The sequence below is a fragment of the Sphingomonas sp. 37zxx genome, assembly GCF_000786205.1.
In the GTDB taxonomy this organism is placed as follows: Bacteria; Pseudomonadota; Alphaproteobacteria; order Sphingomonadales; family Sphingomonadaceae; genus Sphingomonas.
The window spans coordinates 1-53018 of record NZ_JROH01000024.1; the positions used below are offsets into that span (position 1 = coordinate 1).

Genomic DNA, 53018 nt, shown 5'->3' on the forward strand with positions numbered 1-53018 from the left:
GCACCCTCCCGCGCAGCGGGTTCGTGCATCCACCTACTTCCCGCAATTCCCCCAACCAGATTGGCACGGTCACGACGCCGCCAACCAAACCCCGCTGTCCTACAAGCCCCCGCTTTGGTACGCATACCGCATGAACACGGTGCCCTCATCCTCCACCCGCATCGCGTTTTGTGACGCAGGAGAGGTGAACGGGGGGGGCGTAGTGTAGCTTTTGTAGCTTTCCGAGGGTCAGAATCACTCAGGACTTTCACAGCGCCGTAGCGAACGCGCCGCCGCCGCCCCCCTACCAGCCGCGATATCGCGCCCCTATCTCGTGCCCCGGCCTTGGCCCTAGCCCTCGCTCCAGAACGAAGATAGAACGCACCGCATGGCATTGACTCACATTTCCGTGCGCGGCGCGCGCGAGCACAACCTCAAGGGCGTCGATATCGACATCCCGCGCGACACCCTCACGGTGATCACCGGGCTATCGGGGTCGGGCAAGTCGAGCCTCGCCTTCGACACCATCTATGCCGAGGGCCAGCGCCGCTACGTCGAATCGCTCAGCGCCTATGCGCGCCAGTTCCTCGAGCTGATGCAGAAGCCCGATGTCGATCATATCGAGGGCCTGTCCCCCGCCATCTCGATCGAGCAGAAGACCACCAGCCGCAACCCGCGCTCGACCGTCGCGACGGTCACCGAAATCTACGACTATATGCGCCTGCTCTGGGCGCGCGTCGGCATCCCCTATTCGCCCGCCACTGGTCTTCCGATCAGCGCGCAGACCGTCAGCCAGATGGTCGATCGCGTGATGGCGCTGCCCGAGGGCACCCGCCTGCTGCTGCTCGCCCCCGTCGTGCGCGGCCGCAAGGGTGAATATCGAAAGGAGCTCGCCGAATGGCAGCGCGCGGGCTTTCAGCGAGTCCGCATCGACGGCGAGACGTATCTGATCGAAGACGCGCCCGCGCTCGACAAGAAATTCAAGCACGACATCGAGGTCGTGGTCGACCGCCTGGTCGTAGGTGGCGACATCGCGACGCGCCTGGCCGACAGCTTCGAGGCCGCGCTGAAACTCGCCGAAGGGCTGGCCTATGTCGACCTGGTCGACACGACGGTGGCGGCACTTTCTTCCCCCCTCCCGCTCGCGGGAGGGGTCGGGGGAGGGCCTGTCACCGAAGAACCGGCATCTGCGGAGACGCCCACCCCTAACCCCTCCCGCAAGCGGGAGGGGGACAGCGGCGGCATGAAAAACACCGGCATCCCCGCCAACCGCATCGTCTTTTCCGAAAAATTCGCCTGCCCCGTCTCGGGCTTCACCATCGCCGAGATCGAACCGCGCCTGTTCAGCTTCAACGCACCGCAAGGCGCGTGCCCCGCCTGCGACGGCCTTGGCGAGCGGCTTGAGTTCGACGCCGACCTCGTCGTCCCCAATCACGACCTCAGCATCAAAAAGGGCGCGGTCGTGCCCTGGGCCAAATCGAACCCGCCCAGCCCCTATTACATGCAGGTCTTGGGCAGCCTCGCCCGCGAATTCGACTTCAAGCTCGACACCCCCTGGAAGGATCTGCCGCCCGAGCATCAGGACATGATCCTCAACGGCACCAAGGGCAAGCCGGTCACCCTCACCTTCATCGACGGCCGCAAATCCTATGACGTGAAGAAGCCGTTCGAGGGCGTCATCGGCAACATGAACCGCCGCCTGCTCCAGACCGAGAGCGCGTGGATGCGCGAGGAGCTGTCGAAATACCAGGCCTCGCGCCCCTGCGAGACCTGCCACGGCGCGCGCCTCAAGCCCGAGGCGCTGGCGGTCAAGATCGACGGACAGGACATCGCCCACGCCACCCACCTCTCGGTCGTCGACGCGCTCGGCTTTTTCGAGCGCCTGCCCGACGCCATGACCGGCCAGCAGCGCGCGATCGCCGAACGCATCCTCAAAGAAATCCTCGAACGTCTCGGCTTCCTCAACAATGTCGGGCTCGACTATCTCAACCTCAACCGCACCAGCGGCACGCTATCGGGCGGCGAATCGCAGCGAATCCGCCTCGCGTCACAGATCGGCAGCGGCCTCTCAGGCGTCCTCTACGTCCTCGACGAACCCAGCATCGGCCTGCACCAGCGCGACAACGACATGCTGCTCAAGACGCTTCGCCGCCTGCGCGATCTCGGCAACACCGTGCTCGTCGTCGAGCATGACGAGGACGCGATCCGCACCGCCGATTATGTGATCGACATGGGGCCGGGCGCGGGCGTGCGCGGCGGCGAGGTCGTCGCCAAGGGCACGCTGGCCGAAGTGCTCAAGACCAAGGGCAGCATCACCGCCGATTACCTTAACGGCACCCGTTCGGTCCCGCTGCCGGCCAAGCGGCGCAAGGGCAATGGCAAGAAGCTCACCGTCCACAATGCCACCGCCAACAATTTGACCGGCGTTACCGCCAGCATTCCGCTCGGCACCTTCACCTGCGTCACCGGCGTTTCGGGATCGGGCAAGTCGAGCTTCACGATCGACACGCTCTACGCCGCCGCCGCGCGCCAATTGAACGGCGCGCGCGTGCTGGCGGGCAAGCACGACAAGGTCACCGGGCTCGAACATCTCGACAAGGTGATCGACATCGATCAGTCGCCGATCGGCCGCACCCCGCGCAGCAACCCCGCCACCTATACCGGCGCCTTCACCAACATCCGCGACTGGTTCGCCGGCCTCCCCGAAAGCCTGGCGCGCGGCTACAAACCCGGCCGCTTCAGCTTCAACGTCAAGGGCGGCCGCTGCGAGGCATGCACCGGCGACGGGCTGCTCAAGATCGAGATGCACTTCCTGCCCGACGTCTATGTCACCTGCGACGTCTGCCACGGCGCGCGCTATAATCGGGAAACGCTCGAGGTGAAGTTCAAGGGGATGAGCATCGCCGACGTGCTCGACATGACCGTCGAGGATGCGGTCGAGTTCTTCAAGGCGGTCCCGCCGATCCGCGATCGCATGGCGATGCTCGCCGAAGTCGGCCTTGGCTATGTCAAGGTCGGCCAGCAGGCGACGACCTTGTCGGGAGGCGAGGCGCAGCGCGTGAAGCTAGCCAAGGAACTCGCCCGCCGCGCCACCGGCCAGACGCTCTACATCCTCGACGAGCCGACCACCGGGCTGCATTTCGAGGATGTCCGCAAACTGCTCGAAGTCCTCCACGCGCTGGTCGACCAGGGCAACACCGTGGTGGTGATCGAGCACAACCTGGATGTCATCAAGACCGCCGACTGGGTGCTCGATCTGGGGCCGGAGGGCGGCGTGAAGGGCGGCGAAATCGTCGCGCAGGGCACGCCCGAGGTGGTGGCGAAGGAACCGCGGAGTTTCACGGGGAAGTATCTTGCGCCGTTGCTCGAGCGGAAGGTGGAGAAATAAGCCCTTTCCCTCTCCCCTATGGGGAGAGGGTGGCCGCCCCCGGCGAAGCCGGGGAAGGTCGGGAGAGGGGCAGTAAGGGCAAGCGACATGGCAAAAAGCGCATACCGTCCCGAATTCATCGCCGCGCTCCGCCTGTTCGCGAGCATCAGCGAAGCCCTGCACCGCAGCGGCTTCCCCCGGCCGATCCTCGTCGGCGGGGCTGCCGCCGAATTCTATTCGACCAGCAACCTCACGACCGGTGACTTCGATATCTGTACCCCCGTCCAGCCCGAGCTTGAGACGATCATGCAGCGCAACGGCTTCGTCCGCCCGTCGGGGCCGGGCAAGCTGCTCAGGGGCTGGATCCATCCCGCGCTCCAACTCGGCTTCGAAGTCGTCGCAGACCTGCCGATGGACGGCAACGTCGATGCCGCGCACATCCGCCTTGTCCAGCCGATTGGGGGGGACGCGCTGTTCCGCGTGATTTCGGTCGAGGATCTGATCGCCGATCGCATGGGCCAATATGCCTCCGGCACCGCGCGGGACCGGCTGGATCAGGCGCGGCTATTGCTCGCCCTTCACCCCGATGCCGATCTCGACTATCTTGATCGTCGGATACGCGAGGAAAGCAGCGGTGACTTCGGACTCGAAGACGTCAGATAAGCCCGAACAGCCGGTCATCGACATGGCCGAACTGGGCGCGCGCATCGCCCAGCGCCGCGCCGAACTCGGCATCCTCGACCTCCCCCGCAACAGCGGCAAGCACCGCACCGCCAGCAAGCGAGCGCTGCTCGCGGCGATCGAGGCGGCTGGCGGGAAGTGGTGAGGGGCAAGCGGCGGCAGTAAGAATAGTACAGTAATTTACAGCAAGCTAGTTCCAGAGCGCAAGTGTTTCCCAATTCACCGGGAAGCCGGCGCCTGCCTTAAGATCTAAATTAGGCCCATTGGGAAAGGTTTGCACGATGCCTTTCAAACGATTGGACCAGTCGCTCCCAGGATGCATACTTTTCATGATGAACTGGATTGCTGCAATGATAGCGTATAGGCGAGTTTGGGCGTGTTGATCTGCAGCTAAATGGTCTAAATCTGGACGGTCCCCGGCCTTAGGCGGTTTGGGATTATTGACCAGAGGGCGGTTCCATAGGCGACTGTGATGAGCACACGTATTTCTTACTGAATGGATCGATTTTACCCAGCTCGTCAGCAATTCTTCTCTGGGAATATTAAAAGAAGAAGCCAAGGAAATACGATCCTGAACTTTCATGCCAGGCAGGAAAAACGATAAGTTTCCAAAATCCCAAAACTCTATGGCCATCCAAATAGGAAACTCGAACCCAGCATGATTTTTAAGAAAAGGATTTATAAAGTCCTCTTTCGACCTTTTCTCGTTTCTGCGATAGGATTGTATCCATTCCTCGTGTTCAGTTGCACCCTTTTTGGATTTTCTTGAAAAGTTTCCGTGTAGCTCGCTCGGATTTAGATACGCCAAAGGGTCTCGCTGACCAAGAATTTGAGCAATCTTTACTTTAAGCCCGACTTCGATGCGCTCGATGGCATCTAGAATTAGAATTCTCAAACGCTTGTCAAACACGTACAGGTCAGCGGCATGGCAAAAATCCGCGCCCGCGCGAAACGCCTGATCCACTATCACCGCACCATTCGGGTCGAGGGACGATTGCCGCATGGGATACCAGTACCCACTGAGGCGGTAATAGCCGATCCGTTCGAGGCAACGCGTCGCCTTTGCAGCATCTGATATCTGCAAGCCTCGCGATTGGAGCAGGCCCAAAAGGCTGGCGATATCTTTATAAGGTTTTGGAAAGGAGGCCATCGAGGCTCAGCATAGTTGAAAATTCGACATATGCTATATACGAAGACAGACCCGTACACCGGATGGTGCAGAGGGGCCTGCCGTATCCAGAGGGTCATTATTCGCTCGCCATGAAGATGGCAAGGCAGACGCCGAGGAGGCGCTAGCAACACTCCCCTACGGGGAGTGTTGCTAGCGCCTCCTCGGAGCAGTTGTCAAGCTTAATTTTTGCCGATTTTATGCAGGCCTCAGGTTAAATACCACCTTTTGCAACGTTGCAGAAAAATGCTATGCAACGCGAATGACAGATGAGCTTGGTTCATTCGAGAAAAAGCTGCTGGGCGAAATTTCTGCGTTGAACCAGCGTATCCTGGCTCTCGAACAAGAACGCAAAACGTTAGAGCGGCTCTTGGTGAGATCTAGGCGAGAAAATGCCGCGGCGACGGAAGTTGCGAGATTAAGTAGTGGCTCGAGAATTTTGGTTGAGCAATCCGTTCTTAATTATTTGAAAGAGCTAAATGGCCGTAGTGCTGCGACTTATGAACTTAAACGAGTGGCTGAAGGCATCGAGCTTAAGATAAAAGAAAGCACGTTTAGATCGCATCTTCACAGATTAAAATTGCGTAACCTTATAAAGTCGGCGGGGCACGGCCGATGGTCGATCGTGTCTTAATCCAACCCCGCCGCCTTCCGCAGCGCCTCGTTCATCCACGCCTGCAACCCCGGCCCGCCCTCGCGAACCTTCTCGAACCCGTCGGGATCGAGCCGCAGCGTCACCTGGCGCTTCGCCGCGCCGCGCAGCGGGGGGCGGCGCTTCACGACACCCCCCGCCAGCCCCTCTGTCCTACAAACCCCGTTTCGGCATATCTAACCAACCCTCACAATCGAAAGAGGGAGCCGAACCATGTCCCATTCTCGCTACGTCGTGCAGCTTGCCACCGGCACCAGCCACGCCCCCAACCAGCCCGATGAACACCACCCGCTGCAACAGGCATGGCAGGCGCATCTCGATGCCGGTCGGATCGGTGGCAATCCGCCGCCTGCGCCCGAAGTGATCGAGCGTCGCAAGGCCGCCGCTGCGCTGTTTGCCGCGCGCGCCGCGCGGGCACGGGCGGAGGGCGGCCAATGAGCGCCCCCTGCCGCTTCACCCCGCACGAAACCGACGCGCCCGAATAAACCCTGGGCGGCAGGCTCAGTCGGGGTCTACCCCCAGCACCGCCCCGACATGGACGCGCCCCCTAGCCTCGGCCAGCCGCTCCTGCCGGTGCCGCTCGGCATAGCCCGCGCGCTGTTCGTCGGTCCGCTCGGCATGGCAAGCGGGGCAGCTCACTCCCTCGACGAACAGTGGTGAGGTCCGCTGCTCGGGCGTAACCGGCATCCGGCAGGCGCGGCACAATTGATTGTCGCCAGGGGTCAGCCCGTGCCCCACCGACACCCGCTCGTCGAACACGAAACATTCGCCCTGCCACCGGCTCGCCTCGGGCGGCACCTGCTCCAGATAGGCCAGGATGCCCCCTTGCAAATGATATACCTGGTCGATCCCCTCGCTCTTGAGGAACGCGGTCGCCTTCTCGCAGCGTATCCCCCCGGTGCAGAACATCGCCACCTTGGTCGCGCCGCTGGTCACCCGTTCGCGATTGGCGCGGAACCAGTCGGGAAAGTCCCGGAACGTCCGCGTCGCCGGGTCGATCGCCCGGTCGAACGTCCCCAGCGCCACCTCATAATCGTTGCGGGTGTCGATCAGCACCGTATCGGGCTGCTCGATCAGCGCGTTCCAGTCGGCGGGGGGCACATAATGGCCGACGCCGGCCAGCGGATCGATGTCGGGCTGCCCCATCGTCACGATCTCGCGCTTTAGCCGCACCTTCATCCGGTGGAACGGCATCTCTGCCGCGCGCGATTCCTTGACGTCGATGTCGGCGCATCCCGGCAGCGACCGGATATGCGCCAGCACCGCCGCGATCGCCGCATCGCTCCCCGCGATCGTCCCGTTGATCCCCTCGCGCGCCAACAGCAGCGTGCCCTTGACGCCCTGCGCGGTGCAGAGCGCGGCCAGCGGCGCGCGCAGGCTGGCGACACCGGCAAAGGTGGCGAACCGATACAGCGCGACAATGCGGATCGGGGGGTGGGCTGGCGGCACGATCATCCTCAACTGGCTGCAAGCCGCGCGCTCTAGCAGACGCGGCGGCGCGAAAGAACATCGCTGAACCATTTACCCCCGCACCCGTTCGGGTAGGAAGGACAGGGCAGCAGCGAGGAATCGATGAGCAAGCAGCATTCGGACAAGCCGCAGATCGAACCCTTCAAGGGGCCAGCGGGCGGCTGGGGATCGGTCCGCTCGCTCGCCGACATCCTCCCGCGCGAACGGCTAGGCCCTTCGGCGATCGCCGAACTGGCGCGGCAGAACAAGCCCGAGGGCTTTGCCTGTGTCAGCTGCGCCTGGGCCAAGTCGGCCAACCCGCTGCCCGCCGAATTTTGCGAAGAAGGGGCCAAGGCAACTGCATGGGAGCTGACCGCCCACCGCACCACCCCCGCCTTTTTCGCCGAACATACGCTCAGTGAATTGCGCGGCTGGACCGATTACGCGCTCGAACAACATGGGCGGCTGACCCAGCCTTTGCGCTACGACGCCGCGACCGACAAATATGTCGCCGTCGCGTGGGACGAGGCGTTCGACGCGATCGCCGCCGAACTGCGCGCGCTCGATCCCAAATCGGTGGTGTTCTATGCCTCGGGCCGCGCCAGCCTCGAGGCGACGTACATGTACGCGCTGATGGCGCGGATGTACGGCAACCAGAACCTGCCCGACAGTTCGAACATGTGCCATGAATCGACGTCGGTCGGGCTCAAGGCATCGATCGGTGAGGCCACCGGCACCACCCGGCTGCATGATTTCGAGCATTGCGACGCGATCTTCTTCTTCGGCCAGAATGTCGGATCGAACGCGCCGCGGATGCTGCACGATCTCAAATCGGCGCGCGAGCGCGGGGTGCCGATCGTGACCTTCAATCCTTTGCGCGAACGCGGGCTCGAACGCTTCACCGATCCGCAAAACCCGGTGCAGATGGCGACGTTGGGCGAGACGCGAATCTCGACCCAATATCATCAGGTGAAGGCCGGCGGCGACATCGCGGTGATGATGGGCATGGCCAAGTTCCTGGTCGAATGGGACGATGCCGCCAAGGCCAGCGGCGAGCCGCGCGTGCTCGATCAGGCGTTCATCGATCAGCACACCCACGGCGTCGATGATTTCCTGGCCGCCGTCCGCGCCGCGCAATGGGACGCGATCGTCGCCGAAGCCGGTATCTCGAAGCCCGATCTGGAGCGAGCAGCGCGTGTCTATGCCGATGCCAAGGCGGTGCTCGGCATCTACGGCATGGGGCTGACCCAGCATGTGAAGGGCGTCGAGAATGTCCGCATGCTGGTCAACCTGCTGCTGCTGCGCGGCAATATCGGCAAGCCCGGCGCCGGCCCGACGCCAGTGCGCGGCCATTCGAATGTCCAGGGCCAGCGCACCGTCGGCATGACCGAAAAGACCGAACTCGCCCCGGTCGACAAGCTGCGCGAACTCTATCATTTCAACCCACCCACCGAAAAGGGATTGGACACCGTCGAGGCATGTCGCGGCATCATCGACGGATCGGTGAAGGCGCTGATCGGCCTCGGCGGCAATTTCCTGCGCGCGGTGCCCGAAACCGGGCCGATGGAGGCGGCATGGCCCAATATGCGCCTGTCGGTGCAGATCGCGACCAAGCTCAACCGCAACCATCTATTCGCCGGCGACGTCACCTATCTGCTCCCCTGCCTCGGCCGGATCGAGCGCGACCTTCAGGCGACCGGCGCCCAGGTGGTGTCGGTCGAGGATTCGACCAGTTGCATCCATGGCTCGCGCGGCAAGGTCGATCCCGCGAGCGAGCATCTGATGTCCGAACCCGCGATCGTCGGTGCGATCGCCAAGCGTATCCTGCCGCCCAACCCTGCGGTCGATTGGGATGCGTGGGTCGGCGATTACGCGCTGATCCGCGACGCGATCGAGGCGACCTATCCCGACAAATTCCCCGATTATAACGCGCGGCTGTTCACCCCCGGCGGCTTTTGGCGCGGCAACAAGGCCGCCGAGCGGATTTGGCAGACGCCCACGGGCAAGGCCGAATTCCTCGCCCCCACCAGCCTTTCCGCCACCGGTTTTGCCGACGCACCGGGCCGCTACCGGCTGATGACATTGCGCTCGAACGACCAGTTCAACACCACCATCTATGGCTATCACGACCGGTTTCGCGGGGTGAAGGGCACGCGCGACGTGCTGTTCATGAACATCCACGACATGGCGGCGGCAGGGGTGAAGCGCGATCAGATCGTCGCGCTCGAAAGCGATGCCGAGGATGGCCAGACGCGCCGGCTGGAGGGGCTGATCGTCACCCCCTATGACATTCCGGCCGGCTGCCTGGGAGCCTATTATCCCGAAGCCAATGTCCTGATGCCGCTCGAACATCACGCCGAGGAAAGCCATGTCCCCGCCGCCAAATCGGTGCCGGTACGGATCGTCGCTTGAAACGAACCGAAGGCGGCGAGCTGTTGATGAGCACATCAAAAGTGCCCTTCACCCGCATCGCGTCCGACGGCACCACCACCGCGATCGACCGCGCGATTGCCGAGGAAACGCCGATCGCGATCGAATGCAACGGCATCGGCTATGCGGTGCTGATGGCCACCCCCGCCGATCTGGCCGACCTCGCTTATGGCTTTGCACTTGCCGAGCGGCTGATCGACCGCGCCGATGACGTGCTCGATGTCGACGAACATAGCACCGACGCCGGCATCGTGCTTCGCATCACGCTTGCCGAGCGCGTCGCGATGCGGATCGTCGATCGCGTGCGGCATCGCGTATCCGAATCGGCCTGCGGCCTGTGCGGAATCGAAAATCTCGAACAGGCGCTTCGCCCGCTGCCGCGCGTCGAACCCGCCGCGATCGACGATGCCGCGATCTTCGCCGCACTCGCGCTGCTCGACCAGCATCAGCCGCTGCACCGCGCCACCGGCGCAGTCCATGCCGCCGCCGCCTGCACCGCGAATGGCGATCCCTGGCTGGTGCGCGAGGATGTCGGGCGGCACAATGCCTTCGACAAGCTGATCGGCGCGATGCTGCGCGAGCGCGCCGATTGGGGCGGCGGCTTCGCGCTGCTCACCTCGCGCTGTTCCTATGAGCTGGTGGAAAAGGCGGTGCTGGCGGGCTGCCCGCTATTGGCCACGATCTCTGCTCCCACCACGCTGGCGATCCGCCGCGCTGCTCAGGCTGGGCTTGCGCTGCGTGTGCTGGCACGGCGCGATACGCTGCTCGCGCCGATAGGGTCGGGCCTGTGAGGCTGCTCGGCGCGATATTGGCGGGCGGGCTTTCGCGCCGGTTCGGATCGGACAAGGCGCAGGCACTGCTCGATGGCACACCGCTGATCGATCGCGTGATCGCGGCGCTGACCCCGCAAGTCGATGCGGTGATATTATGCGGTCGCGCGCCGGGCCTCGCCGATCGCCCCCCCGGTGGGCTCGGCCCGCTGGCCGGGCTGAACGCGGCATTGCATCACGCCCAGGCGCTGGGGTTCGACGCGGTGCTCAGCGTCCCCTGCGATGCCCCCTATCTGCCCGGCGACCTGCGACTGATCCTGGGTGAAGGCCCCGCCTTCATCGCCGATCAGCCGGTCATCGGCCTGTGGCCCGCATCGCTCGCTGCCAGGCTCGACCTGCATTTGAGCACCGATGGCGACCGATCCTTGCGGGGCTGGGCGCGCATAGCGGGGGCAGCCGCCCGATCGGCACCGCCAATCGCCAACATCAACACCGCCGCCGATTTGGCCGCACTCGGCACCAGCGCGCGCCCCTAAGCAGCGATACGCCCGCACCTTGCCACCACCCCCCGCACGCCATAGCAAGGGGGCGATGAAGAGTGGCAAACCGACGATCAACGACGTGGCACGGATCGCCGGCGTCTCCAAAAAAACCGTCAGCCGGGTCATCAACCGCTCCCCGCTGCTGCATGTCGCGACCCGCGCCAAGGTCGAGGGTGTGATCGCCGAAATCGGGTTCGTCCCCAATCCGCAGGCGCGCGCGCTGGCGCTTCGCCGCAACTTCCTGATCGGCCTGATCCACGACAATCCCAACGCGCAGACGGTGCTGAACGTCCAGCAGGGCATGTTGCAGGGGCTGCGCGACACCGAATTCGAACTAATCGTCCGCCCGGTCGACCGGCACAGCCCCGAAATGCTCGCCGATGTCCGCCGCTTCCTCGAATGCCAACGCCCGCACGGCGTGTTGCTGATGCCCCCCATCGCCGAAAACGAGGCGCTGCCAGCGCTCTGCCGCGAGGTCGGCTGTCGCTATGTGCGGATGGGATCGGCGGTGCTCGACACGCCCGACCGTACCGTCGCATCGAATGACAGCCATGTCGTGGTCGAAGCGGTCGCGCATCTGATAGCGCAGGGACACGCCCGCATCGCCATCATCGCCGGCCCCGATGGCTTCCTCTCGGCCGCCGAACGCCGCAAGGGCTTCGATAGCGCGCTGGCAGCGGCGGGGATCGCGCTGTTGCCGGGCTTTGTCGCTGCCGGTGCCTATACCTTTGAATCGGGCATCGCCGCCGGCGATCAGTTGCTCGACCTGCCCCAGCCGCCCACCGCGATCTTTGCCTGCAATGATGAAATGGCGGCGGGCGCGCTGCATGCGGCGCGGCGGCGCGGGCTGAGCGTGCCCGAAGATTTGTCGCTGATCGGCTTTGACGATACCGGGCTTGCCGCGCATCTTTGGCCGCCGCTCACCACGGTGCGCTGGCCGGGCATGGTGCTCGCCCGCCAGGCCGCGCGCAAGCTGATCGCCGACACCTTTGTCGACGCCGAAGCCGACCCAGCCGACGAACGCTGGCTGTTCGAATCGCAACTGGTCCTTCGCGATTCGGTTGCCCCGCCGCGCCGCTAGCCGGGCAACCGCCCCCGCATCAGGCCGCAGCCGCCACCGGCGCGCTGCCATCGGCATCCAGCTTATATGCACGCCGCACCAGCCCGATCGTCAGATCCTGCGCGACGGCATGGGCTTCGTCCTCATGCAGCCGCCCCTCGGCCACCAGCCGCGCGAGGAATCCGCAATCGACCCGCCGCGCGACATCGTGCCGCGCCGGGATCGACAGGAACGCGCGGGTATCGTCGTTGAACCCGACGGTGTTATAGAACCCCGCCGTCTCGGTCGTCTGCTCGCGGAACCGCCGCATCCCCTCGGGGCTGTCGTGGAACCACCATGCCGGCCCCAGCTTCAGGCACGGATAATGCCCGGCCAGCGGCGCAAGCTCGCGCGCATAGGTCGTCTCGTCCAGCGTGAAGAGGATGATGCTCAAATCGGTTCGCGTGCCGACGACGTCGAGCATCGGCTTGAGGGCCGATACATAATCGGTAGGCATCGGGATGTCGGCCCCCTTGTCGCGACCGTGGCTGGCGAACAGCCCGTGATTGTGGTTGCGAAAGCTGCCGGGGTGGATCTGCATCACCATCCCGTCGTCGCACGACAGCTTGGCCATTTCGGTCAGCATCTGCGCGCGGAACATCTCGGCATCGGCGGCGGTCCATTCGCTGCCGGTCACGCGCGCGAACAGCGTCTCGCTTTCGGCTGCCGACAGGTTGGCGGTGCGCGCGGTAGGGTGGCCGTGATCGGTCGCGGTCGCGCCCGCGGCCCGGAAATCGGCGCGGCGCTTGGCGTGCGCGGCAAGATAGCCGCGCCACGAATAGACATCCTCGCCGGTCAATTCGGCAAAGCGCGCCATCGACGCGGCAAAGCCCTCATGCTCGACGTCGATCACCGCATCGGGACGATAGGTGGTCACCACCCGCCCCTGCCAGCCCGACGCGCGGATCGCGGCATGATGCGCCAGCGGATCATCGGCCCCTTCGGTCGTCGCCAGAAATTCGATGCCGAACCGTTCGAACAGCGCACGCGGGCGGAACGCATCGCTGGCCAGCTTTTCGCCGATCCGGTCGAAATACCAATTGGCGGTGCTGGCATCCAGCGTCTGGTCGAACCCGAACACTTCGGAAAACACATGATCCAGCCAGATTCGCGACGGCGTGCCGCGAAACAGATGCTGGTTGGCGGCAAACAGCCCCCACGCCGCGCGCGGATCGGTCGCCGGCGCACCTTCGCGATCGGGCACGCCCAGGTCGGCGAGCGCGATGCCCTGCGAATACAGCATCCGGTACAGATAATGATCGGGGGCCAGCAGCAATTCGGTCGCGTTGGTCCAATTGGCATTGGTCGCGAACCAGCGCGGATCGGTATGGCCATGCGGGCTGACGATCGGCAGCGATGCGACCTCGGCATACAGCGCGCGGGCAATGTCGCGGGTGCGCGGGTCGGCAGGAAACAGCCGATCGGGATCGAGCCTCAGCGGGCGGGTCATCGCGAAAACTCCATCATCATGCGTTGTGCGGTTGCTTGGGGGCGGGGCCGTGCGCCATCCACGCCCTGCTCAATTTAATACGCCGGTCGGCAGGTCGCGATAGGCGGCCAGCACCGCAGCGCGAAAATCACCGTCACTGGCCAGCGAAGCCGGAAACACCGCGTCGATCGCCAGCATCTCGCCCACAATCGCCTCGCTATCGTCATGCCGCATTACCGCCTGTGCCAGCCGATCGGCCAGCGGATCGGCGATCGCCTCGCCGCGCTCGGCCCGCCCGCGCAGGAACGCGATCCACGCGCCGATCGGCACGGCCAGCCGATCGATCCGCCGCCCCGCCGCCAGCGCCGCCGCCACCGTATCGAGGATACGATAGGGCAGTTTCTGCGATCCATCGCCGGCGATCTGCGACAGCAAATGGCGGATTTCGGGATTGCGAAACCGATCGAGCACCGCACCGGCATAGGCCTGAACATCAAAGCCCGGAATGGCGTCGAGCGCTGGCACGATGTCCTGCCGAACCATCGCCTCGACAAAATCCGCCAGTGGCGCATCGGCCATCGCCTCGGCCACGCTGGCATGGCCACGCGCCAGCCCGACATAGGCTAGCGTCGAATGCGCGCCATTCAGGATACGCAGCTTGGCGCGCTCATAGCCGGCGACATCGCGGGTGCGGATCACGCCCACGCTCGCCAAATCGGGATTGCCGGGCAGCGGCATATCCTCGACCACCCATTGGGTGAACGCCTCGCGCTGCACCGCCGCCAGATCGGTCACGCCCAGCGCGGCAGCCGCGCGCGCCAGATGCGCGGCGTCGGTCGCCGGAGTGATCGAATCGACCATCGTGTTCGGAAACGCCACCGTCTCCCCGATCCAGCCCGCCAGCGCCGGATCGCGAAGGTCGGCCAGCGCTATCACGGCGGCGCGAAGCTTGCGCCCATTGCCGGTCATATTGTCGCAGCACAGCACCGCAAAAGGCTCGGTTCCGGCGGCGCGCCGCGCGGCAAGCCCGGCGACGATCCACCCGATCAGGCTCTGCGGATCATCGGGATGCTGCGCGTCATGCACGATGTCGCGATGCGCGGTATCCAGCGTCCCGTCACCGCGCAGGCAATAGCCTTTTTCGGTCACCGTGCTGGTCACCAGCCGCACCGCCGGATCGGCAAGCAACGCACGCACCCGCGCACCCTCGCCCGGCCCCACCCAGGCACGATGCGCGCCGATCACCCGCGTCTCGACCGTGCGATCCAGGATCGTCAGGCTGTACAGTCCGTCCTGCGCCGCCAGCGCCTCGACCAGATCGGGGGTCCGCAGCGAAATCGCGGCGATGCCCCAGCGCGGATCACTTGCCAGCAGTGAATCGAAATAGGCCGCCTGATGCGCGCGATGAAACGCGCCCGGCCCAAAATGGACGATGCCGATCTGGACGTCGGTGCCGGCATATCCGGGCTTCACGACCGTCGATGGCAGACCGGCGAGCGTCGCTTGCGACAACCGGCTCATGCGATCCCCAACGGCAATCGACCGGCCCGGGGCGCGCACCTGCCTGCATTCGAACATCGCATCAACTCATCCGTCTCCTGTGTCGCGGCTATCGCGTTGCCACCGGTATCATATGGATTTGCCCGAAGCGGTAAAGCGGCTTTGTGCCACCCATAAAGGATGATGATCTGCTGACGCCTAACCATCGTCATTCCCGCGAAGGCGGGAATGACGAAAGATACAACCGCTGGATCAGCGTGAAGTCATCCCACCCTAATATTCGGCAGCGATCAGGTTCAGCGCGCGCTCGGCGGCCAGCGTCGTCGCGCCCCCGCCCGATGGCCGATCATTGGCGAACGAGGAAAAGGTAAAGACCCGCCCGGTCGCGGTGGTCAGAAAACCCGACAGCGCCGCGGTGCCTTTGAGCGATCCGGTCTTGGCAAATACCCGCCCGGCCAGCGGCGTGTCCTTGAAGCGGTTGGCCAGCGTCCCGTCGACCCCGCCGACCGGCATCGCCGCGCGATACGCCTCGCCCCAGGGCTGCGCCTGCGACCAGCGAAGCAGCCCCACCACCGCACGCGGCGTCAGCCGATCATACACCGACATACCCGACCCATCGAACAAATCCCACCCCGCGCGCGCCACGCCCGCCTGCGCGAACATCGCCTCGATCGCGGCAAAGCCATCGGCGGTTCCGCGATCCCCCCGCCGCGCTGCCACCCGCCGCAGCAGCATTTCGGCGTACAGATTCTGGCTGACCTTCATCGTCTCGCGCACCGCTTCGGCATAAGGCGGCGGATCGAGCCGCGCGACCACACCCGTCACCGCTGGCCGGGGGTCACCCGGCGCGCGATGCCGCGCCTTCGCCGCCTCGGCCACCGTCACCCCGCGCGCGCGCAGCAACCGCGCGAAGCGATACGCCGCCCATTCCGCCGGATCATCCACCCCCAGCCGGATCGTCTGCACCGGCGAACCGGCAGCGATCGTACCGGACACGCGCACCGTCCGGCTACCCGGTAACCGCTCGACGCTGATCGCGGTGACAGCGCCTGCCCCCACGCGATTGTCGATCGCGAACCAGCCATCCTCGCTCGTCACCACCGGTACCGCGCCCGCAGTCACGCTGATGCTGGTGACATTGTCGTTCAGCGTCAGCGCCGATACCGCGGTGCCATAGCGCCCCTGCAAATCGTCCCAGCTCCATCCCTGTCCCCAGCGTTCGTCGGGATAGGCGCGATCGTCGCCGATCACCCCGCGCACCGCCCTGGTCCGCGCCGCCACCGCATCGGCGAGCGTGGCGAGGCAATTGGCGATGCAATCGGCGGTATCGCGCAGCAACGGGTCGCCGCTGCCGACCAGCACGACATCGCTGGCACCGCCCGCCGGCTCGATCGCGACGGCGGTGCCCTCGATCGGGGTGGCCATCAGCCCCGGCTCAGCATGCAGCGCGGCGATCGTCACCAGCTTGGTATTCGACGCGGGCAGGAAACGATCATCAGGCGCGATCGCCACCACCTCGCGCCCCGCCTCATCGACCACCAGCAATCCCCAGCGAGTCCCCGCGACCGAAGGATCATACAGCACCGCGCGCACGCGCTCGTCGAGCGAAGCCGCGCGGTCGAGCGGCACGCGGCCCGGCGCCGCGCATCCCGCCAGCGCCAGCAGCGCCAGCAGCGCCAGCATCATCGCCCTGGTCATTCCCGGCCCCATCGCCCGCTCCTATCCCGTCTCGCGCACCTCGGTACGCCCCCCAGCCAGCCGATCGTCGAGCGCCCCCTCCCACCGCGCGACCGTGGTCGCCACCGTCAGGTTCGCCGAAGCGCTCGGCACCGTGCGTGTCATGTCGAGCAGCCGGTCGAACGGCAGCACAAATCCGACGATCAACGCGGTCTGTTCGGGCGACACCCCCACCGCCGCCAGCACCGCCGCCAGCATGAACAACGACGCCGACGGCACCGGCGCGGTGCCGAACGCCGCCAGCGCGCCGGTGACCAGCACGACGAACCAGTCAGCCGTCGCCATCGGATGCCCGAGGGCCTGCAGGCTGAAAACGCTCAGCAGCCCGACATACATCGCGGTGCCGTCCTTGCCGATGCTCGCGCCCAGCGGCAGCACGGTCGATGCGACCGGCTTGGCCACCCCCAGATTGTCCTGCGCACATCGGATCGCCACCGGCAGCACCGCCGAGCTCGACGCGGTCGAAAACGCGATCGCCAACGCATCGACGATGCCGCGATAGAATCGCCCGACGGGCACCCGCGCCAGCAGCTTGAGCATCGCTGCATGGACGATCACGATCTGCAACACCGATCCGATGACGACGCACAGCGCCAGCCAGCCGACATTGGCGAACACCGCAACGCCATTGGCCGCGACCGCCCCTGCGATCAGCGCGAACACGCCGAACGGGGTGACCTCCATCACCAGCCGCACGATCGTCAGCAACACGCTCGATGCCGAAGACAGGAACTGTGCGAACGGCACGCCCGCCTCGCCCGCCACCACGGTGCCCGCCCCAACCAGGATCGCGGTGAAGATCAGCGCGAGCATGTCGCCCTTGGCCAGCGCATCGACGATATTCAGCGGCACGATGCCGACGAGCGTGTCGTACAGCGTCCTGGGCTCGCCCAAAGCCTGCGCCTGCGCGGCTCCCAGCGCCGCCCCCACCCCCGGCTGCACCACCACCGCCACCGCCATCCCAAGCGCGACCGCGATCAAGGTGGTCGCGGCAAACAGCCCGGCGGTCTTGCCGCCCAGCGGTCCCAGCCGCTTGGGATCGGCCATCGAAGCAATTCCCGAAGCGATCGTCACCAGCACGATCGGCGCGACCAGCATGCGGATCAGCCGGACGAAAACATCCCCCAGAAACGCCACCGAAGGCGCAGCTTGAGGCCAGAACAGCCCCAGCAACACGCCCAGCACCAACCCGCCCAGCACCCGCTGCCACAGCGGTATCGCAAACCAAGCGCGCATCATCGCCCAATCCCCCTCCCGCTAGCGGGAGGGGCTAGGGGAGGGCATGTCAGCGCCCGCAGCGGACCTTGGCTAACAGCACCTCCCGCCTGCGGAAGGAGGCAAAAAGCACCGCGCAACTTCAAATCCCGCCCCAGAATCCGGGGGCCGGCGGATACAGCATCCCGCCTTCGATCCGCACCCCGCCCTCGCGGTCGTGCGCCAGCCACCACGGCCCGTCGCAATCGACGAACGTCGCGCGACCCGCAATCGCCAGCGCCGGCGCAATGCCCAGCGACGAACAGACCATGCACCCCAGCATCAGCCCGAACCCCGCCGCCTCGGCAGCCTGGGCGAATACCAGCGCGCCGGTCAGGCCGCCAGTCTTGTCCAGCTTGATGTTCACATAATCATATCGCCCGCGCAGCCGCGGCAGATCGGCGACGCCATGCGCGCTTTCATCCGCACAGATCGGCACCAGCGGCTCGAATTCGGCCAGCCCGGCATCGGCATCGGCTGGCAGCGGCTGCTCCAACAGGCCCACCCGCGCCTCGATCAACACCGGCTGCATCTCGGCCACCAGCGCCATCGTCCAGCTTTCATTGGGGTCGACGATCATCCGCGCCGCCGGCAGCGCCGCGCGCACCGCCGCGATCCGATCGGCGACCATCAGGCTGTCCACCTTCACCTTCACCAGCGGCACCGGCCCCAGCGCCAGTGCGGCACGGTGCATCGCCTCGGGCGTGTCGATGCCGATCGTCACCGCGGTCTCGATCGGCGCTAGCGGCTGCTGGCCCAGCATCTGCGCGATCGTCTTGCCCGCAAGCTTTGCCTCGAGATCCCACAGCGCGCCGTCGACCGCGTTGCGCGCCGCGCCCGGTGGCATCAGCGCCTGCAATTCCTCCCGCCCCGCGCCGCCGCTCAGCGCGGCGATGACCGCCGTAATATCGGCCAGCGCATCATTGATCGTCTCGCCATAGCGCGGATACGGCACCCCCTCGCCGCGCCCCGTCTGCTCGCCCTCGCTGATCTCCACCGTCACCACATCCGCTGCGGTCTTCACCCCGCGCGCGATGCGAAAGGGCGATTTCAGGGCGAAACGGTCGTGGCGAGCGGCGACAGTCCGAAGCAATTCGCGATCTCCTCGATAATTGGCGTCACGCCGAAACGAACCGGGTCGGTGCAGGGTAGCGCAAGCCGGCTGCCAATCTCGACACAAAAAGCGCGTGCCTCGGCATCGCTCAGCCGCGATGTGTTGATGCATACCCCCACCGCCTGCACATCGGGGTTGGTCAGCCGCGCGGTACGAAGGTTTGCCTCCAGGCATTCGGCCAGATCAGGCACCGGGAAATGCGGCAGCCCGCGCATATGCGGGCGCATCGCCTCGTCGCACAGCACCAGCGCATCGGGCTGCGCGCCGTGCAGCAAGCCGGTGGAAACACCCGCAAACGAAGGGTGGAACAGCGATCCCTGCCCCTCGATCACGTCCCAGCCGCCGTCGGTCCGCGCGGGCGAAAGCACCTCGACCGCGCCCGAGATGAAATCGGCGACCACCGCATCAACTGCGATGCCGCGCCCGGCGATCAGGATGCCGGTCTGCCCGGTCGCGCGGAAATCGGCAGCAAGTCCCGCCGCCCGCATTGCCCGCTGGAGCGCGATGCTGGTGTACATCTTGCCCACCGAACAATCGGTGCCCACCGTCAGCAGCCGCCGCCCGGCGCGCTTGATGCCGCTGCCCACCGGCAAGTCGGCCGGCGCATCGCGCACGTCGAACAGCGTCACCCCCGCCGCCCGCGCCGCCTCGACCAGGGCGGGCACATCGCGCAGCCGGTGGTGCAGCCCGGCGGCGACGTGCATCCCCAATGCAATCGCCACCAGCGCGTCCTCGATCAGCGCCTGCCCCATGCTGCCGCCGGGATTGGCGATCCCCAGCACCAGCGTGTTGGCCCCGCGCGCGCGCGCCTCCTCGATCGTCAGCCGCTCGATCCCCAATGTCAGCGGGCAATCATCGTGGCGAAACTCGCCGATGCAATGCTCGGGCACGAAATGCGCGAGCCCGCGCGAGGTTTTGATGCCCAGCGGATCATCACTGTGGCCAAGATAGAGGAGATAGGGGGTCGGTATCATGGACAAACCCTAGAGCGGCGGCGGCCCGCCTGCGAATAGCGACGCAGGGGCTGGGTCATAACGCCGGGTTATAGGACATCGATCGAGGCGCGCAGCTCGTCAAGGAACGACAGCGCCAGCGTCGAGGGCGGACGGTTCTCCAGGAACATCGCATGGACGTCGAAAGTGATCGCCGGTCGCAATGGCCGAAACGCCAGCCCAGCCGACAGCGATGCCGCTGCGGTAAAGCTGTCGACCACCGCAATCCCGACGCCCGCGCGCACCAGCGCGGCGGCGATGTAGAAGGTGCGCGTCGATACCACTTCGTCGAAATGCACCCCCAGCCGATCGCATTCGGCGGAGAACATCTGCCCCAGCGGCCCGCTGCGCGCCAGGCTGATGAACGGTCGATCGGTCAGCGCCGCCAGGTCGAGCCGCGCGGGGGCGTCGGGCAAGTCGCATTCGCGGTACAGCACCACCAGCTCGCCCTCGCCCAGCGCATGCGCCGCGACCGGCGCTGCCGGCGGGACTTCATAGGCGATCGCGACATCGCATTCGCGCTCGTACAGTTTGCGCAGCAGATCGTCGTGATGCAGCGTCTGCAGGTCGAACGACACCCCCGGCGTCCGCTTCAGCACCCGCGCCACCGCACTCGGCAACACCCCCAGCGCCAGCGACGGCAGCGCCGAAATCCGCAACGTCCCCGCCCCGCGCCGCAGGTTGCGGCTGGTATCGCGCAGCGACTGCACCCGCTCCTGGATCGCGCTCGCCTCGGTGAACAACTGGTGCGCGTCCTCGGTCGGCACCAGCCGCCCCTTGGTGCGGGTGAACAGGTCGAAGCCCAGCAGGCTCTCGGCATGGCGCAGCATCTTGGTGACCGAAGGCTGCGACACGTTCAGCGCGCGCGCGGCGTTGGTCACCGATCCATGGACATAGACCGCGTGGAAAATCTCGACATGGCGAAGGTTCATCGGCCGCGCGCCAATCGTTCCTCGATCGCGCTGAACGCCGAACTGCCCTTAGGGGCATCGATCGCCACCCCGGTCGCATAATAAGCGACGCCGCTGCCGTCCGCGCGATCGACCCACAGCCCCGATCGCAGGCGATAGGCCTCGCCAGCATGGCCGATCCGCACCCGCCCGTCGCCGAACGGATCATCGGCGCACCCCGCCACCCGCGTCGCGGTGAAGGTGATGCCCAGGCCATAGCTGCAATAAAAGCCGCCCTGGGTGTCGCCGTTGCGCCCGTCATAAGTCCACAGCGGCGTCATCAGCGCTTCGAAGGAAGCCGGCGACAGCAGCCGCACGCCATCGATCACCCCGTCGCCCGCCAATAGCTGGCCGATCCGCGCCAGCCCGTTGGCCGAAATCCGCATGCCCCCCTGCGGCGAAAAGATCGCGCCGTTGCGCCCCGCCACCCAGCGTGACAGGTCGCAGCTGCCATCGCTTGCCGGGGTGACGCTGCAGCCGGGCTTGCCGCCCTGGTTATCGTCGCGCAGCGGGGTGCCGTCGGGCTCGTACAACACCACCGCGCGCGCCGCGCTGGCATCGCTGCATTGGTCCCAGTTGAAACATGCCGCGATTTTCAACGGCGCAAATAGCTGCGCCTGCATCACCCGGTCGAAACGCTCGCCGGTGGCACGCTCGATCACGGCAGCGATCACCGGATAGTTCATATTGGCATAAGCGAAATAGCGGGCGGGCGGGTTCACCGCGTCCCACGCTTTCGGGTCGGCCAGCACCATTTGCAGTTCGGCATCGAGCGGCAGCACATAATCGACCGCGTCGGTCAGGCTCGATCGGTGCGACAGCAACAATCGCAGCGTGATCGGCGTTTGCGGATGCGCCGGGTTTCGCAGCCGCCACCCCAGCCGGTCGGACACATCGGCATCGAGATCGAGCACGCCCGCATCGACCAGCCGAAGCACGACGATCGCCACCGCCAGCTTCGAGATCGACGCCACCCGCACCGGATCGTCGGCGCGCAGCCTGCGAGCCGCGGCAATATCGGCATAGCCAGCCGTCTGCGCCGGGGCGATGGCGGTGCGGCTGAAAGCGATGCGCGCACCCGCCAGCGGTTCGGCGGGTGGCGGCGGCGCGGCGGCGGCGAGTTGCGCTGCAAGCAGCGTCAGAAGGATCGACATCGCGCCAAGGCTAGCATGGCGGCGATGCGACACAAATGATCATTCCGCCGCCGGCGGCACCGTCAAACCCCGGTGCTGCCACATCGGCTGGCCAGCGCCAGCGCCCCCAGCAATCCCGCGTTTCCGCCCAGCGCCGTCGGCACCACCAGCGCATCATAGCCGGCGCGATCGACGCCGAAATAGCCCTGCGCCAGATCGCTTGCAGCCTCGCGGACATGGTCGATCAGCCCCGGCGTATCCATCACGCCGCCGCCGAACACGATCCGGCGCGGCGACAGCAATGCCTGCTGCCACACCACCAATTGCCCCAGATAATGCCCGATGATCCGATGTCCCGGATGATCGGCGGGAAGCTCGGACAGCGACGCGCCCCAGCGCGCCTTCACCGCCGGCCCGCTCGCCAGCCCCTCCAGACAGCCGCCATGAAACCGGCACGTACCAGCAAATTCGCGGTCGTCGGGATGCCGCTCGGGCCGGGCATGGCCCATTTCGGGGTGGCGCAGGCCGTGCAGCAATTCGCCCTGCACGATCGCGCCGCCACCAATGCCCGTGCCCACGGTGACATAGGTCGCAATATCCGCGCCCATCGCCGCGCCCTGGTGCCATTCGGCCAGCAGCGCGCCGTTCACATCGGTATCGAACCCCGCCGAACAGCCAAATCGGCGGGTGAAGGGGCCGACCATATCGGCCCCGCTCCAGCCCGGCTTTGGGGTCTGGGTGATATGGCCCCATGTGGGCGATGCCGGATCGACATCGACCGGGCCGAAACTGGCGATGCCGAACCCGGCATAGCTGCCCAATTCAGCTTCGGCCTGCGCAAAAAACGCCAGCGCCGCGCCGATCGTCTCGGCGGGCGTCGTCGTCGGCACGCGCGCGGTGCGAAGAATCGTGTCGGGCGCATGGCCGACACCCAGGATGAACTTCGTCCCGCCCGCTTCGATGAAACCGAAAAGATCGCTCACCCGGCTGCTCTCAAATAAGGCGAGTTTCGCACCGTGCTTCGGCCATCGGGGCCGGTCACCGAATAAGTGAAGCCGGGAATCAGGGCAAAGGCACCGACATCGCCCTTGGCACCGATCGCGATGAAGCCGACCTGCATCCCATTGATCGCCGCGCCGCGCAGCCGAACGATATGCTCGACTGCTTCGCGGCAGGCGGCATCGGGCGACATGCCCGCGCGCATCGACGCGACAACGCGCGCGCTGCCCGCGATCCGGGTGACTTCCTCGCCCACCCCGGTGGCGGTGGCGGCACCGACCCCGGCTTCGACGAACAGGCCCGACCCCACTTGCGGGCTGTCACCCACCCGGCCGCGCATCTTGAACGCCATGCCCGACGTCGTGCAGGCACCGGCAAAGCGGCCATCGGTGCCGCGCCCGATGATGCCGATCGTGTCATGATCCAGCGCCGATCCAGGGGCCGGGCGGCGGCGGCGGTTTTCGGTATTGGCGATCGGGCGATATTCCGCCGTTTTCAGCCAATCGCGCCAAGCGGCGTCAGCCTCGGGCGTCAGCAGTTTTTCGCGGGTGAAGCCCTGGTCGAACGCAAACCGCCGCGCGCCTTCGCCGACCAGGAAGGTATGCGGGGTGCGATCCATCACCGCGCGCGCCACCGACACCGCATGCGTCACATCTTCGAGCGCCGCGACCGCGCCGACCCGCCCGGCATCGTCCATGATCACCGCGTCCAGCGTGACATGGCCGTCGCGATCGGGATAGCCGCCCTTGCCCACCGAATGATTGGCCAGATCGGCCTCGGGCACGCGCGCCCCCGCCTCGATCGCGTCGAGCAGCGGCCCGCCGGCGCGCAACCGAGCGATCGCGCTGTCATTGGCGGCGACTCCGAAATCCCAGGTCGACAGGATGACCGGGAAGGTTGCTCCGCCCGACCCCGTTTGTGCCGTCGCCGTCTTGGCCAATGTCGCCGCCGACACGGCGGCGGCCATGCCGCCGATCGCGCCGCGCCGGGTGAGGTTGATGGGGTTCATCGATCGTCTCCGATTAGCAGATGCACGACATTCGCCTGCGGCCGGGCAACTCCGCGCACGCCCGAGACCTTTTCATCGATCAGGCCGGCATCGCGCAATTGCAACCGGATACGTCCCTGGTGGCAGCTCGATTCGACGATATTGCCCGCGCCGCCCACCGCCTGCACGATATAATCGGGCAGTGGCCCCCCGGTTTCCGGCATGGGAGCGGTCGGCGTCGATTGCGCGCCCGCGCCATCCATCGCCGGTCCCGTTTCCATCGCCTGGCGCATTTCCATCGCCACCGCATCGGCGATCGGCCCGATCACCACCTGCACCGCATGCGCCGAAGGACGCAGCACCGCGCGCGCGCCCAGCGCCTTCAGCCGCGGCTCGTCGATCGCCTGAGAATCGCCCACCGCCAGCCGCAGCCGGGTGGTGCACGCCCCCACTTCGCGCAAATTGGCCACCCCGCCCAGCGCAGCGACAAACGCCGCCCCGCGCTCGGTCGCCTGTAGCGCTACCGGCGACGCTGGCACTGCCTCGCCCGGCTCGCGGCCCGGCGTCGGCAGGTCGAGCCGGCGAATGGCGAAGCGGAAAATGGCGTAATACACCACCGCATAGGCAGCACCGACCGGCAACAGCATCAACGGCCGGGTCGCCCGCCCGTAATTCAGCACATAATCGAACAGCCCCGCCGAAAAACCATAGCCCAGCCGAACGCCCAGCGCGTTCATCAGCGCCTCGGCCGATCCGGTCAGCACCGCATGGATGCCGTACAGCAACGGGGCCAGGAACATGAAGCTGAACTCGATCGGCTCGGTCACGCCGGTCAGGAACGAGGTCAGCGCCAGGCTGAACAACATGCCCCCCGTCGCCGCGCGCCGCTCGGGCTTGGCTTCGTGATACATCGCCAGGCACGCGGCGGGCAGGCCGAACATCATGATCGGGAAAAACCCGCTCATGAACGCGCCCGCCGTCGGGTCGCCGGCAAAGAACCGGCGCAGATCGCCGGTCACGCCGCCATAATCGCCGACCACGAAATACACGACATTGTTCAGGATATGATGCAGCCCGGTGACCAGCAGCAGCCGGTTGAGCACGCCAAAGGCAAACAGCCCCCAGCCGCCCGCCGCCACCACCGATACGCTCATCGCGTCGACCCCGGCACTCACCCAGCCATAGCCAGGCCCCAGCAGCAGCGCCAAGCCAAGCCCGGCAAAACCGCTTGCGATCGGCACGAACCGCCGTCCGCCGAAAAACGCCATCGAATCGTGGAATTTCACAGTGGCGAAGCGGTTGTAAAACAGCCCGCCGATCAGCCCCGATGCAATGCCGATCGGCACGTCCAGCCGCGCGATCTGCGCCTCTTTCCAGGCGGTGCCGACCGTCCCGATCGCCGCTTCGGGCAATCCGGCGATCAACGCGGGCGGCACGATCAGGAACGCGCCGGTGCCGTGCGTCGTCACCAGGAAACAGACCACCCCGGCCAGCGCCGCCGCGCCATTGCCGTCACGGGCAAAGCCGGTCGCCACGCCCACCGCGAACAGCAACCCCAGATTGCTGAAAATCGCATCGCCCGCCGCGCTCAAAAACGCGATGTCGAGCAGATCGGGCTGGCCCAGCCGCAACAACAGGCCCGCCACCGGCAACACCGCGATCGGCAGCATCAATGCGCGGCCAAGCGGTTGCAGGAACGTCATCGCGCCCTTCATGCGGCTTTCTCCGAAAAATCGCGGGCAAAGGCCCGAACCTGCGCCGCCGTGCCGCAACCCAGCGCAACACCGGCCAGCGCCTGCGTCTCATCCAGCCGAAGCTGCGACACCACTGCCTTGATCCGCGGCACTTGCTGCGGCGGCACCGATAGCGACCGCACCCCAAGCCCGATCAGGATCGGCACCGCCAGCGGATCGGCGGCAAGTCCGCCGCACAAGCCCACCGGGCGGTCATGCTGCGCCGCGCCTTTGCAGGTCGCCTCGATCAGCCGCAGCACGGCGGGGTGCAACGCATCCGCCGTCGCCGCCACGGCGGGATTCCCGCGATCCATCGCGAGGGTATATTGCGTCAGGTCGTTGCTGCCGATCGACAGGAAATCAGCGGTCTCGGCCAGGCGCTCGGACAGCAGCGCGGCGGCGGGCGTTTCCACCATCACCCCCAAAGGCGGCGGCGCGACATTTTCCTCCGCCGCAAGCCGGTGCAGCGTCTCGCGGATGGCGGCCAGCTCGCCCATGCCGACAATCATCGGCACCATCACCCGGATCGGGCCATATTGCTGTGCCCGCAAAATCGCCCGCAATTGCGTCTCCAGCAGCGCCGGTCGGGTCAGCAACACCCGCACGCCCCGCTCACCCAGCGCCGGATTTTCCTCGGCCGGGATCGCCAGATAACTGGCCGGCTTGTCGCCGCCAATGTCGAGCAATCGGATCGTCAGCGGTCGCCCGTCCAGCGTCTCGGCAATCTCACGATAGCAGCGCGCCTGCTCCTCGATCCCCGGCGCTTCGGGCCGTTCGAGAAACAGAAACTCGGTGCGAAGCAGGCCCGAACCTTCGGCACCCTCGCGGATCGCCGCTTCGGCATCGGTGACCGATCCCAGATTGGCATAGACCGCGATCGCCACGTCATCGGCGGTCCGGGTGGGCCGATCGCCCGCCGCGCGCGCGGCATCCTCGGCCTCGCGGCGGCGATTGATCCGCGCCGCGACATCGACGATCAGCGAATCGTCGGGCTGGGTCAGCACCGCGCCGCCATCGCCATCGACGACCATCAACATGCCCTCGCGCGCCTGTTCGAGCGATTTGCCCAGCGCCACCACCATCGGAATGCCCAGGCTCGCCGCCAGAATCGCGACATGCGAGGTCGCGCCGCCACCTTCCAGCGCGATACCGCCGATCCGCTGCGCGTCCGATGCCAGCAGGTGCGACGGCAACAGCTCGGCCGCGATCAGGATGCCGCCATTGACATAATTGGCGGGTGCATCCTCCTTGCCCAGCGCGGCAAAGGCAATCCGGCGGCCAATATCCTCCAGATCATCGGCGCGTTCGGCCAGGCGGTGGTTTGACGAGCTACGCAATTGCGCCGCCTCGGCCAGCGCGGCTTCGTGAAACGCGGTGCCGGCATGCGCGCCCGCCTCGATCCGCAGCTTGGCCGCATCGCGTAAGGCCGGGTCATCGAGCAGCGCCAGATGCGCCGTCGCGATACCCTTGGAAACCGTGCCGCCCGCCTCATCGCGCAGCGTCTGCTGCACCTTCGCTAGCGCATCGTTCAGCCGTGCATGTTCAGCCGCAACACCCTCGCCCTGCGACGGCAGTGAAAGCGCCTGCCGCGTCAGGCGAAAGGCAGGACCGATCGCAAGGCCGGGTGCCGCGCCAACCCCCTGCAGCGCATTTTCGGGCAGCGACGAAGCCGCACGCGGGGCCGCGGCGGTTTGCGCCGGCTCGGCATCCACTTCTGCCTCAGCCGACAGCAATATCGCCAGGCGGTCGAACAGCATCGGGGCGTCGCCGCTGGAGGTAGTCGCCACCACATGATCGCCAAAGCCGAGCGAAAGCCCCAGCAGCCCAACCACGCTGCGCGCCGATGCCTGCTTGCCGTTCGCCGACAGGGTCACGTCGGCATCCAGTTCGCGCAGCGCGGCGGCGATCGTGGCCGCCGGTCGCGCATGCAGTCCGTGGGCAAGCTGCACCACCAGCTCGCGCGATTGCAGGGCAAGCGACGGGGCCGCCGATTCCGCACTGGCGCTCTCGCCGGTGACCCGCGCCAGCGGCGTGCCGACCGCAACCATCGTGCCGATCGCCAGCGGCGTGACCCGCAGGCCCTCGCTGGTGACGATCAACGGCGTGATGACGGCGGACGCATGTTGCACCAGATGGTCGAGGTCAAAACGGATCAGCGGATCGCCGGCGCACACCGCCGCACCGATTTCGACCAGCGCGGTAAAGCCCTTGCCGTGCAGCGCGACCGTGTCGATGCCGATATGCATCAACAGCTCGATGCCATTGTCGGCGCGCAGCGTGATGGCGTGGCGCGAATCATGGATCGTCACCACGACACCATCGCATGGCGCGTGCAGCGTATCGCCCGTCGGGTCGATCGCCACCCCATCGCCCATCAGCCGTCCCGCGAATACCGCGTCGGGCACGCTATCCAGCGGCGTACACCATCCAGCCATCGGTGCATTAAGATCAAGCGTCAACAAGCGTCTTATCCCCCTTGCGCAAGCTTCAGCCTAGCCGCGATTCAGACTTATGCAATACCGATATATTACCAATTTCCTACGGGCGACATCAGGTCGCGATATATACCGGCCCCATGATCCCCGAAGGCTTGCCAGCCGATGCTTCGATGATCAGCACAATGATATGCCGGTCGGTGCCCGCCGCAAGCCTCGCGGACAGGCTGGCCGGCGCATCCCCGGCCTTGGCCGCCACCTGCTCGCCATCGATCCACAACGTAGCACGCCCGGCAATCGCCTCGAACAGGATCGTGCCGCCGTCCCTGGCCACCAGGCGCGAAGGGGTTATCGCCGTGCGATAAATCCGCCAGTTGCCCATCGCCGATGCTGGCGTTGCGGTGCCGCTGCGTAGCTGCTCCCAGCTATTATTGTCGCCATCGCCGGGCATCAGCATGGGCAAGGGCGGGGCATCGAACGCAGGCGAACGCCGCCACATCCGCACCAGCGTCCGGGCCGCGACCACCGGCACCTGTTCGGGGGGTGACGAGGCCATGCGCCGCAGCCGCAGTGACGCCGGTTTCAGCCCATCGGCCTGCGCGCGAATGTGAATCACCCCCGCCCCCGGCAGCGCCTGAACGATCACTTGCGCCAGGCCGTTGAACAATGACCGCTGATTGCCCTTTTCGGGTTCATGGCTGTTGGGGTCGCCATTGCCGATCCCCAGGATCGCCCCCCCCTCCACCGTGAACCGAGTCATCAGGTTCGCGGTCGGGACGTGACGCCCCATGCGATCGACCGCATCGATCGTGATCGGCTGCACATCCTCGCCATCGCCGCGCATCCGGGCTCGCGCGGGCATCAAGCGAAGCGCCACCGGCTCGCCCGTCGTCTCATGCTCCGCGCGCGCAACGATCCGGCCACCGCGCCACGCCTCGGCCTCGATCCGCCCGGGCTGATAGGCAAGGGTAAATGCATTGCCCATGATCGGATCGACCGCCGCGTCGCCGATCATCCGCCCGTTCAGCCGCAGCGTAACCCGCTCGGCATTGGACATGACCAACAGCTTGATCGGCTTCCCCTCGCGCCCGGCCCAGTTCCAGTGCGGCGCGATCGAAACCATTGGCTCAGTCTCCAGCCAATGCGCGCGATGAATGTCGAACGCGGTTTTGGGGAAACCGCACAGGTCCATGATCCCGAAAAAGCTCGAAATCGTCGGCCAGGCATGCGGCGTCGGCTCGCCATGATAATCAAAGCCGGTCCAGACAAAGCCGCCCGCGACAAACGGCCTGTCGGCAATCCGCTTCCAGCTTGCGCGATGCGTCCCGCCCCAGTCCGCCGCTTCCTCGTCATAGGATGTGTGGACATGCGCCTTCAGGTCGGTCGCGAATGCGCCGCGCGTCTGATAGGCGCTGGTATCCTCCGAACTGAAGATCGGCAGCCGGGGATTGGCCGCATGAAAGCGGTCATAATGCTCCTGATAATAGTTGAAGCCCATGACGTCGACGACCTGGCTGACATTGACCGGATCATAGAAAGCCCCGTTCATCGCCGCGGTCACCGGGCGGCTGTCGTCCAGCCGCTTCACCGCCGCCTCCATCCGCCGCACCATTTCGACGCCGGCGATGCTGCCCTGCATCGGCTCTTCGTTGAACACCGACCACAGGATGACGCTGGGATGATTGCGGTCGCGGCGCACCAGCCATTCGAGCTGCGCCAGATAATCGGGGCTGGGATTGAAAATGCGGTTTTCGTTGACGACCAGAAACCCCATCCGATCGCACAGGTGCAGAAACTCGGGGGCCTGGGCATTGTGCGAGGCGCGAATGGCGTTGCATCCCATCGCCTTCAGCCGCTCCAGCCGCCAGGCGAGCAGCATGTCGGGCACCGCCACGCCGACGCCGGCATGGTCCTGATGCAGGCACACCCCTTTCAGCTTCACGTGGCCGTCGTTCAGGAAAAAGCCCCGATCGGCATCGAAGCGAATGGTGCGAAAGCCGATCGGCACGATGCGTTCGTCGACCACCGCACCATCGCGCTTCAGCCGGACGCGAACGCGGTACAGCACCGGCGTTTCGACCGACCATAAAACCGGCGAACCCGCGCCGAGTGTCACGCGCAGGTCATGCTCGCCCAGCACCGGCACATCGCCCGCAACCTCGCCGGTGGCCAATATGGTGCCATCGGGAGCGATCAGCGCGGCCTCTGCCGTGACGCTTACCCGAACATCACCGACATTGCGGATCGCGACATCGACCGGCACCTGCCAGCTCCCGTCGGCCAGGCGGCGGGGATCGCAATGCACCCCGTCGGTGGCGATGGCGCAGGGCGCGCGCACCGCCAGCCAGGCGTGGCGATAGATGCCCGCGCCTTCATACCACCATCCCTCCATCGCCTCGGCATCGACGCGGATGGCGATGACATTGCCTTCGTCGCCGAAATTGGCGAACGGCGTCAGATCGACGATCACCGCGCTATAGCCGCTCCAGCTACGCGCCGCGATATTGCCGTTGATCCACACCGTCGCATGGGTGGCGATGCCGTCGAACTGCAATTCCAGCTGCTTGCCGCGATTGGCCGGATCAATGCGGAAACGGCGGCGATACCAGCCGATACCGCGCGGGCGATAGCCTTGCGAGACATTGGCGGTTTCGACGAACGGCTGAAACGACGCCCAATCGTGCGGCAGTTCCACCGCCTGCCAGTCGCTGTCGTCATATTCGATCGCAGCCGCGCCCAAAGCGTTGCCCGCCTTGACGCTCAGATACGTCTCATGATGGCCATGCGGCGGCGGCACGTCGATGTCGCCTTCATGAAACCGCCATCCGCGCTCAAACCGGATGCGGCCCGGATCGACGATCGGCAACGGTTGGGGCAGCGCGTCGGACGGCAGCGGCATCGGCAACGCGCCGGCCCCATCGGCCAGCGCCAGCGGCGGCATCGCCGCCTCCGCCTGCCGCACAAACCCTATGCCGATGCCGAGTGCCGCCGAACCACGCAGCAATCTGCGCCGGCTTAAGGTCATGCCTGGCCGAACACCTGCGTACCGCCAATCCAGGTCGCCACCGGTGCAAAGTCACGATCGAGCATCGCCAGATCGGCAAAGCTGCCCACCGCGATCGATCCGCGATCGGCCGATTGGCACAGAAACGCCGCCGGGTTGGTCGACGCCATTGCCGCTGCGTCCTGTGGCTGCACGCCCAGGTCGCGGATGGTGCGCGCGACCGCGCCCGCCATATCCAGGTCGGCCCCGGCCAGCGTGCCGTCGGCATAGATGCAAATGCCGTCCTGCACATGGATCTGCCGCCCCTGCAGCACGAAATCCTTGTCCACCGCGCCGACCGAGGGCATCGCATCGGTCACCAGCATCATCCGGTCGAGCGGCCGCGCCCGCAGCGCCACGCGCAGCACCGATGGCGCGACATGCACGCCGTCGACGATCAGGCCGCACCAGGGTCGCGGATCGTCGAGCGTCGCACCGACCAGCCCCGGCGCACGCTGCCGCATGGCCGGCATCGCATTGAACAAATGCGTGATCCCCACCAGCCCGGCATCGAACGCCGCGAGTGCTTCCTCATAGGTCGCCTCGCTATGCCCGGCGCTCACCCGCACCCCGGCTTGCGACAGCCGGGCGATATTGTCGGGCGACACGCATTCGGGGGCCAGGGTCACCATCACCGTGCCGCGATGCGGCTGGGTCAACAGCGCGAACATTTCCTCGTCGAAGGGGCGAAACCGCGCTTCGTCGTGAATTCCCTTGCGGATGGGGTTCAGCATCGGCCCTTCGATATGCACGCCGACGACCCCCGGCACGCCAGCCGCGATCGCCGCGTCGCTTGCCGCCATCGCCGCCGCGATCTTGTCCGGCCCTTCGCTGATCAGGGTCGGCAGGAACGCCGTGGTGCCGTAGCGCGCATGCGCGGCACCGATGGCGCGGATGCCCTCGACATTGGTCTCGTCGTTGAACAACACGCCGCCGCCGCCATTGACCTGGGTATCGACGAAGCCCGGCATCAGCCAGCCGCCCGCCAGGTCGATGCCGCCCGTCGAACCATCGGCCAACGGCGTCAGCGCCGCGACGCGGCCATCCACGACCTCGATCTCAGCGCCCGCCCACAGCTGCTCACCGACGACAATCGATCCGCCCGTAAAACGCAATTTCGTCATTGTGTGCGCGTCACCTTGGACAAATGCGGCGGACTATCGGGATCGAGCCCGCGATGGCGCGCCAGTTGCTCGGCCAGGCCATAGAAGCTGGCGAGCATCAAAATGGGTTCGATCGCGGGATGCGCGGCCAGCGCCGGCAGCGGCCCCGATTCATCGCCGGCATTCGCCACCAATGCCGTCGCCCCGCGCTCGGCGAACAGCGCCGCCACCGCGCGGACATCGTCGCCCGCCACATCGCTATTGGCAAAGCCGATCACCGGAAACCCCGGCCCGACGATCGCCATCGGCCCGTGCCGCACCTCGGCCGAGCTGAACGGTTCGGCCTGGATGCTGCAAGTCTCCTTGAGCTTCAGCGCCGCCTCGCCTGCAATCCCAAAGCCATAGCCGCGACCGATCACGAACAACCGCTCGACCGAACCCAGCGGCGCGACCGCCGCGCCCCAGTCAAGCGCCACCGCGCGCCGCAGCAACTCGGGCAGCGCCTCGACCGCATCGGCAAGCGCGCGGTCCTTGGACCAATGCGCGACCAACTGCGCCAGCCCGGCCATAGCCGCGATGCACGATTTGGTCGCAGCGACCGATCGCTCAGGCCCGGCATGCAGCGCCAGCAGCGTATCGGCGGCAGCGGCCAGCGGCGACTCCTCGTCATTCACCAGTGCGACCAGATGCGCCCCGCCCGCCTGCTGCGCGGCAGCGGAGGCGAGCAGATCGGGACTGCGGCCCGATTGCGAAATGCCGATCGCCAGCGCGCGGCGGGTCACCACCGGTGCCGCAAAGATCGACGCAACCGACAGCGCCGCCGATGAAACCGGCACCCCGACAAAGGTCTCGATCAGATATTTGCCATAGGTCGCGGCGTGGTCGGACGAGCCGCGCGCGCAAGTCACCACCACATCGGGGGGCACATCGCGCAGCCGATCGCCCAGCGCCGCCGCTGAATCATGATTGGCGGCCAGCAGGCGGGCGACCACATCGGGGGCCTCGCGCGTTTCCATCGCCATCAGCGTCTCGCTGTGGCCGGCATTCTCGGGCTCCGCCACCACGGCGTCAGAGTTCCGCAACAAAGTCATAAGCGTCACCCCGGTAATAGGAACGAGTAAATTCGACGACGCGGCCGTCGGGCAGGAAGCCGCAGCGTTCGATCAGCAACACGGGATCGCCCGTGTCGATTTCCAGAATGCGTGCATGCTGCGCGCCGACCGGCACCGCACGCAGCCGCTGCAACGCGCGCACGGGCCGATGCCCGGTCCGCTCGAGCGCGGCGTACAGCGACGTATCGACGTCATCGACGCTGTCGAGACAGTCGGGCGCGATCGTCGTGAATTCGAGCGCCATCGGCTCGTCATCGGCCAATCGGACACGGTTGAATCGCATCACCTGCGTCCCCGGCGACAGCGCCAGCCCCATCGCTTCGTCAGGCGTGACGATCCCCACCGATCGCGAGATCCATCGGCTGCTGGCGATGCGCCCGCGCGCCTCCATATCCTCGGAGAAGGAGGACAATTTGGAAAATACCTTGTCGACGCGACCGGCCACGAACGTGCCTGCCCCACGGCGGCGGATCAGCAGCCCTTCTTCGACCAGCCCCTCGATCGCCTTGCGCACGGTGATGCGCGAAATATTGTATTCGACCGCCAGATCGCGCTCGGCGGGAATGCCGCTGCCCTTGGCGGCAACCCCCTTCATGATCGCGTCGCGGATCAGCCCTTGCAGTTGCAGGTACAGCGGCAACGGATCATCGGCACGAAACCGCCCGATACGCGCGGAAAATGCATCGGGTCCACCACCACCCGCGCTGTCAGTCATATCGATGCGTGCCACGGCCGCCTGTTCTTTCATGCTTGCTCACCCGAAACGATAGAGGACACATCATCGACCCACAACTGGTCTTGTCAGGACTTATTGTGGTTTTATCGCTTGCCGGAGCGCCGCGACCTCGTCGCGACAGGTCATACGGCGCTCGCCCCGGTCGAAACCAAGCGCCACCACCAAGGGGTCGACCGCGCCGGCAGACCGCGATGCAGAGGCATGGACTTCGTCGACGCCGCTTTGCGCAAGCAACTGCGCGACATTGCCGCCGCGCACCCCGGCCCCTGCCGCAATCCGGCACCGGCCAGCCGCGCGAGTCACCATTTCGCGCAGCACAGCGGCACCTTCGAGCGCCGAAACCGCACCGCCCGAACTCAGGATACGGTGAAACCCAAGCGCCACCGCCATGTCGACCGCAGCCGCCTTGTCGGCGACCAGATCGATCGCGCGATGCAGCGACAGCTCGATCGGCTTGCCTGCAATTGTTTGTTGTTGACCAAAACATTCCGCCCAGGCGCGCGACTGCGCTTCGTTTAGCGCGCCGTCACGGCACGCACCGAATACCAGCCCGTCGGCCCCCGCCGCCACCAGCGCCTTGCCCTCGGCCAATGCCAGCGCAAAATCGGCATCGGCATAAGCAAAATCACCGGCACGCGGACGCACCATCGCATGAACGGTCACCCCCGCCGGCCGCGCATGCGCCAAAGCCGCCTCGAGCAAGCTGGTGGTCGGCGTCAGCCCGCCCAGCGCCAGCGCGCTGCACAGCTCGATGCGATCGGCACCGCCGGCCACTGCCGCCGCTGCGCCGGCACCGTCTTCCACACAGATTTCGAGCAAAGTCATGCCATGATGGTATCGCGCCTACCGGGCCGGTGCAACGGCGCGCATAACCTTTGAAACGCAACACTTGCCCTTGAGTGGTATTATAGTGTCTAAATTGGTTGTATTTCGACGAGAACGAACAAGGGGTTTGGTAAATGGGTATCGGTACGCACAGGGTGATCGCACTCTCGGCGGCGACCGCCGCACTGACGGCGAGCCTGGCCGCAATCCCGGTGGCGGCACAGCAAACCGCCCTGGTGCCGCTGCCTGCATCGATTACCCCGGCAAAGGGCGCGCTGGTCGTGACCGACGGCACTGCGATCGCGATCGACGCGGGCGATGCAGGGGCCGCCATCGCCGCCAAGCTGTTGATCGAGCATGTCGCGCGCGACCGCGGCCTTCGCCTTTCGACCACCGGCACCGCACCGCGCATCCGCTTCGCGCGTGATCCGGCGATTACCGGCGGCGAAACCTATCGGCTGACGGTCGCCGCCGATGGCATCCGGATCGCGGCATCGGGCGATTCGGGCCTGCTCTATGGCGCGATGACGCTGGCGCAATTGCTCAGCCCCGACCGGGCGATGGGCAAGCCGGTGCGGCTGTCGGCAATGACGATCGAGGATCAACCCCGTTTCGGCTGGCGCGGGCTGATGGTCGATGTCGCGCGGCATTTCCAGCCGATCGGGGAAGTTCGCAAGATCGTCGATCAGATGGTGGGGCTGAAGCTCAACCGGCTGCACCTGCACCTGACCGACGATCAGGGCTGGCGGTTCGAGGTGAAGCGCTATCCGCTGTTGACGCAGATCGGCGCATGGCGCGCTTCGCCAAGCGCGGGTGAAGCCCCGATCGAACGGGTCGGCGGCTTTTATACCCAGGATGAGCTGCGCGCACTGGTCGCCTATGCCGCGCAGCGCGGCATCACGATCGTGCCCGAGGTCGACTTTCCCGGCCATGTCCAGGCGGTGGTCGCCGCCTATCCGCAATTCGGCGTGTTCGGCGATCGCCCGGTGGTGTCGAACGAATGGGGGATCAGCCCCTATCTGCTCAATCCGGGACCGGAGGGCATGACCTTCGTCAAGCAGGTGCTCGACGAGCTGGTCGACATCTTCCCCGGCGAATTCGTCCATATGGGCGGCGACGAAGCGGTGAAGGACCAGTGGAAGCGCTCGCCCAAGGTGCAGGCACAGATGCAGGCGCTGGGGATCAAGAGCGAAGACGCGCTGCAAAGCTGGATGACCGAGCAATTCGGCCAGCATCTGGCGGCGCGCGGACGGCGGCTGATCGGCTGGGACGAAATCCTGGAGGGCGGCATTCCGCCCAGCGCCTCGATCATGTCGTGGCGCGGCGAAAAGGGCGCGATCGACGCCGCGCGCGAGGGGCATGACGTGGTGCTTTCCCCCGCCCCCACCCTGTATCTCGATGCCCTGCAAAGCGCGCAGGCCAGCGAACCGCCAGGCCGGATTTCGGGGCGCGACGAGCCGGGCAAGACCCCCGCCGAAATCGCCGGGCGCTTGGCGAATGTTTATGCCTATAACCCGATGCCGAGCGAAATTCCCGCCGATAAGCGGCATCATGTGCTGGGCGCACAGGGCAATGCCTGGAGCGAATATCTGGTGACGCCGTATCAGGTGCAGCACATGTTCTTCCCCCGCGCCGCCGCGATCGCCGAAATGACCTGGTCGCCGCAGGAATCGCGCAATTTCGATCGCTTCGTCACCCGGCTGATGCCGCAGATCGCGCGCTGGAAACGGGCGGGCGTGCAAGTGGCCGACAGCGCCTTTGCCGTCACCTTTGCGATGCGCGAATCGCGCGCCGATGCGCTTCGCACGGGCAGCGCGACGATCGATCTGCAAACCCAGACCGGCTATGGCACGATCCGCTACACCACCGACGGATCGACCCCCACCGCAAGCGCGCGCGCCTATCGCGAGCCGTTGAAAGTGAAAACCGGCACCACCATCCGCGCGGTCAGCTTTGCCGCCGATGGCCAGCCGACGGCGGAGGCGCGAAGCTTCGATGCCACCCGCGCGGGGCTGTTGCGGCGGACGAGTTCGGACATGGCCGCCTGCCCCAATGGCGCGCTTGGGCTTCGCGTGCCGCTGCATGCCGAACAACCGGGCAATGCGCCCGCCTATAACGTCAACCTGTTCGACACCTGCACGCTCTATCCCGCAGCGCCGCTCGACATCGCGCGCGGCTTTACCGTCACCGTCGCACGGCTGGCGCGGCATTATGGTCTGGCGCATGAGGCGGGCGCGCTTCGGCGGCATTTCAACGTCACCCCGCATGGCGAATTGGTGATCACCGCCGGCTGCCCGGTGCGGCCATCGCAGAAACAGCCCAATGTCCCCGCCGATCAGGCGAACCCGCCGGTCATCGCCACCTTCGTCCTGCCCGATCCGGCGACGACGCCGAACCGCTTTGACCTCAGCGGCAGCATTGCCGGGGTGACTGGCGAGCGCGACCTGTGCTTCCAGTTCACCTCGCCGCTGTCCGAACCCTATTACACGATCGAAAACGTGCAATTGACGGAGAAGGCGCAATGAAGCGCGCCTGGCTGGCAACGCTGCCGCTGATCCTTGCCTCCACCGCGATCGCCGGCCCGCGTCAGGTGGTGTGGCTGCACGATGGCTGGGAAGCGCGGATCGACCCTGCAAAGGCCGAGGATGCCGCCAAACAGCCCAAATCGGCGGCGTGGCAGCCGGCAACGGTGCCCGGCCATATCCAGCTCGATCTGGTGCGTTCGGGCCAGGTGCCCGATCCGTTCATCGGCACCAACGAAGCCGCGATTCAATGGGCAGGGCTGACCAACTGGCAATATCGCCGCACGCTCAACGTCACCGCCGCGATGCTCAAACGCGACCGCGTCGATCTGGTGTTCGACGGGCTCGATACCTTTGCCACGGTGTTCGTGAATGGCGAGCGCTTGCTGGAGGCGAACAACGCGCATCGCCGCTGGCGGGTGCAAGCAAAGTCGGCGCTGCGCGTGGGCGACAATGAAATCCTGATCCAGTTCCGCTCGCCGATCCGCGAGCTGCAACCGATGGTGCTCGCGCTCGAAAACCCGCTGCCCGGCGAATATGACAGCGCCTTTGGCGACGAGCCGAAACGGCGCCAGACCTCGCCCTATATCCGCAAGCCAAAATACCAATATAGCTGGGACTGGGCGCCGCGGATCGTCAACCAGGGACCGTGGCAGCCGGTGCGCGTCGAGGCATGGGACGATGCCCGCATCGACCTGCTGGCGGTGGACCAGAGCGCGATCACCGCCGTCGAAGCGCGGGTCGTCGCACGGCTTCAGGTCGATGCGGTGCGCGCAGGGACGCACCGCGCGCAGATCCGCGTGACCGGTCCCGATGGCCGGGTCGTGCGTGCCGAGCAGCGCTTTGCCGTCGAACCGGGGCGCAACACCGTGCTGGTGCCGATCAGCATCGCAAAGCCGCAGCGGTGGCAGCCTGTTGGGCTGGGTGAGCAGCCGCTGTACCGCGTGCAGGCCGAGCTTCGGCACGGCAACGAAACGATCGACACCGCCGAACGGCGCACAGGGCTGCGCGCGGTCGAGCTGGTGCGGCAGAAAGGCAGTTTCGGCTTTCGAATCAACGGCACCGAGATTTTCGCCAAGGGCGCGAACCTGATCCCGTTCGACAGTTTTCCCACGCGAGTGACCGACGCACAGATGCGCCAGGTGCTGCAAAGCGCGCGCGATGCGAACATGAACATGATCCGCGTGTGGGGCGGCGGCCATTATCTGCCCGACAGCTTCTATGACATGGCCGATGAAATGGGCCTGATGATCTGGCAGGATTTCATGTTCGGCGGCGCGGTGACGCCCCCCGATGCCGATTTCCGCGACAATGTGCGGGTGGAGGCAGAGGAGCAGGTCGATCGGCTTGCCCCGCATCCCTCGATCGTGCTGTGGGGCGGCAATAACGAAGTGCAGTCGGGCTGGGAAAACTGGTCCGATCGCACCGCCTGGAAACGCCGGGTGGGGGCCGATGAGCAGGAGCGCACCGGCGTCGGCATGGCGGTGTTGTTCGATCGCGTGCTGCGCGTCGCCGCCGCGCGCGACAGCGACGTCCCCTATTGGCCCGGATCGCCCTCGACAGATTTCGAAGGACCAACCGATACCGACGCCGATGGCGACCGCCATTTCTGGGACGTATGGTCGGGCAGCAAGCCGGTGGAGCGCTATCTCGACAGTTGCCCGCGATTCATGTCCGAATATGGGTTCCAGGCGATGCCGAACATGGCGACCATCGCCGCCTTCGGGGCCGACAAGCTCGATCCCGAAGCCCCGGCGATGCGCGCGCACCAAAAGTTCCTGGCGGGCGACGGCAACCAGCGGCTGACCCTCTATGTCGATCAGCGCGTGCGCAAGGCCGCTGATTTCGCCGATTTCGCCTATCTGACGCAGGTGAACCAGATGGAGGCGATCGAATTGGCGGCGCGGCATCATCGCGCGTGCCGGCCAACGACATTGGGGTCGCTATACTGGCAGATGAACGATGTGTGGCCCGCGATCAGTTGGGCCAGCGTCGATTATTTCGGCCGGTGGAAGCTGTTGAACTTCGCCGCGCGGCGTTTCTTTGCGCCGCAGGCGATCGTCGCCGAACGCACCGACAAGACGCGGATCACGCTGGTGTCCGACGCGCTAACCCCGATCGCGGCGACCTGGCGGCTGAGCGTGCGCGACATGGGCGGCGCGATCCTGTCGCAGCGCGAAGCGGCGGTGACGCTGCCCGCCAATGGCGTTCAGCATATTGCCGAGCTGGACGACGCGGCGCTGTTCGGCGGCGCGCCCGCCAATGCCAGCTATGCGATTGCCGAATTGCTGGTGGATGGCCGGGTGATCGACCGCGATCTGGTCGAGCGGCTGATGCCGCGCGAGATGGCCTATCCCGCGCCGGGCCTGTCGGCGCGCTGGGACGGCAATCGCGTGACGGTCAGCGCCACCCAATTGGCGCGCGCGGTGATGCTCGATTTCGGCACGCTCGATGCCCGCCCGTCCGACAACGGATTCGATCTGTTGCCCGGCGAAAGCAGGACGATAACCGTCACCTCCGATCAAGACGCCGCGCAACTGGCGCAGGCACTAACGCTTCGCAGCTTGGGGCAGACACGATGATCCTTCCGTTCCTGCTGCTCCAGGCAGCCACCACCCAGGTCGAGACGGTGCCGCCGCAAACCCCGCCTGCGGGCGAAGCTGCACCGGCCAAGGCGGCTGACCCGATCGCCAGCGCCATCGCGCGCATGTCGATCGAGGAAAAGGCGGCACAGATGCAAAATGGCGCGCCCGCCAGCGCGGCTGCCAAACTGCCCGCCTTTGACTGGTGGAACGAGGGCCTGCACGGGCTGGCCCGCAACGGCCACGCCACGGTGTTTCCGCAGGCGATCGGCATGGCCGCGACCTGGGACCGCGCGCTGGTGCTCCGCATCGGCGAAGTCGTGTCGACCGAGGCACGCGCGCGCTTCAACGCCAAGCCGGCGACCGCCGATCGCCGCATTTATGAAGGGCTGTCGATCTGGTCGCCCAACATCAACATCTTTCGCGATCCACGCTGGGGGCGCGGACAGGAAACCTATGGCGAAGACCCGTTCCTGACCGCGCGAATGGGCGTCTCGTTCGTGCAAGGCTTGCAGGGGCCGGACCCAAAACAGCCGCGCGTCATCGCAACGCCCAAGCATCTGGCGGTGCATAGCGGGCCGGAATCGGGCCGTGACAGTTTTTCGGCGCAGGTATCGGCACAGGATCTGGAGGCGTCGTATCTGCCCGCCTTTCGCGCGGCGGTGACCGAAGGCGCGGCGCAATCTTTGATGTGCGCGTACAACGCGATCGGCGGCGTCCCCGCCTGCGCCAACGCCCCGCTGCTGATCGATCGGCTTCGCGGCGACTGGGGCTTTACCGGCCTGACCGTTTCCGATTGCGGCGCGGTCGGCAATATCGACCAGTTCCTGCATTACCGCCCCGATAGCGCTTCGGCGGCGGCGGCGGCGTTGCAGGGCGGGACCGACCTGAATTGCGGATCGACCTATGCCGCATTGCCCGCCGCCGTCGCGCGCGGGCTGGTGACCGAAGCCGAGATCGACCAATCGCTTGCCCGCGTCTTTGCGGCGCGCCGGGCGCTTGGCATCGGCTTTGGCGGGGTCAGCCGCTGGGCGGCGATCACCCCCGATCAGGTCGCAACCCCGGCGCATGCCGCCACCGCATTGGAGGCAGCGCGCAAATCGATCGTGCTGCTGCGCAACGAAGCCGGACGATTGCCGCTGCCCGCGACCAGCCGGATCGCGGTGGTGGGGGCCAATGCCGATGATCTGGGCGTGTTGCAGGGCAATTATCACGGCACCGCCATCGCGCCGGTAACCCCGCTCGACGGGATTCGGACAGGCTTTGGCGCGGATCGGGTCCGCTATGCCCAAGGATCGCTGCTGGCCGAGGGATCGGCGGTGGTCATCCCCGAAACCGCGCTTCGCCACGATGGCAAGCCCGGACTTCGCGCCGAATATTTCGCCGCGCCGCACGTCGGCGGCATGCCCGTCGCCACGCGGCAGGACCGCCGGATCGATTTCGACTTCAACCGCGCCGCCCCGCTGCCGTCGCTGACGCCGGGGGCTTTTTCAGCGCGCTGGACGGGCGAATTCGTGCCCCCCGGCCCCGGCCGCTATCGCCTGATCGTCGAAGTGCCGCGCTGCTGGGCGAACTGCACGTCGCATGATTCGGTGCGGCTGTGGATCGACGGCAAGCAGGTGCATTCAGGCGAACTGCCAAGCGGCAGGGTCGAAACCGATGTCGATGGCCAAAGGCCGGTGGCGATCCGGCTCGAACTCGACAAGCAATCGGGCGATGACGGCATCCGCCTGATGTGGCTGCCGCCCGCCGAGCCTTTGCTGGCCGAAGCGGTCGCGGCGGCCAAGGCGTCCGACGTCACTGTCGCGGTGCTGGGCCTGTCGCCCGATTTGGAGGGCGAAGCGCTGTCGATCTTCGTGCCCGGCTTCACCGGCGGCGATCGCGACGACATCGCGCTGCCGCCGCCGCAGCGCCGGTTGTTGCAGGCGCTGAAGGACACCGGCAAACCGATCATCCTGGTGCTTGCCTCGGGCAGCGCGGTCGCGGTCGATCCGCAGGCCGCCGATTCGATCCTGCAACTATGGTATCCAGGCGAGGCTGGCGGCACCGCGCTTGCCGAAACGCTGCTGGGTACGAACAACCCGTCGGGGCGGCTGCCGGTCACCTTCTACAAATCGACCGGCGATCTGCGCCCCTTTGTCGATTACGGGATGAAGGAGCGCACCTATCGCTATTTCACCGGCGAGCCGCTCTGGGGCTTTGGCCACGGCCTGAGCTACACGCGCTTCACCTATCAGCCGCCGCAAGCGCCGCGCGCGATTGCAGCGGGTGAGACGCTGGCGGTCACGGTCAAGCTGCGTAACAGCGGTGACCGCGCGGGCGATGAAGTGGTGCAGGCGTATCTGGTGCCACCGGCGACGCGCGAACAGCCCCGGCTGACCACGCCGGTCCTGCGTCACCAATTGGCGGCGTTCGATCGCTTATCGCTGCGCCCCGGTGCCAATGGCACGCTGCGGCTGTCGATTAACCCGCGCGCGATGAGCAGCGTCGATCGCGCCGGGATGCGCCGGGTCGTGCCTGGTGAATATCGGCTGTGGATCGGCGGCGGCCAGCCCGAAACCGCCCCCGGCAACTGGGTTCGCTTCACCGTCACCGGCGATGCAGTGGAGTTGCCCAAATGATCGATCGCCGCAGCTTCATCGCAGGCACCGCCGCGCTTGCCGCAGCACCCGCAGCGGCGCAGATCGGCGCACCCGCGACGATCCGCTTCCGCCCGCCGGTGCCCGCCCCCGGCGAGATGCCGAGCCTTCGTCCCGTCGCCGCCGACCGCCGCTTCACCAGCCGCGCGGTCGAGCGCGAAATCGTGCGGGTGTCCAAGGGGATCGCCGACCCCAAGCTTCGCTGGATGTTCGGCAATTGCTATCCCAACACGCTCGACACCACGGTGACGATGCGGACGATCGGCGGCGCACCCGATGCCTTTGTCATCACCGGCGATATTCCCTGCCTGTGGCTGCGCGATTCGGCGGCGCAGCTTCGCCCCTATCTTCACCTGGTGCGCGACGACGCGCCGCTGGCCGAACTGTTTCGCGGGCTGATCGGGCGGCAGGCGCGATCGGTGCTGATCGATCCTTATGCCAATGCCTTCATGGAAGACCCCGGTGCCCCGACCAATTTGAGCTGGGCGCTGGCCGACAAAACCCTGATGAAACCGGGCGTGGCCGAGCGGAAATGGGAGATTGATTCGCTCTGCTATTTCCTGCGCCTCAGCCATGATTACTGGCAGGCGACGCGCGATCCGCGCCCCTTCACCACCGAATGGGCAGCCGCCGCACGGGCGGTGATCGCCACTTTCCGCGCGCAGCAGCGGATCGACGGCCCCGGCCCCTATCGCTTTCAGCGCAATGCCGGCCAGCCGATCGAAACATTGCTGGAGGGGCTTGGCAATCCGACGCGGCCCAATGGCATGATCCATTCGATGTTCCGGCCATCGGACGATGCCTGCCTCTATTCATTGTTCGTCCCCGCCAATTTGTTTGCGGTGACGACGCTGCGCGAACTCGCCGCCATCGCGATCGGCGCGCGGGGCGATGCCGCCTTGGCGAGCGACGCGGCCGCGCTTGCCGACGAAGTCGAGCGCGCGACCACCGAACATGGCCGGATGCGCCTGGCCGATGGCAGCGACGTTTGGGCCTATGAAGTCGATGGCTTTGGCAACGCGGTGTTCATGGACGATGCCAATGTCCCGTCGCTGCTGGGGCTGGCGTTCCTCGGCTGTGTCAGCCCCGACGATCCGCGCTGGCAGCGGACGGCGGCGGCGGTGTGGAGCGATCGCAACCCCTGGTTTATCCGGGGCCGCGCTGCCGAGGGCGTGGGCGGGCCGCATGTCGGGCGTAATCAGGTCTGGCCGATGTCGATGATCGTGCGCGCCTTTTCCACCGCCGACGAACAGGTGATCCGCGCGATGCTGCGCCAGTTGCGCGACACCGATGGCGGCACCGGGCTGATCCACGAAGCCTTTGAGGCCGATGATCCCAGCCGCTTCACCCGCGAATGGTTTGCCTGGGCCAATGGCCTGTTCGGCCAGTTGATTGTCCATCTTCACCGCACGCGCCCCGCGCTGTTGGGAGCAGCCCTATGAAACTCAATCGTCGCAGCCTGCTCACCTCGGCTGGCATTGCCGCCATCGGCCAGGCGTTGCCCGTCACCGCCGCCTTTTCGGCGCAATCGCCGCGCACCGCCCCCAATTTGTTCATCGGCACCGGCGGCACCGGCCACACCTATCCCGGCGCGACCCTCCCCTGGGGCATGGTGCAATTATCGCCCGACACCGGGGTCGAGCGGTGGGAAACCTGTTCGGGCTATCATCAGGATGATGGCTCGATCATGGGGTTCAGCCACACCCATTTGTCGGGCACCGGGATCGGCGACATGCTCGACGTGCTGGTGGTGCCCGCGCGTGGCCCGGTGCAACTGGTGCCCGGCCCGCGCGAAAACCCCGATGCGGGCTATCGCCAGCGCTTTCGCGACGAACATGCCGAGCCGGGCTTTTATCGGGTGACACTGGAAAACGGCGTCACCGCCGAATTGACGGCGACCGATCGCACCGGCTGGCATCGCTATCGCTTCCCCGCCGGTCCCGCGCATCTGCTGATCGACTTGTCGCATCTGGTGCTCGATCAAAGCGACCGATCGCCGCTGATCGACCAGGCGACGCTGGCGGTCGATGCCGATGGCATGCTGACCGGCGGTCGCCGCGTGCATCGCTGGGCCAAGGGGCGGCTGATCTTCTTTGCGATGCAGCTATCGCGGCGGCCCGATCGCATCACCTTCTACGGCGATAATGATGCCCAGCAGCCGGCGGGCACGCGATCGGTTGCGGGCAACCGGCTGAAGGCGGTGCTGCACTATGACGATGCGGGCGCTGCCCCGATCCTGGTCCGTTGCGGCATTTCGGGGGTCGATATTGCCGGCGCACGCGCAAATCTGGCCGCCGAGGCGCGGCATTGGGATTTCGACGCCATCCGCCGCGCCGCGCGCACCCGCTGGGATCGCGAGCTGGATCGGATCACGGTAACCGGCGGCTCGCCCGACGAGCGGACGATCATGGCGTCGTCGATCTATCATTCGCTGCTGGCCCCCACGCTGTTTTCCGATGTCGACGGGCGCTATCGCGGGCTGGATCGCCAGGTGCACAAGCTGGCGCGCGGCGAGGCGGCCTTTTCCACCTATTCGCTGTGGGACACCTATCGCACGCTGCACCCGCTGCTGACGCTGGTCGCGCCATCACAGGCGCAGCGGCTGGTGGTGGACCTGATCCGCCAGACGCAGCAAAGCCCATTCGGTCCGCCGGTATGGCCGCTCCAGGGGGTCGAGACCGGCACGATGATCGGCTGGCATGCGGTGCCGGTGCTGGCCGAGGCGCAGGCAAAGGGCATTGCCGCCGATTATGCCGCCGCGCTGCCCGCGATCCTTCGCCGCAGCTTCGATTTCACCGCACCTGACAAGGATAACAGCCGCGGCCGGGCACTGTATGACAAGCTGGGCTATGTGCCCGCCGACAAGGTATTCGAAAGCGTCAGCCGCACCCAGGAATATGCCTATGACGATTGGGCATCGTCGCACATCGCCCGCGCGGCGGGACAGTCGCAGGATGCCCAGCGGCTGCTTCGCCGGTCGGGCAATTGGCGCAACACGATCGACGCCGAAATCGGCTTTGCCCGCCCGCGCTTTGAAAACGGCAGCTGGTGGACGCCCTATGATCCGATCCAATTGGGGCACATGCCACAGCCGTGGTGGCGCGATTATACCGAAGCCAATGGCTGGCAGGCGACGTTCCTGAACCAGCACGACATTTACGGCATGATCGAGCATCTGGGCGGCGATCGCGCGTTCGAGGCAAAGCTGGATGCGTTCTTCAACGCGCCATCGACCCTGCCCGAAAACGCGCCGCCCGATATTTCGGGATTGGTCGGCCAATATGCCCATGGCAACGAACCCGATCAGCACGCCGCTTACCTATATGCCTATGTCGGCGCGCCGTGGAAGACACAGGCGATGGTGCGGCGCTTGCTGACCGACATGTACAAGAACGATCCCGACGGGATCATCGGCAACGATGATTGCGGCCAGATGAGCGCGTGGTTCGTGCTGTCGGCGCTTGGGTTTTACCCCGTCGATCCGGTCGAATGCGCCTATGTCTTTGGCTCGCCCTTGTTCGAGCGCGCCGAGCTTCGCCTCGAAAATGGCCGCAGCCTGATCGTCGAGGCACCGGGCAACGGCCCCACCACCCCTTACGTCCGCGCGGTGACGTGGAACGGCAAGCCGTGGGCCAAAAGCTGGATTTCACATGCCGATCTGATTCAGGGCGGTCGCCTCGTCTTTGACATGAGCACCATTCCCGTCCCCGCCTTTGGCCAGCCACTGGCCAGCCGCCCGCCCTCCTTTGGCCAGATGGCCGACCGACGCGCTAAGGAACCATCATGACCGACATCAGCCGCCGCAGCCTGATCGCTACCGGGCTTGCCGCCCCGCTTGCCGCCTGCGCCACCCCGCGTGCCGCGCTGTCCCCTGCCCCGGTGGCGGGCGAACCCCTGCCGACCGCCGCGCGCGGCGCCCCCGCACCGTTCGGCGCGCTGCCGTCATGGCGACAGACGGTGTGGCACCGGCGCGAAGCCTATGCCTTCATCCATTTTTCGATCAACACCTTCACCGACAAGGAATGGGGCTTTGGCGACGAAAGCCCGTCGCTGTTCAACCCGACCGACTTCAACGCCGACCAGATCGTCGCCGCTGCCAAGACCGGCGGGATGCACGGCATCGTGCTGACCGCCAAGCATCATGACGGCTTTTGCCTGTGGCCGACCAAGCTGACCGAACATTGCGTGCGCAACAGCCCGTATAAGGACGGCAAGGGCGACATTGTTCGCGAGTTCGAGCAAGCCTGCCGCCGCCAGAACATGGCGTTCGGCCTGTATCTGTCGCCGTGGGACCGCAACCATCCCGATTATGGCCGGCCCGCTTATGTCGACTATTTCCGCGGCCAGATCGTCGAGCTTTGCACCCAATATGGCGAATTGTTCGAATTTTGGTTCGACGGTGCCAATGGCGGCGACGGCTATTATGGCGGCGCGCGCGAGACGAGGCGGATCGACGCGCCCGCTTATTATGACTGGCCGACCACGATCGCGCTGGTGCACCGGCATCAGCCAATGGCCTGCACTTTCGACCCGATGGGTTCGGACATCCGCTGGATCGGCAATGAAGAGGGGCATGCCGGCGATCCATGCTGGCCGACGATGCCCGCCGCCCCCTATACCCAGGAAAACGGCAATTCGGGGGTGCGCGGCGGCGCGCTGTGGTGGCCCGCTGAAACCAACACCTCGATCCGGCCCGGCTGGTTCTATCATTCCGACGAGGATGCCCGCGTCAAAAGCCCCGAGCGGCTGATGCAGTTTTTCGACGAATCGGTGGGGCGCGGCACCAACATGCACCTGAACCTGCCGCCCGACCGGCGCGGCCAGATTCATCCGCACGACGTGGCGGTGCTCACCGCGTTCGGCAATGCGGTACGCGCCAGCTTCGCGACCGACTTGGCGCAAGGCGCAGTCGCCAGCGCCAGCCACGAACGCGGCCCCGACTTTGCCGCTGCCAAGGTGCTCGATGGCGATTGGCGGACCTATTGGTCGGCCCCCGATGGCGTCACCACTCCCGAACTGGTGCTCGACCTGCCGCCGGGCGAAGCGTTCGACCTGATCCGGCTGGAGGAATATCTGCCGCTGGGGGTGCGCGTGACCCGGTTTGCGGTCGATGCCGAAATCGACGGCGGCTGGCGGCAATTGGCCGAACATGCCTGTATCGGCCAGTCGCGGATCATCCGGCTGCCACAGCCGGTCACCGCGCGCCGGGTGCGGCTGCGGATTACCGAGGCGCCGGTCTGCCCCGCGATCAGCCGCGTCGCGCTGTTCCGCTCGGTCGCGCCGGTGCCGGTGCCGCCGCCGGTGTCACGCGATCCCAGCCTGTTGTCGACCGCGAGCTGGAAAGTGATCGAGGCAAGCGGCCCCAATGCCGAACGCCTGCTAGACGGCGATCCGGGGACCAGTTGGGTGGTTGCCGCCCCCACGCCCGGCGCACCCGCGCGCGTGGTGTTCGATATGGGCACCGCACAAATGCTCGCCGGGATCAGCATCACGCCGTCACGCGCGGTGATGAACGGAGCCTCGCCACCGCGCGGCTTCGTCGCCGAAACCAGCAGCGATGGCAAAAACTGGACGCTGGCGGCGGGGGGCGAACTGCCCAACATCGCCTATGCCCGCTCCACCCAACGGCTTGCCTTTGCCCGGCCGGTACAGGCGCGGTTCCTTCGCCTGCAATTCGACGAACTGGCGGTGCCGGCGGCTCGGCTGGCGGTGGCGGGTGTCGGCGCGTTCACGACCGGACCTGCCGCCTAGAGGTATTGTCCAGGTCATGCCGGGGTTTGAAGCGGGTCGCAAAGCCCGCTCGACCCCGGCATGAACCTGTCCCATACTTTGGAAACTATGTTACCTATATGACACACCGGACTGTAAAGGTATTACTTGGGTATTGACATAATAGGCTGATTAATTCGATCTTCCCGGCAACGCAGCGCGATGACGCGCAGCTATCAACGCATCACCCGGGGGGATCACATGCTATTAAAACCAGGCGCATCCATATTGGCCTTGACGGCCGGTCTGATGGCCGCCGCACCAGCGCTGGCCCAATCGACCGATCAGGACGCACTGCTGCCGGCAAGTGCCGCAACCGAAATCGCCGATACCGATGATGATGGCGCAGCCCTGCCGGGCAGCGCAGCGCAGCAGTCCGATCGCGACCAGATCGTCGTCACCGGCACCCGCATCGTTCGCCCCAACAACCGCTCGGCCGCCCCGATCATCACCACCACCGCCAGGGACATCGCGGTGCAGGGCGCCACGACGATCGAAGAAGTGCTGAACCGCCTGCCGCAGGTCCAGCCGAACGCCGAACAGAATTATGCTGATTCGGACGGTCGTCAGCGCATCAAGCTTCGCAGCCTGGGCTTTGAGCGCACGCTGACGCTGATCGACGGTATGCGGATCGGCCTGCAAAATGGCGGCGACGTTGGCCTCATCCCGAACGTGCTGGTCGAGCGGATCGACGTGCTGAGCGGCGGTGCCTCGTCGGTCTATGGTTCGGACGCGGTTTCGGGCGTCGTGAACTTCATCCTCAAGAAGAATTTCGAAGGGCTGACGGTCACCGGCAACTACAGCCTGTACAATCACAACAACCGCGCCAACGAAGTCACCGATGCAGCGGGCCGCGCGGGCTTCCCTGCTGCGTCGGGCTGGACCAATGACGGCGGGCGCATGGACGTGTCGGCGACCGGGGGCATCAATCTGCTCGACGGCGCGGTCAACATCACCGGCTTCGTCAATTATCGCCAGTCGGGCATCGTGCCGTTGTCGGCGCGCAGTACCTCGGCGTGCGAAGTGACCCAGCCGACCAAGGACGGACCACTGGCATGCTCGCTGGCATCGTTCGTACCGGCCGGCACGATCATTCCGCTGTCGGGCGCACAATCGGGACAGTTGCTGGTCAATAATCCCAATGGCAACGGCACGTTCGTTCCGCTGAACAGCGCGCCGGGCACGCAGGCCAATCCGTTTGACGATTTCAGCTTCCAGCGTGAATTCAAGCGGATCAACGCCGGCGGTTTCCTGACCGCGCAATTGTCGAGCGACATCGAATTCTATTCGTCGGCGCTGTGGTATCGTGATCGCTCGCGCAACCCGCAGATCAATCGCACGCTGAACTACCAGGCTTATGGCACCCAGCCATATCAGGTGAACTGCAACAATCCGTTCCTGTCATCGACCCAGGCCGGCGTGTTGTGCGGAGCGGCGGCAGGGACCAGCGCCTTGGTTCCGCTCGACGTCCGCTATCGTTTCGGAAGCCTGGAGTCGCGCTATGACGAGTATGAAAATCGCGGCGTGCGGGTGACCGCCGGTTTGCGTGGTCGCGGGTTTGACGATGCGTGGACCTACGACCTGTCGGGTGTCTATGCCGAGAACACCGCAACCGCCGACCTTTTTGCCCTTCCCAACTTTGCCAACATCAACCGGGCGTTGAACGTCGTCAACGTCAACGGTCGGCCAACCTGCCAGTCGGTAGTCAACGGCACCGATCCGGCATGCGTCCCGTTCAATGCGTTCGCCCCGTTCAACAACGATCCCGCACTCAATGCCTATATCAGCGGCACCGACACCCGCACGGGCACCAGTTCGCCGCGGCTGTTCCAGGTTGTCGGCACGATTTCGGGCGACCTCGGGCGCTATGGCATCACGTCGCCTTATGCTGAAGATGGCGTCGCGGTTGCTGTCGGCACCGAATTCCGGTCCGAGCGATTCAAATCCGCCGCCAATGCTGCATTTCGCGCATCGCAGGGCGGCAACGATGCCCGCTTCACGCAAAGCGTGAAGGAAGTGAACGCCGAAGTGCAGGTGCCGCTGGTACAGAATCAGAGCTGGACCGACCTGTTGCAGTTCAACGCCGGCTATCGTCTGTCCGAATATAACCGCCTGGAAGATACGTTCGACACCTGGAAGATCGAAGGGCTGTGGGCACCGATCGCCGACATCACTTTCCGTGGTTCGTATAACAAGGCGCAGCGCGCACCGACGGTGATCGAGGCCGATCAGGCGAGCAACATCAACTATACCAGCATCGGTTCGCGCAACGATCCATGCGCGCCCCAGCCCAACCCGGCCAACCCCAGCCAGCCATTGCCGCCAGCCGCGACGATCGAGCAATGCCGTAACACCGGCCTGCCCGACAATCTCTATGGCAGCGCGGCGCTCAACTGCCCCGACAATAGCTGCACCATCCGCAACGGTGGCTTTGGCCTGATGCCCGAAACGGCATACACCAAGACCTTCGGCGTCGTGTTGCGGCCGCGCTTTCTGCCGGGCCTGACCGTGTCGGTCGATCGCTTCCTCATCGATCTCGAGGATTCGATCAATTTCTTCGCGGCGAATGATTTCCTGAACGGCTGCCTCAGCACCGGGATCGATTATTATTGCCGCGGTATCGTTCGTAATCCGGGCACCTTCACCCTCGCCAGCCCGGCAGGAACGACGCCGACCACCGGCTATATCGCGCAGGGCACCAGCAACGGTTATGAATCCAAGTCGCACGGCTGGGATTTCCAGGGCCAATATGCGCTGCCGCTTGGCAATGTCGGCAGCCTCGACATGGCGTTCAACGGCACGCTGACCACGATGGTCGGCAGCCAGGACGCACCGAACGTGCCGCCACGCAACTGCGTCGGTTATTTCGGTCCTGGTTGCGGCGAGAGCATGGTTGATTGGAGCCACGTGCTCAGCACCACCTGGTCATCGCCAAAGCGCGACGTCAGCATGACGGTGAACTGGCGCCATCACGGTTCACAGACGATCACCTTCAACGCCGATCCGGTAGCGACCGGCATCCCGGTGAACACCGCCGACCGCCGCACGACCTATGCCGAAATCCCGGCCTATAATTATATCGATCTATCGCTGGCGTTCGACATCGCGAAGCGCTTCAACCTGCGCTTCTCGGTCAACAACCTGTTCGACAAGGATCCGCCGCTGCTGCCGAACGCTCGCAACGTTCTCGGCCTGCTGCGTACCAACAGCTTGATGCGGTATGACATGCTCGGCCGTCAGCTCGTCGCCGGTGCGACGATGAAGTTCTAAACTACCCCGGCTCCCGCCATGCCTTGTCGATCAAGGCATGGCGGGACGCCATCAAACCGCGCCTCAGCGCGCAAGCAGCACCGGTAGCCGCGCTGCTTCGATCAGATGGCGGGTAACCCCGCCCAGCAGTATGTCGCGCACCCGCGAATGGGCGAAACCGCCGATCGCGAGCAAATCTGCTTTTTGTTCGAGCGCGAACCTTTCCAGCACTGCCGAAACGTCGCGCCCCGCCGACGACAGCACATGCAGCGTCACCGCATAGCCATGCCGCGCCAGATGGCGGGCAATGTCGCTGCCGGGTGCAGGGCGATTGGGCCTGGCATCGGCTGGATCAACCAACGCGATGTCGATCCGCGCCCCCGAAGGCAGCAAGCGCGTGAGTTCCCGCACCGCCGCCCGCGCTTCGGGGGATGCGTCCCAGCCCACCACCGCCTGCGCCAGCACACTCAGGCCCACACCCTCAGGAAACAACAAAACCGGCCCGCTGCCACTCATCAGCGCCGATTCGATACAGCGACGGCGCAGGCGTTCGCTGCGATAGGCTGAGCGCGGCCCCACCAGCATCATATCGGCATAGCGCCCCTCGACCCGGGCCGCGCCGCTCAGAAATCCAGGCGCATCGGTGATCGCACGCAGCTCGAGCGATAATTCCGATCGGTCGAGTGCTGACCGCAACAGCTCGATCGAGCGTTTCTCGGCAGCGTCGAACGCCAGCATCGCATCGCTGGGGTCGGCATCGGCGTCGAGCGCGTCGATTGCGGCAAACACATCGTTCAACAGCATGACGGTCAAATGCGGCCGCCCATTGGCTGCGCCAAAGTCATGCACCGCACGCAGGAACGGCAATGCCCGCTCGGGATCGTCTACCAGCGCTAAAAGGTCGGCAAGCATGATGTCTCCTGATACCCATGCATCATCCCACGCCAAGAAGCGCGGCGCAAGAATCAGCCGCCAAAGGCCGGCAGCTGGTGGTACAGGACCGTGCCTGTTGATTTTTGCTGAGAGTTGACCCGGGA

General features: G+C 65.9%; 37 protein-coding genes. 16 read left to right on the plus strand and 21 right to left on the minus strand.

What is annotated here, in order from left to right; genetic code table 11:
• The first annotated feature begins 367 nt into the window (after positions 1-367).
• The 3 genes from uvrA (at position 368) to QU44_RS18230 (ending at position 4172) form a co-directional block, all read left to right on the plus strand.
• Positions 368-3367, plus strand: coding sequence for an excinuclease ABC subunit UvrA (uvrA, locus tag QU44_RS10755; RefSeq protein ID WP_033922156.1), 3000 nt, complete (start codon positions 368-370; stop codon positions 3365-3367).
• Between the two features lie 87 nt (positions 3368-3454).
• The gene (locus QU44_RS10760; protein WP_033922157.1) at positions 3455-4009 is read left to right on the plus strand and encodes a hypothetical protein; all 555 of its coding nucleotides are present in this window, start codon (positions 3455-3457) and stop codon (positions 4007-4009) included.
• Positions 3981-4172: a hypothetical protein gene (locus QU44_RS18230; RefSeq protein ID WP_033922158.1), complete on the plus strand. Its 192-nt coding sequence runs from the start codon at positions 3981-3983 to the stop codon at positions 4170-4172. Before QU44_RS10760 ends, QU44_RS18230 begins: the two co-directional genes overlap by 29 nt.
• 45 nt (positions 4173-4217) lie before the next feature.
• On the opposite strand, the gene QU44_RS17795 is transcribed toward QU44_RS18230, so the two are convergent.
• Complete coding sequence (locus QU44_RS17795; RefSeq protein WP_081987983.1) at positions 4218-5177, minus strand: Abi family protein; 960 nt, start codon at positions 5175-5177, stop codon at positions 4218-4220.
• Positions 5178-5457: 280 nt separating this feature from the next.
• Between QU44_RS17795 and QU44_RS18235 the strand changes: the two genes are divergently transcribed.
• The gene (locus tag QU44_RS18235; RefSeq protein ID WP_156141094.1) at positions 5458-5829 is read left to right on the plus strand and encodes a hypothetical protein; all 372 of its coding nucleotides are present in this window, start codon (positions 5458-5460) and stop codon (positions 5827-5829) included.
• Here QU44_RS18235 and QU44_RS17465 read toward each other — a convergent pair.
• Positions 5826-5975: a BrnA antitoxin family protein gene (locus tag QU44_RS17465; RefSeq protein WP_231621712.1), complete on the minus strand. Its 150-nt coding sequence runs from the start codon at positions 5973-5975 to the stop codon at positions 5826-5828. The two genes, QU44_RS18235 and QU44_RS17465, sit on opposite strands and share 4 nt — an antisense overlap.
• An 85-nt stretch (positions 5976-6060) precedes the next feature.
• Here QU44_RS17465 and QU44_RS10770 point away from each other — a divergent pair, with 85 nt between their 5' ends.
• Positions 6061-6285: a hypothetical protein gene (locus QU44_RS10770; RefSeq protein WP_156141096.1), complete on the plus strand. Its 225-nt coding sequence runs from the start codon at positions 6061-6063 to the stop codon at positions 6283-6285.
• Between the two features lie 63 nt (positions 6286-6348).
• Here QU44_RS10770 and trhO read toward each other — a convergent pair whose 3' ends face one another.
• Positions 6349-7302: an oxygen-dependent tRNA uridine(34) hydroxylase TrhO gene (trhO, locus tag QU44_RS10775; protein ID WP_033922160.1), complete on the minus strand. Its 954-nt coding sequence runs from the start codon at positions 7300-7302 to the stop codon at positions 6349-6351.
• 117 nt (positions 7303-7419) lie between these two features.
• On the opposite strand from trhO, the gene QU44_RS10780 reads away from it, so the two are divergent.
• From QU44_RS10780 to QU44_RS10795, 4 genes are read left to right on the plus strand one after another with little or no spacing between them, the layout of a single operon-like run.
• On the plus strand, positions 7420-9708 hold the full coding sequence (locus QU44_RS10780) for an FdhF/YdeP family oxidoreductase (RefSeq protein ID WP_033922161.1): 2289 nt from the start codon (positions 7420-7422) through the stop codon (positions 9706-9708).
• A gap of 26 nt (positions 9709-9734) precedes the next feature.
• Complete coding sequence (fdhD, locus tag QU44_RS10785) at positions 9735-10517, plus strand: formate dehydrogenase accessory sulfurtransferase FdhD (protein ID WP_033922183.1); 783 nt, start codon at positions 9735-9737, stop codon at positions 10515-10517.
• Positions 10514-11032 carry a molybdenum cofactor guanylyltransferase gene (gene mobA / locus QU44_RS10790; RefSeq protein WP_033922162.1) on the plus strand — a complete coding sequence of 173 codons (519 nt, stop codon included), beginning with the start codon at positions 10514-10516 and terminating at the stop codon, positions 11030-11032. The genes fdhD and mobA overlap by 4 nt, the downstream gene beginning before the upstream one ends.
• A gap of 55 nt (positions 11033-11087) precedes the next feature.
• Positions 11088-12119, plus strand: a complete 1032-nt coding sequence (locus tag QU44_RS10795) for a LacI family DNA-binding transcriptional regulator (protein ID WP_033922163.1) — start codon at positions 11088-11090, stop codon at positions 12117-12119.
• 19 nt (positions 12120-12138) lie between these two features.
• Here the strand turns inward: QU44_RS10795 and uxaC are convergent, their stop codons facing one another.
• The 17 genes from uxaC to QU44_RS10880 all read right to left on the minus strand — a co-directional run bounded on the left by uxaC (position 12139) and on the right by QU44_RS10880 (position 35220).
• Positions 12139-13587: a glucuronate isomerase gene (uxaC, locus tag QU44_RS10800; RefSeq protein ID WP_033922164.1), complete on the minus strand. Its 1449-nt coding sequence runs from the start codon at positions 13585-13587 to the stop codon at positions 12139-12141.
• Between the two features lie 69 nt (positions 13588-13656).
• Complete coding sequence (locus QU44_RS10805; RefSeq protein WP_033922165.1) at positions 13657-15087, minus strand: mannitol dehydrogenase family protein; 1431 nt, start codon at positions 15085-15087, stop codon at positions 13657-13659.
• Between the two features lie 252 nt (positions 15088-15339).
• Complete coding sequence (dacB, locus tag QU44_RS10810) at positions 15340-16764, minus strand: D-alanyl-D-alanine carboxypeptidase/D-alanyl-D-alanine endopeptidase (RefSeq protein WP_033922166.1); 1425 nt, start codon at positions 16762-16764, stop codon at positions 15340-15342.
• Positions 16765-16785: 21 nt separating this feature from the next.
• Positions 16786-18042 (minus strand): dicarboxylate/amino acid:cation symporter, encoded by a 1257-nt coding sequence (locus QU44_RS10815; RefSeq protein WP_033922167.1) that lies wholly within the window; start codon positions 18040-18042, stop codon positions 16786-16788.
• Positions 18043-18160: 118 nt separating this feature from the next.
• Complete coding sequence (gene dgcA / locus QU44_RS10820) at positions 18161-19150, minus strand: N-acetyl-D-Glu racemase DgcA (protein ID WP_033922168.1); 990 nt, start codon at positions 19148-19150, stop codon at positions 18161-18163.
• The gene (gene dgcN / locus QU44_RS10825) at positions 19108-20145 is read right to left on the minus strand and encodes an N-acetyltransferase DgcN (RefSeq protein WP_033922169.1); all 1038 of its coding nucleotides are present in this window, start codon (positions 20143-20145) and stop codon (positions 19108-19110) included. Before dgcN ends, dgcA begins: the two co-directional genes overlap by 43 nt.
• A gap of 68 nt (positions 20146-20213) precedes the next feature.
• Complete coding sequence (locus tag QU44_RS10830; protein ID WP_033922170.1) at positions 20214-21095, minus strand: LysR family transcriptional regulator; 882 nt, start codon at positions 21093-21095, stop codon at positions 20214-20216.
• A complete protein-coding gene (locus QU44_RS10835) occupies positions 21092-22267 on the minus strand; it encodes a serine hydrolase domain-containing protein (RefSeq protein WP_081987984.1) in 1176 nt (391 codons plus the stop codon). Before QU44_RS10835 ends, QU44_RS10830 begins: the two co-directional genes overlap by 4 nt.
• A gap of 62 nt (positions 22268-22329) precedes the next feature.
• Positions 22330-23229 (minus strand): ROK family protein, encoded by a 900-nt coding sequence (locus QU44_RS10840; protein ID WP_033922171.1) that lies wholly within the window; start codon positions 23227-23229, stop codon positions 22330-22332.
• On the minus strand, positions 23226-24254 hold the full coding sequence (locus tag QU44_RS10845; RefSeq protein WP_033922172.1) for a N(4)-(beta-N-acetylglucosaminyl)-L-asparaginase: 1029 nt from the start codon (positions 24252-24254) through the stop codon (positions 23226-23228). The genes QU44_RS10840 and QU44_RS10845 overlap by 4 nt, the downstream gene beginning before the upstream one ends.
• Entirely contained in the window at positions 24251-25948 is a 1698-nt protein-coding gene (nagE, locus tag QU44_RS10850) for an N-acetylglucosamine-specific PTS transporter subunit IIBC (protein WP_231621713.1), read from the minus strand. Before nagE ends, QU44_RS10845 begins: the two co-directional genes overlap by 4 nt.
• A complete protein-coding gene (ptsP, locus tag QU44_RS10855; RefSeq protein WP_231621714.1) occupies positions 25945-28425 on the minus strand; it encodes a phosphoenolpyruvate--protein phosphotransferase in 2481 nt (826 codons plus the stop codon). The genes nagE and ptsP overlap by 4 nt, the downstream gene beginning before the upstream one ends.
• Positions 28426-28516: 91 nt before the next feature.
• Positions 28517-31426, minus strand: a complete 2910-nt coding sequence (galA, locus tag QU44_RS10860) for a beta-galactosidase GalA (protein WP_033922174.1) — start codon at positions 31424-31426, stop codon at positions 28517-28519.
• Positions 31423-32568, minus strand: coding sequence for an N-acetylglucosamine-6-phosphate deacetylase (gene nagA, locus QU44_RS10865; RefSeq protein ID WP_033922175.1), 1146 nt, complete (start codon positions 32566-32568; stop codon positions 31423-31425). Before nagA ends, galA begins: the two co-directional genes overlap by 4 nt.
• The gene (locus QU44_RS10870) at positions 32565-33638 is read right to left on the minus strand and encodes an SIS domain-containing protein (protein WP_156141098.1); all 1074 of its coding nucleotides are present in this window, start codon (positions 33636-33638) and stop codon (positions 32565-32567) included. The genes nagA and QU44_RS10870 overlap by 4 nt, the downstream gene beginning before the upstream one ends.
• Positions 33616-34374, minus strand: a complete 759-nt coding sequence (locus tag QU44_RS10875; RefSeq protein WP_052134687.1) for a GntR family transcriptional regulator — start codon at positions 34372-34374, stop codon at positions 33616-33618. The genes QU44_RS10870 and QU44_RS10875 overlap by 23 nt, the downstream gene beginning before the upstream one ends.
• Positions 34375-34467: 93 nt before the next feature.
• A complete protein-coding gene (locus QU44_RS10880) occupies positions 34468-35220 on the minus strand; it encodes a copper homeostasis protein CutC (RefSeq protein WP_033922177.1) in 753 nt (250 codons plus the stop codon).
• 134 nt (positions 35221-35354) lie between these two features.
• Here QU44_RS10880 and QU44_RS10885 point away from each other — a divergent pair, with 134 nt between their 5' ends.
• From QU44_RS10885 to QU44_RS10915, 7 genes are all read left to right on the plus strand, one after another.
• Positions 35355-37745 (plus strand): beta-N-acetylhexosaminidase, encoded by a 2391-nt coding sequence (locus tag QU44_RS10885; RefSeq protein ID WP_081987985.1) that lies wholly within the window; start codon positions 35355-35357, stop codon positions 37743-37745.
• Entirely contained in the window at positions 37742-40324 is a 2583-nt protein-coding gene (locus QU44_RS10890) for a beta-mannosidase (RefSeq protein ID WP_033922178.1), read from the plus strand. Before QU44_RS10885 ends, QU44_RS10890 begins: the two co-directional genes overlap by 4 nt.
• Entirely contained in the window at positions 40321-42945 is a 2625-nt protein-coding gene (locus QU44_RS10895; RefSeq protein WP_081987986.1) for a glycoside hydrolase family 3 C-terminal domain-containing protein, read from the plus strand. The genes QU44_RS10890 and QU44_RS10895 overlap by 4 nt, the downstream gene beginning before the upstream one ends.
• Positions 42942-44405, plus strand: a complete 1464-nt coding sequence (locus tag QU44_RS10900; RefSeq protein WP_033922179.1) for a glycoside hydrolase family 125 protein — start codon at positions 42942-42944, stop codon at positions 44403-44405. Before QU44_RS10895 ends, QU44_RS10900 begins: the two co-directional genes overlap by 4 nt.
• A complete protein-coding gene (locus QU44_RS10905; RefSeq protein ID WP_033922180.1) occupies positions 44402-46750 on the plus strand; it encodes a GH92 family glycosyl hydrolase in 2349 nt (782 codons plus the stop codon). The genes QU44_RS10900 and QU44_RS10905 overlap by 4 nt, the downstream gene beginning before the upstream one ends.
• The gene (locus QU44_RS10910; protein ID WP_033922181.1) at positions 46747-48714 is read left to right on the plus strand and encodes an alpha-L-fucosidase; all 1968 of its coding nucleotides are present in this window, start codon (positions 46747-46749) and stop codon (positions 48712-48714) included. The genes QU44_RS10905 and QU44_RS10910 overlap by 4 nt, the downstream gene beginning before the upstream one ends.
• A 267-nt stretch (positions 48715-48981) precedes the next feature.
• On the plus strand, positions 48982-52002 hold the full coding sequence (locus QU44_RS10915; RefSeq protein WP_033922182.1) for a TonB-dependent receptor domain-containing protein: 3021 nt from the start codon (positions 48982-48984) through the stop codon (positions 52000-52002).
• A gap of 63 nt (positions 52003-52065) precedes the next feature.
• On the opposite strand, the gene QU44_RS17470 is transcribed toward QU44_RS10915, so the two are convergent.
• Positions 52066-52893, minus strand: coding sequence for a universal stress protein (locus tag QU44_RS17470; protein ID WP_052134685.1), 828 nt, complete (start codon positions 52891-52893; stop codon positions 52066-52068).
• Positions 52894-53018 lie beyond the last annotated feature (125 nt).

Bases quoted from the DNA above. Each gene is read 5' to 3' on its own strand.
- QU44_RS10815 (WP_033922167.1), bottom strand. From the start codon at position 18,042: ATGATGCGCGCTTGGTTTGCGATACCGCTGTGGCAGCGGGTGCTGGGC.
- QU44_RS10835 (WP_081987984.1), bottom strand. From the start codon at position 22,267: ATGTCGATCCTTCTGACGCTGCTTGCAGCGCAACTCGCCGCCGCCGCG.
- QU44_RS10885 (WP_081987985.1), top strand. From the start codon at position 35,355: ATGGGTATCGGTACGCACAGGGTGATCGCACTCTCGGCGGCGACCGCC.
- QU44_RS10780 (WP_033922161.1), top strand. From the start codon at position 7,420: ATGAGCAAGCAGCATTCGGACAAGCCGCAGATCGAACCCTTCAAGGGG.
- QU44_RS10875 (WP_052134687.1), bottom strand. From the start codon at position 34,374: ATGACTGACAGCGCGGGTGGTGGTGGACCCGATGCATTTTCCGCGCGT.
- dacB (WP_033922166.1), bottom strand. From the start codon at position 16,764: ATGACCAGGGCGATGATGCTGGCGCTGCTGGCGCTGCTGGCGCTGGCG.
- QU44_RS10895 (WP_081987986.1), top strand. From the start codon at position 40,321: ATGATCCTTCCGTTCCTGCTGCTCCAGGCAGCCACCACCCAGGTCGAG.
- QU44_RS10830 (WP_033922170.1), bottom strand. From the start codon at position 21,095: ATGAACCTTCGCCATGTCGAGATTTTCCACGCGGTCTATGTCCATGGA.
- QU44_RS10805 (WP_033922165.1), bottom strand. From the start codon at position 15,087: ATGAGCCGGTTGTCGCAAGCGACGCTCGCCGGTCTGCCATCGACGGTC.
- dgcN (WP_033922169.1), bottom strand. From the start codon at position 20,145: ATGATACCGACCCCCTATCTCCTCTATCTTGGCCACAGTGATGATCCG.
- QU44_RS10760 (WP_033922157.1), top strand. From the start codon at position 3,455: ATGGCAAAAAGCGCATACCGTCCCGAATTCATCGCCGCGCTCCGCCTG.
- nagA (WP_033922175.1), bottom strand. From the start codon at position 32,568: ATGACGAAATTGCGTTTTACGGGCGGATCGATTGTCGTCGGTGAGCAG.
- trhO (WP_033922160.1), bottom strand. From the start codon at position 7,302: ATGATCGTGCCGCCAGCCCACCCCCCGATCCGCATTGTCGCGCTGTAT.
- QU44_RS10890 (WP_033922178.1), top strand. From the start codon at position 37,742: ATGAAGCGCGCCTGGCTGGCAACGCTGCCGCTGATCCTTGCCTCCACC.
- QU44_RS10880 (WP_033922177.1), bottom strand. From the start codon at position 35,220: ATGACTTTGCTCGAAATCTGTGTGGAAGACGGTGCCGGCGCAGCGGCG.
- uvrA (WP_033922156.1), top strand. From the start codon at position 368: ATGGCATTGACTCACATTTCCGTGCGCGGCGCGCGCGAGCACAACCTC.
- QU44_RS17470 (WP_052134685.1), bottom strand. From the start codon at position 52,893: ATGCTTGCCGACCTTTTAGCGCTGGTAGACGATCCCGAGCGGGCATTG.
- QU44_RS10905 (WP_033922180.1), top strand. From the start codon at position 44,402: ATGAAACTCAATCGTCGCAGCCTGCTCACCTCGGCTGGCATTGCCGCC.
- QU44_RS10900 (WP_033922179.1), top strand. From the start codon at position 42,942: ATGATCGATCGCCGCAGCTTCATCGCAGGCACCGCCGCGCTTGCCGCA.
- QU44_RS17795 (WP_081987983.1), bottom strand. From the start codon at position 5,177: ATGGCCTCCTTTCCAAAACCTTATAAAGATATCGCCAGCCTTTTGGGC.
- fdhD (WP_033922183.1), top strand. From the start codon at position 9,735: ATGAGCACATCAAAAGTGCCCTTCACCCGCATCGCGTCCGACGGCACC.
- nagE (WP_231621713.1), bottom strand. From the start codon at position 25,948: ATGAAGGGCGCGATGACGTTCCTGCAACCGCTTGGCCGCGCATTGATG.
- QU44_RS10845 (WP_033922172.1), bottom strand. From the start codon at position 24,254: ATGAACCCCATCAACCTCACCCGGCGCGGCGCGATCGGCGGCATGGCC.
- galA (WP_033922174.1), bottom strand. From the start codon at position 31,426: ATGACCTTAAGCCGGCGCAGATTGCTGCGTGGTTCGGCGGCACTCGGC.
- uxaC (WP_033922164.1), bottom strand. From the start codon at position 13,587: ATGACCCGCCCGCTGAGGCTCGATCCCGATCGGCTGTTTCCTGCCGAC.
- QU44_RS10795 (WP_033922163.1), top strand. From the start codon at position 11,088: ATGAAGAGTGGCAAACCGACGATCAACGACGTGGCACGGATCGCCGGC.
- QU44_RS10770 (WP_156141096.1), top strand. From the start codon at position 6,061: ATGTCCCATTCTCGCTACGTCGTGCAGCTTGCCACCGGCACCAGCCAC.
- QU44_RS10870 (WP_156141098.1), bottom strand. From the start codon at position 33,638: ATGACTTTGTTGCGGAACTCTGACGCCGTGGTGGCGGAGCCCGAGAAT.
- QU44_RS10915 (WP_033922182.1), top strand. From the start codon at position 48,982: ATGGCCGCCGCACCAGCGCTGGCCCAATCGACCGATCAGGACGCACTG.
- QU44_RS10910 (WP_033922181.1), top strand. From the start codon at position 46,747: ATGACCGACATCAGCCGCCGCAGCCTGATCGCTACCGGGCTTGCCGCC.
- QU44_RS18235 (WP_156141094.1), top strand. From the start codon at position 5,458: ATGACAGATGAGCTTGGTTCATTCGAGAAAAAGCTGCTGGGCGAAATT.